The organism is Bradyrhizobium sp. AUGA SZCCT0283, from assembly GCF_018130385.1.
Lineage (GTDB): Bacteria > Pseudomonadota > Alphaproteobacteria > Rhizobiales > Xanthobacteraceae > Bradyrhizobium.
In genome coordinates this window covers 1-56285 of record NZ_JAFCLU010000022.1, presented here as the reverse complement: position 1 = coordinate 56285, position 56285 = coordinate 1, and the positions used below count along the sequence as shown (strand labels likewise).

52 protein-coding genes and 3 pseudogenes (1 of these 55 running past the window's edge) are annotated in these 56285 nt (G+C 63.1%); 33 read left to right on the top strand and 22 right to left on the bottom strand.

The window, feature by feature from the left end; translation table 11 throughout:
• The 8 genes from JQ624_RS26445 to JQ624_RS26410 all read left to right on the top strand — a co-directional run.
• A protein-coding gene (locus JQ624_RS26445; RefSeq protein ID WP_212421844.1) for a CoA-acylating methylmalonate-semialdehyde dehydrogenase crosses the window boundary here: on the top strand, positions 1-458 show its 3' end. The gene continues 1039 nt to the left of window position 1, outside the view; the window shows 458 of its 1497 coding nt (coding positions 1040-1497); its start codon lies off the left edge, out of view; its stop codon occupies positions 456-458.
• Positions 459-609: 151 nt separating this feature from the next.
• Complete coding sequence (locus JQ624_RS26440) at positions 610-1755, top strand: isobutyryl-CoA dehydrogenase (protein ID WP_212421843.1); 1146 nt, start codon at positions 610-612, stop codon at positions 1753-1755.
• Complete coding sequence (locus JQ624_RS26435; protein ID WP_212421842.1) at positions 1752-2834, top strand: enoyl-CoA hydratase/isomerase family protein; 1083 nt, start codon at positions 1752-1754, stop codon at positions 2832-2834. Before JQ624_RS26440 ends, JQ624_RS26435 begins: the two co-directional genes overlap by 4 nt.
• Before the next feature lie 34 nt (positions 2835-2868).
• Complete coding sequence (gene mmsB / locus JQ624_RS26430) at positions 2869-3756, top strand: 3-hydroxyisobutyrate dehydrogenase (RefSeq protein ID WP_212421841.1); 888 nt, start codon at positions 2869-2871, stop codon at positions 3754-3756.
• Between the two features lie 144 nt (positions 3757-3900).
• Positions 3901-5631 (top strand): AMP-binding protein, encoded by a 1731-nt coding sequence (locus JQ624_RS26425; protein ID WP_212421840.1) that lies wholly within the window; start codon positions 3901-3903, stop codon positions 5629-5631.
• A gap of 3 nt (positions 5632-5634) precedes the next feature.
• Positions 5635-6114 carry a MaoC family dehydratase gene (locus JQ624_RS26420; protein WP_212421839.1) on the top strand — a complete coding sequence of 160 codons (480 nt, stop codon included), beginning with the start codon at positions 5635-5637 and terminating at the stop codon, positions 6112-6114.
• 126 nt (positions 6115-6240) lie between these two features.
• Positions 6241-7158, top strand: coding sequence for an SDR family NAD(P)-dependent oxidoreductase (locus JQ624_RS26415; RefSeq protein WP_212421838.1), 918 nt, complete (start codon positions 6241-6243; stop codon positions 7156-7158).
• A 130-nt stretch (positions 7159-7288) separates the two neighbouring features.
• Positions 7289-8524: a TIGR03862 family flavoprotein gene (locus tag JQ624_RS26410; RefSeq protein WP_212421837.1), complete on the top strand. Its 1236-nt coding sequence runs from the start codon at positions 7289-7291 to the stop codon at positions 8522-8524.
• A gap of 105 nt (positions 8525-8629) precedes the next feature.
• Here JQ624_RS26410 and JQ624_RS26405 read toward each other — a convergent pair whose 3' ends face one another.
• From JQ624_RS26405 to JQ624_RS26395, 3 genes are all read right to left on the bottom strand, one after another.
• Positions 8630-9712, bottom strand: coding sequence for a D-TA family PLP-dependent enzyme (locus JQ624_RS26405; RefSeq protein ID WP_212421836.1), 1083 nt, complete (start codon positions 9710-9712; stop codon positions 8630-8632).
• 102 nt (positions 9713-9814) lie between these two features.
• Positions 9815-11626 carry an ABC-F family ATP-binding cassette domain-containing protein gene (locus tag JQ624_RS26400; protein WP_212421835.1) on the bottom strand — a complete coding sequence of 604 codons (1812 nt, stop codon included), beginning with the start codon at positions 11624-11626 and terminating at the stop codon, positions 9815-9817.
• Positions 11627-11634: 8 nt separating this feature from the next.
• A complete protein-coding gene (locus JQ624_RS26395; protein WP_312014499.1) occupies positions 11635-12120 on the bottom strand; it encodes a YaiI/YqxD family protein in 486 nt (161 codons plus the stop codon).
• Positions 12121-12275: 155 nt separating this feature from the next.
• On the opposite strand from JQ624_RS26395, the gene JQ624_RS26390 reads away from it, so the two are divergent.
• Complete coding sequence (locus tag JQ624_RS26390; RefSeq protein WP_212421833.1) at positions 12276-13070, top strand: hypothetical protein; 795 nt, start codon at positions 12276-12278, stop codon at positions 13068-13070.
• A gap of 154 nt (positions 13071-13224) precedes the next feature.
• Here JQ624_RS26390 and JQ624_RS26385 read toward each other — a convergent pair whose 3' ends face one another.
• Positions 13225-15597: a xanthine dehydrogenase family protein molybdopterin-binding subunit gene (locus JQ624_RS26385; RefSeq protein WP_212421832.1), complete on the bottom strand. Its 2373-nt coding sequence runs from the start codon at positions 15595-15597 to the stop codon at positions 13225-13227.
• Between the two features lie 207 nt (positions 15598-15804).
• Between JQ624_RS26385 and JQ624_RS26380 the strand changes: the two genes are divergently transcribed.
• The 3 genes from JQ624_RS26380 to JQ624_RS26370 all read left to right on the top strand — a co-directional run bounded on the left by JQ624_RS26380 (position 15805) and on the right by JQ624_RS26370 (position 18629).
• Positions 15805-16848 carry a Ppx/GppA phosphatase family protein gene (locus JQ624_RS26380; RefSeq protein ID WP_212421831.1) on the top strand — a complete coding sequence of 348 codons (1044 nt, stop codon included), beginning with the start codon at positions 15805-15807 and terminating at the stop codon, positions 16846-16848.
• Positions 16849-16904: 56 nt separating this feature from the next.
• Positions 16905-17594, top strand: a complete 690-nt coding sequence (locus JQ624_RS26375; protein ID WP_212421830.1) for an RlmE family RNA methyltransferase — start codon at positions 16905-16907, stop codon at positions 17592-17594.
• Positions 17595-17879: 285 nt separating this feature from the next.
• Entirely contained in the window at positions 17880-18629 is a 750-nt protein-coding gene (locus tag JQ624_RS26370; protein WP_312014498.1) for a helix-turn-helix domain-containing protein, read from the top strand.
• Between the two features lie 24 nt (positions 18630-18653).
• Here the strand turns inward: JQ624_RS26370 and JQ624_RS26365 are convergent, their stop codons facing one another.
• The 3 genes from JQ624_RS26365 to JQ624_RS26355 form a co-directional block, all read right to left on the bottom strand.
• Positions 18654-18923 (bottom strand): hypothetical protein, encoded by a 270-nt coding sequence (locus JQ624_RS26365; protein ID WP_312014497.1) that lies wholly within the window; start codon positions 18921-18923, stop codon positions 18654-18656.
• Between the two features lie 76 nt (positions 18924-18999).
• Complete coding sequence (locus tag JQ624_RS26360) at positions 19000-19401, bottom strand: phasin family protein (protein ID WP_212421829.1); 402 nt, start codon at positions 19399-19401, stop codon at positions 19000-19002.
• 301 nt (positions 19402-19702) lie between these two features.
• On the bottom strand, positions 19703-21178 hold the full coding sequence (locus JQ624_RS26355) for a DHA2 family efflux MFS transporter permease subunit (RefSeq protein WP_212421828.1): 1476 nt from the start codon (positions 21176-21178) through the stop codon (positions 19703-19705).
• Between the two features lie 138 nt (positions 21179-21316).
• Here JQ624_RS26355 and JQ624_RS26350 point away from each other — a divergent pair, with 138 nt between their 5' ends.
• The 4 genes from JQ624_RS26350 to JQ624_RS26335 all read left to right on the top strand — a co-directional run bounded on the left by JQ624_RS26350 (position 21317) and on the right by JQ624_RS26335 (position 25195).
• A complete protein-coding gene (locus JQ624_RS26350; RefSeq protein WP_171711206.1) occupies positions 21317-21565 on the top strand; it encodes a hypothetical protein in 249 nt (82 codons plus the stop codon).
• 208 nt (positions 21566-21773) lie between these two features.
• On the top strand, positions 21774-23264 hold the full coding sequence (guaB, locus tag JQ624_RS26345) for an IMP dehydrogenase (protein WP_212421827.1): 1491 nt from the start codon (positions 21774-21776) through the stop codon (positions 23262-23264).
• 9 nt (positions 23265-23273) lie between these two features.
• Positions 23274-23897 carry a hypothetical protein gene (locus JQ624_RS26340; RefSeq protein WP_212421826.1) on the top strand — a complete coding sequence of 208 codons (624 nt, stop codon included), beginning with the start codon at positions 23274-23276 and terminating at the stop codon, positions 23895-23897.
• Positions 23898-24172: 275 nt separating this feature from the next.
• Positions 24173-25195, top strand: a complete 1023-nt coding sequence (locus tag JQ624_RS26335; RefSeq protein WP_212421825.1) for an NADP-dependent oxidoreductase — start codon at positions 24173-24175, stop codon at positions 25193-25195.
• Positions 25196-25214: 19 nt separating this feature from the next.
• On the opposite strand, the gene JQ624_RS26330 is transcribed toward JQ624_RS26335, so the two are convergent.
• The 3 genes from JQ624_RS26330 to JQ624_RS26320 form a co-directional block, all read right to left on the bottom strand.
• Complete coding sequence (locus JQ624_RS26330) at positions 25215-26054, bottom strand: metallophosphoesterase (protein ID WP_212421824.1); 840 nt, start codon at positions 26052-26054, stop codon at positions 25215-25217.
• Between the two features lie 68 nt (positions 26055-26122).
• Positions 26123-27103 (bottom strand): dienelactone hydrolase family protein, encoded by a 981-nt coding sequence (locus JQ624_RS26325; RefSeq protein WP_212421823.1) that lies wholly within the window; start codon positions 27101-27103, stop codon positions 26123-26125.
• 249 nt (positions 27104-27352) lie between these two features.
• The gene (locus tag JQ624_RS26320; protein WP_312014496.1) at positions 27353-28042 is read right to left on the bottom strand and encodes an acriflavin resistance protein; all 690 of its coding nucleotides are present in this window, start codon (positions 28040-28042) and stop codon (positions 27353-27355) included.
• A gap of 216 nt (positions 28043-28258) precedes the next feature.
• Here JQ624_RS26320 and JQ624_RS26315 point away from each other — a divergent pair, with 216 nt between their 5' ends.
• Together JQ624_RS26315 and JQ624_RS26310 are read left to right on the top strand one after the other, a co-directional pair.
• The gene (locus JQ624_RS26315; protein WP_212421822.1) at positions 28259-28681 is read left to right on the top strand and encodes an MAPEG family protein; all 423 of its coding nucleotides are present in this window, start codon (positions 28259-28261) and stop codon (positions 28679-28681) included.
• 72 nt (positions 28682-28753) lie between these two features.
• Positions 28754-30061 carry an RsmB/NOP family class I SAM-dependent RNA methyltransferase gene (locus JQ624_RS26310; RefSeq protein WP_212421821.1) on the top strand — a complete coding sequence of 436 codons (1308 nt, stop codon included), beginning with the start codon at positions 28754-28756 and terminating at the stop codon, positions 30059-30061.
• A gap of 154 nt (positions 30062-30215) precedes the next feature.
• Here the strand turns inward: JQ624_RS26310 and JQ624_RS26305 are convergent, their stop codons facing one another.
• Positions 30216-30548 (bottom strand): DHCW motif cupin fold protein, encoded by a 333-nt coding sequence (locus tag JQ624_RS26305; RefSeq protein ID WP_212421820.1) that lies wholly within the window; start codon positions 30546-30548, stop codon positions 30216-30218.
• Positions 30549-30723: 175 nt separating this feature from the next.
• Complete coding sequence (locus tag JQ624_RS26300; RefSeq protein ID WP_212421819.1) at positions 30724-31098, bottom strand: nuclear transport factor 2 family protein; 375 nt, start codon at positions 31096-31098, stop codon at positions 30724-30726.
• 157 nt (positions 31099-31255) lie between these two features.
• Here JQ624_RS26300 and guaA point away from each other — a divergent pair, with 157 nt between their 5' ends.
• Positions 31256-32854 (top strand): glutamine-hydrolyzing GMP synthase, encoded by a 1599-nt coding sequence (gene guaA / locus JQ624_RS26295; RefSeq protein WP_212421818.1) that lies wholly within the window; start codon positions 31256-31258, stop codon positions 32852-32854.
• Positions 32855-32995: 141 nt separating this feature from the next.
• On the opposite strand, the gene JQ624_RS26290 is transcribed toward guaA, so the two are convergent.
• Positions 32996-35578, bottom strand: coding sequence for a TIR domain-containing protein (locus tag JQ624_RS26290; protein ID WP_212421817.1), 2583 nt, complete (start codon positions 35576-35578; stop codon positions 32996-32998).
• A 252-nt stretch (positions 35579-35830) separates the two neighbouring features.
• Between JQ624_RS26290 and JQ624_RS26285 the strand changes: the two are divergent.
• Positions 35831-36034 (top strand): annotated as a pseudogene (locus JQ624_RS26285) (GMP synthase (glutamine-hydrolyzing)); the annotation flags it as partial.
• 36 nt (positions 36035-36070) lie between these two features.
• Here JQ624_RS26285 and JQ624_RS26280 read toward each other — a convergent pair.
• From JQ624_RS26280 to JQ624_RS26270, 3 genes are read right to left on the bottom strand one after another with little or no spacing between them, the layout of a single operon-like run.
• A complete protein-coding gene (locus JQ624_RS26280; protein WP_212421816.1) occupies positions 36071-36415 on the bottom strand; it encodes an EamA family transporter in 345 nt (114 codons plus the stop codon).
• The gene (locus JQ624_RS26275; protein WP_212421815.1) at positions 36412-36816 is read right to left on the bottom strand and encodes an SMR family transporter; all 405 of its coding nucleotides are present in this window, start codon (positions 36814-36816) and stop codon (positions 36412-36414) included. Before JQ624_RS26275 ends, JQ624_RS26280 begins: the two co-directional genes overlap by 4 nt.
• Positions 36803-37996, bottom strand: coding sequence for a GNAT family N-acetyltransferase (locus JQ624_RS26270; RefSeq protein WP_212421814.1), 1194 nt, complete (start codon positions 37994-37996; stop codon positions 36803-36805). The genes JQ624_RS26275 and JQ624_RS26270 overlap by 14 nt, the downstream gene beginning before the upstream one ends.
• 1047 nt (positions 37997-39043) lie before the next feature.
• Between JQ624_RS26270 and JQ624_RS38760 the strand changes: the two are divergent.
• The 3 genes and pseudogenes from JQ624_RS38760 to JQ624_RS26260 all read left to right on the top strand — a co-directional run.
• Positions 39044-40402, top strand: a pseudogene (locus JQ624_RS38760) (amidase); the annotation flags it as partial.
• Between the two features lie 52 nt (positions 40403-40454).
• A pseudogene (locus JQ624_RS39745) lies at positions 40455-40538 on the top strand (hypothetical protein); the annotation flags it as partial.
• A 58-nt stretch (positions 40539-40596) separates the two neighbouring features.
• Positions 40597-43914, top strand: a complete 3318-nt coding sequence (locus tag JQ624_RS26260; protein ID WP_212421813.1) for a DEAD/DEAH box helicase — start codon at positions 40597-40599, stop codon at positions 43912-43914.
• Positions 43915-44608: 694 nt separating this feature from the next.
• On the opposite strand, the gene JQ624_RS26255 is transcribed toward JQ624_RS26260, so the two are convergent.
• A complete protein-coding gene (locus tag JQ624_RS26255; protein ID WP_212421812.1) occupies positions 44609-45106 on the bottom strand; it encodes a peptide deformylase in 498 nt (165 codons plus the stop codon).
• Positions 45107-45378: 272 nt separating this feature from the next.
• Between JQ624_RS26255 and JQ624_RS26250 the strand changes: the two genes are divergently transcribed.
• Complete coding sequence (locus JQ624_RS26250) at positions 45379-46590, top strand: MFS transporter (RefSeq protein WP_212421811.1); 1212 nt, start codon at positions 45379-45381, stop codon at positions 46588-46590.
• 166 nt (positions 46591-46756) lie between these two features.
• On the opposite strand, the gene JQ624_RS26245 is transcribed toward JQ624_RS26250, so the two are convergent.
• Positions 46757-47245 (bottom strand): cupin domain-containing protein, encoded by a 489-nt coding sequence (locus tag JQ624_RS26245; RefSeq protein WP_212421810.1) that lies wholly within the window; start codon positions 47243-47245, stop codon positions 46757-46759.
• Positions 47246-47327: 82 nt separating this feature from the next.
• The gene (locus JQ624_RS26240) at positions 47328-48023 is read right to left on the bottom strand and encodes a VOC family protein (protein WP_212421809.1); all 696 of its coding nucleotides are present in this window, start codon (positions 48021-48023) and stop codon (positions 47328-47330) included.
• Positions 48024-48244: 221 nt separating this feature from the next.
• On the opposite strand from JQ624_RS26240, the gene JQ624_RS26235 reads away from it, so the two are divergent.
• Together JQ624_RS26235 and JQ624_RS26230 are read left to right on the top strand one after the other, a co-directional pair.
• On the top strand, positions 48245-48778 hold the full coding sequence (locus JQ624_RS26235) for a MarR family winged helix-turn-helix transcriptional regulator (protein WP_249130089.1): 534 nt from the start codon (positions 48245-48247) through the stop codon (positions 48776-48778).
• A gap of 96 nt (positions 48779-48874) precedes the next feature.
• Positions 48875-49573 carry a GNAT family N-acetyltransferase gene (locus JQ624_RS26230; protein ID WP_212421807.1) on the top strand — a complete coding sequence of 233 codons (699 nt, stop codon included), beginning with the start codon at positions 48875-48877 and terminating at the stop codon, positions 49571-49573.
• A gap of 35 nt (positions 49574-49608) precedes the next feature.
• Here JQ624_RS26230 and JQ624_RS26225 read toward each other — a convergent pair whose 3' ends face one another.
• A complete protein-coding gene (locus JQ624_RS26225) occupies positions 49609-50064 on the bottom strand; it encodes an SRPBCC family protein (RefSeq protein WP_212421806.1) in 456 nt (151 codons plus the stop codon).
• Positions 50065-50182: 118 nt separating this feature from the next.
• Here JQ624_RS26225 and JQ624_RS26220 point away from each other — a divergent pair, with 118 nt between their 5' ends.
• The 5 genes from JQ624_RS26220 (at position 50183) to JQ624_RS26200 (ending at position 53285) form a co-directional block, all read left to right on the top strand.
• Complete coding sequence (locus JQ624_RS26220) at positions 50183-51268, top strand: adenylate/guanylate cyclase domain-containing protein (protein WP_212421805.1); 1086 nt, start codon at positions 50183-50185, stop codon at positions 51266-51268.
• Positions 51269-51343: 75 nt separating this feature from the next.
• Positions 51344-51697 (top strand): helix-turn-helix transcriptional regulator, encoded by a 354-nt coding sequence (locus tag JQ624_RS26215; protein WP_212421804.1) that lies wholly within the window; start codon positions 51344-51346, stop codon positions 51695-51697.
• Positions 51698-51701: 4 nt separating this feature from the next.
• On the top strand, positions 51702-52235 hold the full coding sequence (locus JQ624_RS26210) for an SRPBCC family protein (RefSeq protein WP_212421803.1): 534 nt from the start codon (positions 51702-51704) through the stop codon (positions 52233-52235).
• A gap of 55 nt (positions 52236-52290) precedes the next feature.
• Positions 52291-53040 carry a DUF899 family protein gene (locus tag JQ624_RS26205; RefSeq protein ID WP_212421802.1) on the top strand — a complete coding sequence of 250 codons (750 nt, stop codon included), beginning with the start codon at positions 52291-52293 and terminating at the stop codon, positions 53038-53040.
• A complete protein-coding gene (locus JQ624_RS26200; protein WP_409334376.1) occupies positions 52932-53285 on the top strand; it encodes a hypothetical protein in 354 nt (117 codons plus the stop codon). Before JQ624_RS26205 ends, JQ624_RS26200 begins: the two co-directional genes overlap by 109 nt.
• A 116-nt stretch (positions 53286-53401) precedes the next feature.
• Here JQ624_RS26200 and JQ624_RS26195 read toward each other — a convergent pair whose 3' ends face one another.
• Together JQ624_RS26195 and JQ624_RS26190 are read right to left on the bottom strand one after the other, a co-directional pair.
• A complete protein-coding gene (locus JQ624_RS26195; protein ID WP_212421801.1) occupies positions 53402-54046 on the bottom strand; it encodes a dihydrofolate reductase family protein in 645 nt (214 codons plus the stop codon).
• Positions 54047-54120: 74 nt separating this feature from the next.
• Positions 54121-54558 carry a VOC family protein gene (locus tag JQ624_RS26190; protein ID WP_212421800.1) on the bottom strand — a complete coding sequence of 146 codons (438 nt, stop codon included), beginning with the start codon at positions 54556-54558 and terminating at the stop codon, positions 54121-54123.
• A gap of 564 nt (positions 54559-55122) precedes the next feature.
• Here JQ624_RS26190 and JQ624_RS26185 point away from each other — a divergent pair.
• Both JQ624_RS26185 and JQ624_RS26180 read left to right on the top strand, forming a co-directional pair.
• Positions 55123-55497, top strand: coding sequence for a Lin0512 family protein (locus JQ624_RS26185; protein ID WP_212421799.1), 375 nt, complete (start codon positions 55123-55125; stop codon positions 55495-55497).
• A 126-nt stretch (positions 55498-55623) separates the two neighbouring features.
• On the top strand, positions 55624-56211 hold the full coding sequence (locus tag JQ624_RS26180) for a hypothetical protein (protein WP_212421798.1): 588 nt from the start codon (positions 55624-55626) through the stop codon (positions 56209-56211).
• Positions 56212-56285 lie beyond the last annotated feature (74 nt).

Genomic DNA, 56285 nt, shown 5'->3' with positions numbered 1-56285 from the left:
TCGCCGTCGACGGCCGCGGCTTCAAGATGCAGGGCTATGAAAACGGCTTCTACATGGGTGGCTGCCTGTTCGACAACGTCACCAAGGACATGCGCATCTACAAGGAAGAGATCTTTGGACCCGTCCTGTCGGTGGTGCGCGCCCACGACTACAAGGAAGCCCTCGCGCTGCCGTCGGATCATGACTACGGCAACGGCGTTGCAATCTTCACCCGCGACGGCGACGCCGCCCGCGACTTCGCCGCCAAGGTCAATGTCGGCATGGTCGGCATCAACGTGCCGATCCCGGTTCCGATCGCGTATTACACCTTCGGCGGCTGGAAGAAGTCCGGCTTCGGCGATCTCAACCAGCATGGTCCGGATTCGATCCGCTTCTATACCAAGACCAAGACGATCACCTCGCGCTGGCCGTCCGGCGTCAAGGAGGGCGCGGAGTTCTCGATCCCGACCATGAACTGACGGTATAGCCCAAGCCGTCATTGCGAGCGCAGCGAAGCAATCCATATTGCCGCGAAAAGGAAGAATGGATTGCTTCGTCGCTTCAGCGCAAAATTGCTTCGCAATTTTGTCGCGAGCTCCTCGCAATGACGAAAAAAATGAGCAGCCCAGAATGCATTTCGCTCTCGACGAGGACCAGATCGCAGTCCGCGACATGGCGCGGGCGTTTGCGGCCGAGAAGATCGCGCCGCATGCGCTGCGCTGGGACGAGGAGAAGCATTTTCCGGTCGACGTGATGCGGGAAGCGGCCACGCTCGGCATGGGCGGCATCTACATCAAGGACGACGTCGGCGGCTCCGGCATGACCCGCTTCGACGCCGCGCTGATCTTCGAGGCGCTGGCGCAGGGGTGCCCGACCGTGTCGGCCTTCATCTCGATCCACAACATGGCGTCGTGGATGATCGACGCCTATGGCAACGACACCCAGCGGCAAAAGTGGCTGCCGAAGCTTTGTACGATGGAACTGATCGCAAGCTACTGCCTCACCGAGCCGGGCGCCGGCTCGGACGCCGCGGCGCTGCGGACCCGCGCGGTACGTGAGGGCGATCATTACGTCTTGAACGGGCAGAAGCAGTTCATTTCAGGCGCCGGGGGCACCGATCTGCTGGTGGCGATGGTACGGACGGGCGGTGATGGTCCTGGCGGAGTTTCAACGCTCGTCATCGACGGAAAGACACCGGGGGTGTCTTTCGGCGCCAACGAGCGCAAGATGGGTTGGAACGCGCAACCGACCCGCGCGGTGATCTTCGAGAATGCCCGCGTGCCGGTCGAGAACCGGTTGGGCGACGAGGGCATCGGCTTCAAGATCGCGATGGCCGGGCTCGACGGCGGCCGCATCAATATCGCGGCATGTTCACTCGGCGGCGCGCAAAGCGCGCTGGAGAAGTCATTGGCCTATATGAAGGAACGCAAAGCCTTCGGAAAACGCCTCGACGAATTCCAGGCGCTGCAGTTTCGCCTGGCCGACATGGCAACCGAACTGGAGGCGGCGCGAACCTTTGTGTGGCGTGCCGCCGCCGCCCTCGACCGCAAGGATGCGGACGCGACCATGTTGTGCGCGATGGCCAAGCGTTTTGGCACCGACGTCGGTTTCGAGGTCGCCAACCAGGCGCTGCAACTGCACGGCGGCTACGGCTACTTAAGCGAATACGGCATCGAGAAGATCGTGCGCGATCTGCGCGTGCACCAGATTCTAGAAGGGACCAACGAGATCATGCGGCTGATCGTGTCGCGCAAGCTGATCGAGGGTGCGCGATGACAGCGATCGCCGCAGCCGCACTCATCGAAGGTGACCTGATCGCGCAGCGCGAGGGATCCTGCGGCGTGATCCGGCTGAACCGGCCGAAGGCGATCAATGCCGTGACGCTGGAGATGTTTCGCGACGTCGACAAGGCGCTCGACGCGTTCGAGGTAGACCCGGCCGTGTCCGTGATCCTGCTGGAAGGTGCGGGCGAGCGCGGCCTGTGCGCCGGCGGCGACATCCGCGCGCTCTGGGAAAGCTCGAAGGTGAAGGGCGACCTCGGCAAAATCCTGTGGCGGGAGGAATACATCCTCAACGCCCGCATCAAGAAATTCCCCAAGCCTTATGTGTCCTTCATGGACGGCATCGTGATGGGCGGCGGCGTCGGGCTGTCGGCGCACAGCAGTCACCGCGTGGTGACGGAAAAAACAAAGCTCGCGATGCCTGAAGTGGGGCTCGGTTTCTTCCCCGATGTCGGCGGCACCTGGCTGTTGTCGCATTCGCCGGGAGAGATCGGGACTTATTTCGGATTGACCGGGCAGACCATGAATGGTCCGGACGCGATCCATGCCAAATTTGCCGATGCAGTCGTTCTCTCCGCCAAACTGCCTGCCTTGCGCGAGGCTCTTACCAAGGTACAGGCCGGGATCACTTCCTCAGAGGTCAAAACCTTGATCGCGGGTTTTGCGACGGGCGAGACCGCGGGTCCCGTCGCGGCGACGCAGGACAAGATCGATCGTTGGTTCGCTCACGACCGGATGGAAGACATCATCGCGGCCTTGCAGCGGGACGGGTCGGAGTTGGCGCTTTCAACGCTGAAGACGCTGAACGAGAAATCGCCGCGCGGCATGGTGGTGACGCTGAAACTGTTGCGGCTGGCGCGCAAGTCAAGCTCGCTGGAGGAATGCCTGGTGCGGGAATATCGCGCCGCGCTGGAAGTCTTTGCCAGTGATGATTTTCGCGAGGGCGTGCGCGCTGCCGTGATCGACAAGGATCGGAGTCCAAAATGGTCGCCGCCGCGCGTTGAAGATGTCACGCCGGAAATGGTTGCGCCTTATTTCGCCGAGATCGGCATCGACGAACTGAAGTTTCCCTGATCAGAACAGAAAAATTCCAAGCGGAGGATTCGAGATGACAAATATCGCATTCATTGGCCTCGGCAACATGGGCGGACCGATGGCGGCCAATCTGGTCAAGGCCGGCCACAAGGTCACCGCGTTCGATCTGGTGGCGGCCTCACGCGATCAGGCCAAAGCCGACGGCGCCGCCATCGCGGAGAGCTCCGTGGCCTCGGTCAAGGGCGCCGAAATCGTCATCACCATGCTGCCTGCGGGCAAGCATGTGCTGTCGGTGTGGAGCGAAGTGATCCCGGCGATGGCCAAGGGCACGCTGATCATCGATTGCTCGACCATCGACGTCGAAAGCGCCAAGCAGGCGCATGCGCTGGCCGCAAAAAGCGGGATGCTATCGGTCGACGCACCGGTGTCGGGTGGAACCGGCGGTGCCAAGGGCGCCACGCTCACTTTCATGTGCGGCGGCGAGGACAAGGCGTTCGCGGCGGCAAAACCCGTGCTGGAGAACATGGGCAAGAAGCTCGTGCATTGCGGCGGCGCGGGTGCGGGGCAGGCGGCCAAGATCTGCAACAACATGATCCTGGGCATTTCCATGATCGGGGTCGGCGAGGCCTTTGCGCTGGCGGAAAAGCTCGGCCTGTCGCATCAGGCGCTGTTCGACGTCGCCTCGACCTCCTCAGGCCAATGCTGGGCGCTGACGTCGTATTGCCCGGTGCCCGGCCCGGTGCCGGCCTCGCCCGCCAATAACGGCTACAAGCCGGGTTTTGCCTCGGCGCTGATGGTGAAGGACCTGACGCTGGCGCAGGACGCGGCCAACGCCGCCGGGGCCGTGACGCCTCTGGGCAAGCACGCGCAGGAGATCTACAAGGCCTTCGACGCCGCCGGCCATGGCGGGGTGGATTTTTCCGGGATTATCCAGCACGTTCGGAGCCTCGCCGGGAAATAGCCACCGTCGTCACCCTGAGGTGCGAGCACTTGCGAGCCTCGAAGGGTGACTTGGTCGGTGCGCGCGGCCCATCCTTCGAGACGCCGCTTCGCGGCTCCTCAGGATGACGGTCGAAGGCGTGGAGAGGCCGATTAAGGGACCAGCATGACGACTTTCCAGGATGCGCGCGCCTTTCTGCTCAAGCACCGCACCGATTACGATGCGGCCGTAAAAGGATTTCGCTGGCCGGACCCTGTACCCTTCAACTGGGCGCTGGACTGGTTCGATGCGGAACTCGCTGGGAATGCCGACAGCCGGGACCGCACCGCGCTCTGGATCGTCGATGCCGGCGACAAGGAAACAAAGCTCTCCTTCGCAGCGCTGTCGCGGCGGTCCAACCAGGTCGCAAACTTCCTGCGCGCGCAGGGGCTCAAGCGCGGCGATCACCTGTTGCTGCTGCTCGGCAATGTCGTGCCGCTGTGGGAGACGATGCTGGCAGCGATGAAGCTCGGCGTGGTCGTGATCCCCGCCACCACGCTGCTGACCCCTGACGAATTGCGCGACCGGCTCGATCGCGGCAAGGCGAGGGTGGTGGTGGCGTCACAGGATCAGGTGGCGAAGTTCGCGGGCCTCGGCAGCGAAAACCTGGTCCGCATCGTCGTCGGCGCGACGTCGAAGCACGACGGCTGGCTGCCGTTCGAGCAGGCGGCGAGTGCGCCCGAAACCTTTGCGCCTGACGGTCCAACCAACGCCGACGATCCGATGTTGCTCTATTTCACCTCGGGCACCACGGCAAAACCAAAGCTGGTGCGGCACAGCCAGCGCAGCTATCCCGTCGGCGCGCTGTCGACGATGTTCTGGCTCGGCCTGCAGCCGGGCGACGTACACCTTAACATCTCCTCGCCCGGCTGGGCCAAGCATGCCTGGAGCTGCTTCTTCGCGCCCTGGAACGCCGGCGCCACCGTGTTCGTGGTCAACCAGCCGCGCTTCGATGCCAAGGCGTTGCTCGCGACCGTCGGCCGCTGCGGCGTCACCACGCTATGCGCGCCGCCGACGGTGTGGCGGCTGTTCATCCAGGAAAGGCTGGCCGACTTCAAGGTAAGCCTGCGCGAGGTCTGCGGCGCGGGCGAGCCGCTCAACCCCGAGGTGATCGACCAGGTGAAGGCGGCGTGGGGCCTGACTATCCGCGACGGCTACGGCCAGACCGAAACCACGGCGCTTGCCGGCAACTCGCCGGGCCAGAAGGTCAAGGTCGGTTCGATGGGCCGCCCGCTGCCGGGCTATCGCGTGCAGATCACCGACAATGACGGCCACGTCACCAAGGAGGGCGAAGTAACGCTGGTGCTCGGCGCCGATCGTCCGGCCGGCCTGATGCAGGGCTATCAGGGCGAGGACGGCAAACTGAGCGGCGCGGACGGCGATCTCTACCGCAGCGGCGACGTGGTGTTCGCCGACGACGAGGGTTATCTGACCTTCGTCGGCCGTTCCGACGACGTGTTCAAATCCTCCGACTACCGCATCAGCCCGTTCGAGCTGGAGAGCGTGCTGCTGGAGCACGAATCGGTTGCGGAAGCCGCGGTCGTGCCGAGCCCCGATCCGATCCGGCTCGCGATCCCGAAGGCCTATGTGCTGCTGGTGTCGGGCGTGGAACGTTCGCCCGAAACCGCGCTGTCGATCTTCAAGCATCTGCACACCCGGCTCGCGCCGTTCAAGCGGATCCGCAAGATCGAACTGGTGACGGAGCTGCCGAAGACGATCTCCGGAAAGATCCGCCGCGTCCAGTTGCGCCGGCTCGAACATGATAATGTCAGAAGCGACGCGCTGCGCGGATCGGAATTCCGCGAAGACGAATTCCCGGAGCTGCAGAAGGTGCGGACCGCCGGGTTGGAGAGTTAATCCATGAATGAAGTCTGGAAGAAGCCGCCGGTCTCGTTTGAGGCCTATCAGGCCATGGTCGGCAAGGAGATCGGGGTGTCGTCCTGGCACCTGATCGACCAGAATCGGATCAACGTCTATGCCGACGTGATCGAGGACCATCAGTTCATCCATGTCGATCCGGAGCGCGCGAAGAAGGAAACCGCGTTCGGCAATACCATCGCGCATGGCTTCCTCACGATGTCCCTGATGAGCATCATGTCCTATGAGGTGATGCCGGTAATCGAGGGCACCGCGATGGGCGTCAATTACGGCTTTGACAAGCTGCGCTTCCTCTCGCCGGTGCGCGCGGGCTCGCGGGTCCGCGGCCGATTCACGCTCATGGAAGCCAAGCTGCGCAAGCCGAAGGAGCTGCAGTCGCGCACCAATGTCACCGTCGAAATCGAGGGCGAGGATAAGCCCGCTTTGGTCGCCGACTGGATCGGCCTGATCTATTTCGAGTAACCTCTGTACGTCATGGCCGGGCTTGTCCCGGCCATCCACGTCTTGCTATGCAGCAACCAAGAAGACGTGGATGCCCGGCACAAGGCCGGGCATGACGAGAGAAACCCACATCCAGGAATTCCACTCATGGCAATCAGGTTTGACGGACGTGTCGCTATCGTTACCGGCGCGGGCAATGGTCTGGGACGGGCGCATGCGCTGGGGCTGGCGAGCCGCGGCGCCAAGGTGGTGGTCAACGATTTCGGCGGCGCGCGCGACGGCACCGGCGGGTCGCTGACGCCGGCCGAAACCGTAGTCGAGGAGATCCGCAGAGCGGGTGGCACAGCGATGGCCGACGGCGCCGACGTCTCGAAGTTCGGACAAGTCACGGCGATGGTCGAGCGGGCTACGAAGGAGTGGGGCAGCGTTGATCTCCTGTGCGCCAACGCTGGCATTCTCCGCGACAAGTCGTTCGCAAAAATGGACATCGCCGACTTTGCCAAAGTACTCGATGTTCATCTCGTCGGCACGTTTTACTGCTGCAAGGCGGTATGGGAGGGTATGCGCGAGCGCAACTATGGCCGCATCGTGCTGACGACTTCGTCGTCGGGCCTGTTCGGCAATTTCGGCCAGGCCAATTACGGCGCCGCCAAAGCCGGAATCGTCGGCCTGATGAACGTGTTGGCCGAGGAAGGCCGCAAGAACAACATCCGCGTCAACACGATCTCGCCGACGGCTGCGACCCGGATGACCGAGGAATTGCTGCCGCCGCAGGCGCTGGCGCTGATGCGGCCCGAGGCGATTACGCCTGCGGTGGAATTCTTGCTCAGCGAGGACGCGCCGACCCGCACCATCATGGGCGCGGGCGCGGGCTCGTTCGCGGTGATCAAGATCATCGAGACCGAAGGCATCAATCTGGCCCAGTCCGACTGGACCCCCGATGCCATCGCGGCGCATTTTGCCGAGATCGACGATGTCTCGAAGGCCAAGGCGCTGCAGGGCGCGTTCGAGCAGACGCAGAAATACGTCGCCCAGGCTGCGGCAAGGGCGGGGATCAAGCTGTAGATTGTGGGCGTCATTCCGGGGCGATGCGAAGCATCGAACCCGGAATCTCGAGATTCCGGGTCTGGTCCTTCGGACCATCCCGGAATGACGTTCTTCTCTTTGGCCGACGAATCCGGCCTAGACTCGCACCATGTCATTGCCCTCACAACACGTCGCTGTCATCGGTGCCGGCCCCGCCGGCCTGATGGCAGCCGAAGTGCTCGCGCAGGGCGGCGCCTACGTCGTCGTCTACGATGCGATGCCGTCGGCCGGCCGCAAGTTCCTGATGGCGGGACGAGGCGGGCTGAACCTCACGCATAGCGAGCCGCTGCCGGCATTTCTCGCGCGCTACCGGGAGGCGATGCCGCATCTGAAAGCGGCCATCGAAGCATTCCCGCCGGAGGCGTTGCGCGACTGGAGCGGAGCGCTGGGGCAGGAGACTTTTGTCGGCTCCAGCGGGCGAGTGTTTCCGAAAGCGTTCAAGGCGTCGCCCTTGCTGCGCGCTTGGTTGCGGCGGCTCGACGCTATGGGCGTAAAATTGGCGCTGCGTCACCGCTGGACCGGCTGGGACGAGCAGGGCCGTCTTCGTTTTCGAACACCGGATGAACCGCACGTCGTCGAGGTAAACGCGACGGTACTGGCGCTCGGCGGCGCAAGCTGGCCGCGGCTCGGGTCTGATGGCGTGTGGATGGAGACACTGGCGGCGAGAGGCGTGAAGATATCGCCGCTGCGACCGGCCAATTCCGGTTTCATCGTCGCCTGGTCGGACATCTTTCGCGAACGCTTCGAAGGACAGCCGCTCAAGGGTATCGCGCTGACGTTCGATCGACACACGGTACGCGGTGAAGCCATCATCACCCGTACCGGCATTGAAGGTGGCGCAGTCTACGTTCTATCCGCCGAATTGCGCGAGGCAATCCTGCGCGATGGAATGGCAACGCTGAACGTCGCCCTGCGTCCCGAAGCGGAGATTGGCGAACTGACCGCGAAATTGTCGGTCGCGAAGGGCAAGCAGTCCTTCTCGAATTTCCTCCGCAAGGCCGCAAATCTCTCACCCGTCGCGATCGGCCTGTTGCAGGAGGCCGCCAAAGCATCCGGAATATCGCTGGCATCGCTTTCGCCCGTTGATCTTGCCCGCTTGATCCAGGCGGTACCCGTGCGGCTTAGCGGTGTGTCTCCAATCGCGCGCGCGATTTCAACTGCGGGCGGAATATCATTCGATGAACTCGATACTGATTTCATGCTCCGCCGCTTGCCGGGCGTATTTGTGGCGGGCGAAATGCTGGATTGGGAAGCGCCGACCGGCGGCTATCTGCTGCAGGCGTCGTTTGCGACCGGGGCGGCGGCCGGGCGGGGGACGCTGAAATGGCTTGGCCGAAAAATCTAACCCCGTCATTGCGAGCGAAGCGAAGCAATCCATCTTGCGGCATAAAGAAAGAATGGATTGCTTCGTCGCTGCGCTCCTCGCAATGACGGTGGGAAGCGCGGATGCCTACCGCAACTTCCCGCGCGCCGCGACCGGCAGCGTGCCGATGATTTCGTCGCCGCGCACCATCACCACTTCGTCCATCATGTTGACGACGACGCAGACATGGTTCGGCACGATCCGCACGACGTCGCCGACGACGGGCCTGGTGTTACTGCGGGCCAGATCGAGGAAGCCGTGCTCTTCCGCAAAGCGCGCGATCTTCGCCTCGGGGTGCTCCAGGATCAGCCCATGACCTTCTAGCCCGCCGCCGGTATCGGACGTCAGCGTCTTGGAGCCGGCGTCGAGGATGCCGCGGTCCGGCCCGGCCCGGCTGACCACGGTGGAATAGATGTTGAGCGCACAATCGTCCCATTCAGCGACGCCAGCAGCGACCTGCATGCGGTCGTTGTAGATATAGGTACCGGGCCGGTGCTCGGTCGCGCCCTTGAGTTTGCCGAGGTTTTTGAGGTTCGGCGAGCCGCCGGTTGAAACCATCGTCGCATCGAGCCCGTGGGCGCGGACGCCGGCCAGCGCTTCGTCAAAGAACTTCTGCGCTTCCGTCCAGCCGGTTTCGGTTGGATACAGCATGAAGCCCGCAAACTTCAGTCCCTTGGAGGCAGCAATCTCGCGCGCTAGCGCAATGGCCTCGCCGGGCGTTTCGACGCCGGCGCGCTTGCGCCCGGTGTCGCATTCCACCACGACCGAGAGCGGACGGCCGGAAGCGGCGGCGGCCTGCGGCAGGCCCGCGATCACGACCGAATTGTCGGCGGCGACCGTCATGTTGGCCTTGGCCTGCAGCGCGGCGAGACGGGCCATCTTCTCCTCGCCGATCAGATTGTAGCTGATCAGGATGTCGTCGATGCCGGCTTCCGCCATCACCTCGGCCTCGCCGAGTTTCTGGCAGGTGATGCCCTTGGCGCCGGCCGCAATCTGCATCTGTGCCAGCAAGGGGCTCTTGTGGGTTTTGATATGCGGCCGGTTGGCGACGCCTGCGGTGTCGCAGGCCACCTGGATGCGCGCAATGTTGCGCTCGACCCGGTCCATGTCGATCACGGCGCATGGCGTGCCGTATTCCCGGGCGATCTTGGCGGCGAGGGGCGTTGTCATGCTCTTCTCTCTTGAATTCGTAGGATGGGTAGAGCGCAGCGAAACCCATCAACATTGTCAACGGTACATGATGGGTATCGCTTCGCTCCACCCATCCTACGCTCAGGCCTGTTCTATCTCTTCCCGCAGCACTTCCAGTTCCAGCCAGCGGTCTTCGGCCGCAGCAAGCTCTTCCTGCGCCTTTGCCATCGCCGCGGAGGCCGCGTCGAATTTCTTGCGATCCTTGGTGTAGAGGTCGGGATCGTCAAGCAGCTTTTGCTGTTTGGCAATCTCGGCCTGCAACTTTGCGATTGTTTTCGGCAGGGTTTCCAGCGCGTGCTTCTCGTTGAAGTTCAGCCGCCGCTTGGGCGCCTCAGACGGGGCGGCAGCCCTGGTTTCCTTCTTTTCCTCGACGGCAGTTATATTCGGAGCTTCGCGCGCGAGATCTTCGCCGCGCTGCGCCAGCATGTCGGTGTAGCCGCCGGCATATTCGATCCAGCGGCCATCGCCTTCGGGCACGATCACGGACGTGACCACCCGATCGAGGAAATCGCGATCGTGGCTGATCAGGATCACCGTGCCCTCGTAGTCGCCGAGCATCTCCTCCAGCACGTCGAGGGTTTCGAGGTCGAGATCGTTGGTCGGCTCGTCGAGCACCAGCAGGTTGGAGGGCTTTGCAAGCGCACGTGCCAGCATCAACCGGCCGCGCTCGCCGCCGGAGAGCACCTCCAGCGGCGTGCGCATCTGCTCCTGCGCGAACAGAAAATCCTTCATGTAGCTCGCGACGTGCTTCGGCTTGCCGCCGACCATGACGTGGTCGCCGCGCCCGCCGGTCAGCGCCTCGGCCAGCGTCGATTTGGGGTCGAGGCTTTCGCGGTGCTGGTCGAGCGTCGCCATCTCGATATTGGCGCCGAGCCGGATCGTGCCGCTGTCAGGCGGGCTGCCGCCGGTCAGCATCTCGATCAGCGTGGTCTTGCCGGCGCCGTTCGGGCCGACGATGCCGATTCGGTCGCCGCGCTGGACGCGGATCGAAAAGCTATCGACGATGGTGCGATCGCCATAGGCCTTGCTGATGTTCTTGGCCTCGATGACCAGCTTGCCGGATTTGTCGGCCTCTGCCGCGGCGAGGTTGGCATTGCCGGTCGCGCCGCGATAATTGCGCCGCTGGTCGCGCAGCGCATGCAGATTGCCGAGCCGCTTGACGTTGCGCTTGCGGCGGCCGGAGACGCCGTAGCGCAGCCAGTGTTCTTCGTTGACGATCTTGCGGTCGAGCTTGTGCTGGTCGCGCTCTTCTTCCGCCAGCACCTCGTCGCGCCAGGCCTCGAACGCCGAGAAGCCGCGGTCGATCTGCCGGATCTGGCCGCGGTCGAGCCAGGCGGTGGAGCGCGAGAGATTGGAGAGGAAGCGGCGATCATGGCTGATGATGACCAGCGCACATCTTCGACTTTCCAACTCGTGCTCCAGCCATTCGATGGTCGGAAGGTCGAGATGGTTGGTTGGCTCGTCCAGCAGCAGAATGTCGGGCGAGGGCGCCAGCACCCGCGCCAGCGCGGCGCGGCGGGCCTCGCCGCCCGAGACATGCGCCGGATCTTCGTCGCCGTGCAGCCCGAGTTGCTCCACCAGATAGCGCGCCTGGTAATGATCGTCGCCGGGGCCGAGGCCGGCCTCGACATAGGCCAGCGTCGTCTTGTGGTCGCCGAAATCAGGCTCCTGCGGCAGATAGCGGATGGTGGCGCCGGGTTGCACGAAGCGGCTGCCGCCGTCGGGCTCGACCAGGCCAGCGGCGATCTTGAGCAGCGTCGATTTGCCCGAGCCGTTGCGGCCGATCAGGCAGACGCGCTCGCCCGACGACACCGACAACTCGACGCCCGACAGCAGCGGCGTGCCACCGAACGTCAGCCTGATATCCTTCAACTGGATCAGCGGCGGCGCCATCGTTCGCTTTAACCTTGATCTTGCGCGGGCTGTTGCGCCCGCTGGCGCTGGATGCGGCGGATGGTCTGGTCGAGCGCCGACAAAAATGCCGAGCGGTCGCGCGGGGAGTAGGATTTCGGGCCGCCGGTGACTTCACCGGATGAGCGCAGGTCGGTCATCAAATTGCGCACCGCCAGCGTCATGCCAATGGATTGTTCGGTGAACGGCTTGCCATTCGGCGCGATCACGTCAGCGCCTGCTTTCACGCAGCGGCTGGCGAGCGGGATATCCGAGGTAATAACGATATCGCCTTTGCCGGCGCGCTCCGCGATCCAGTCATCGGCGGCATCCATTCCGGAACCGGCTGCGATGCGCTCGATCAACTGGTCCTGCGGCACGCGGATGAAATTTCCCGCGACCACGCTGACCGGCAGGCCGTGCCGGATCGCGACGCGATAGATCTCGTCCTTCACCGGGCAGGCGTCGGCATCGACATAGATGCGGGTTGGGTTCACGTCAGGCATATTCTCGGCAGCGTTTTCTTGCCCGCGGGTGGTAGCCTATTCGATACCCGAATGCGAGGAAAACAGGGGTGGGAACACGCTTGCCACGGTACATTCTTTGCGTACGATAAACGGCTGAAAACAACCAAGAATAAGAGGAAACCGGCATGACCATCGCGCCGTACCGCGTCCAGGCCTACAACACCGCAAAACAATCCGAAAACAAGATGCATGACGACACCGTGGCAAAGCGGTTCGGATTCTCGGGCGGGCTGGTCCCGGGCGTCGACGTGATGGCCTACATGATGCACCAGCCGGTCGCAAAATGGGGCCGCGCCTTTCTCGAACGCGGCCTGATCGACGCCCGTTTCATCAAGCCGGTCTATGATGGCGAACTCGCAGAGCTGACGGCGGAGGAAAGCAACGGTGTGCTTTCGATAGAAGTGCAGAGCCGCGGCGAGCTTTGCGCCACTGGCACCGCGTCATTGCCGGCATCCGTGCCGGCGTTTTCGATCGCAGACTACAAGGAAGTCGCGGCCGTAGCGGAGCGCAAGCCGGTCAACGCCGCTACCTACGAAGTCGGCAAATGGCTCGGCACCGCGCCGCTCGACTGGGCGGACGGGGCGGCCAGCGAATATCTCGAAAATATCAGGGAAGCCGATCCGATCTACGCCAGGGAAGGTCTCGGTCATCCCGGCCTGCTGCAACGGGTGATGAACCGGGCGCTGGTCGACAACGCCATCCTGGGCCCGTGGATTCACGTCGGCAGCCGCATGCAGCTCTTGTCGGCGGCGAAGACGGGCGATGTGATCACCGCCCGCGCAAACGTTATCGGCAATTACGACAAGAAGGGCCACCGTTTCGTCGAGCTCGACGCCCTGGTCGTCAGCAACGGCCAGACGCCGCTGGCGCATTGCCATCACGTTGCGATCTACCAGCCGCGAGAGCAGGCGGCGGCGTAGGACGCGACGACTCGCGCTGTCATTCCCCGCAAAGGCGGGGAATCCAGTACGCCGCGGCTTCTCGGTTCAATCGCTGACGTCTCTGGAATACTGGATCGCCCGGTCAAGGCCGGGCGATGACGATTGTGTGTTTGGCGGGCGACGTTCAATTACCTCACGCCGCCTTCGCCTTCGCATCCTGGATCGCGCGCCACACCCGTTCCGGCGTCAGCGGCATGTCGATATGGGTGATCCCATACTCCGACAGCGCGTCGACCACCGCGTTGACGATGCAGACGAGGCTGCCGGCGCAGCCGGCTTCGCCGCAGCCTTTGGTGCCCAGCGGATTGGATTTTGCGGGCGAGGGATGGTCGCCGACTTCCATCGGCGGGATGTCCTCCGCGCGCGGCAAAGCGTAGTCCATGAACGAGCCGGTAATCGGCTGGCCGCTGGAATCGTAGCTGACCTGCTCCATCAGCGCCTGGCCGATCCCTTGCGCCACGCCGCCATGCAACTGGCCGGCGACGATCATCGGATTGACGACAGTGCCGAAATCGTTGACGGCGAAATAGCGCACGATTTGCACGACGCCGGTCTCGGGATCGATTTCGACTTCCGCGACATGGCAGCCATTGGGGAAGGTCGACGGCGTGTCCTTGGTGGCGTGGTCGACGTCGAGCGACAGCGGCACGCCCTCGGGCATCCTGCCTTCGCGCATGCGCTGCGCCAGTTCCATGATGCCGATCGAGCGGTCGGTGCCGGCGATGGTGAAGCGGCCTTGTGCGAATTCGATATCGCCTTCGGACGCTTCCATCAGATGCGCGGCGGCCTGCTTGCCCTTTGCGATCACGAGCGCGGAGGCCTCCACGATTGCCTGACCGGTCGCCGTGATCGAGCGCGAGCCGCCGGTGCCGTTGCCGAAACGGACGAGATCGCTGTCGTTCTGCTCCAGCGTGATCTTTTCGAAGGGGACGCCGAGCTGCGCCGACAGCACCTGGGCGAACGGCGTGGCGTGGCCCTGGCCGTAATCGAGCGTGCCGGTCGTCAGCTTCACCGAACCGTCAGGCTCGAAGGTGATCTTGCCGAGTTCGCCGCTCGGCGGCGCGGTGACCTCGAGGTAGGAGCCGACGGCGATGCCGCGCAGCTTGCCGCTCTTCCTGCTCTCCTTCTTCCGCCTGGCAAAGTTGGCGTGGTCGGAAATCTCCAGCGCCTTGTTGAAGACGCCGGCGAAATCGCCGCTGTCATAGGTGACGCCAGAGGCCGCCGCGAACGGCAGTTGCGACGGCTTGATGAAGTTGCGCTTGCGCAGCGTGAGGCGGTTGATGCCCATCTCGTCGGCGGCGCGGTCGATCAGCCTTTCCATGTAGTAATTGGCTTCGGGTCGGCCGGCGCCGCGATAGGCGCCCATCAGCGTGGTGTTGGTCAAAACCGTCTTGATGTCGACGCCGAGCAGCGGCGTGCGGTAGACGCTCGCGAGATTCTTGCCGGTGTTGAGCGACAGCGGCCCCGGCGCCACGCCGGTGATGTAGGCGCCGAGATTGCCGTAGCCTTGCAGGCGCACCGCCAAAAATTTGCCTTCGGCATCGAGCGCCAGTTCGGCGTGAATGAGCTGCGCGCGGCCGTGGCTGTCGGAGAGGAAGCTGGTCGAGCGCTCATCGGTCCATTTCACCGGGCGGCCCAGCGCCTTCGCCGCGTGCAGGATGCAGGTATATTCGGGATAGCTGACGTTCTTCATGCCGAAGGAGCCGCCGACATTGGCGGTCAGGATGCGAACCTTGTCGTTCGGCACGTTGAGGATTCTTGCCAGCGTCACCTTGTTGCCGGAGACACCTTGCGTCGGCACCTGCAGCGTGAAGCGTTCGGCCGCCTTGTCGAAGGCGGCCAGCGCCACGCGCGGCTCCATCGACACCACGGCAACGCGGGTGTTGACGATGTCGAGTTTGGTCACATGCGCAGCCGCTGCAAACGCCGCGTCGATCTTCGCGCTGTCGCCATAGTGATAATCGAGCGCGACGTTGTTCGGGATGTGATCGTAGAGTTGCGGCGCGCCGGGCTTGGCGGCCTCCGCGGCATCGGTCACGGTGGGCAGCGGCTCGATGTCGAGTTCGACGGCCTCCGCCGCATCGCGCGCCTGCGCCGGCGTTTCCGCGACCACAAAGGCCACGGGGTCGCCGACAAAGCGCACCTTGTCGGTCGCCAGCGCCGGACGGTTGGTCTGCAACAGCGGCGAGCCGTCCCGGCTCTTCAAGGGCAGGCCGCAGGTAAAGGGGGCGTAGCCGGCGGCTTCCAGGTCCCTGCCGGTCCAGACGCCGAGCACGCCGGGCAGGGCCTTGGCGGCGGCCGTGTTGATCCCCTTGATGATCCCGTGGGCATGGCTGGAGCGCACCATCCAGCAATAGGCCTGGCCGGGCAGGGTGAAATCGTCGGTATATTTACCCTTGCCGCGCACCAGCGTGTCGTCTTCCTTGCGGCGCACCGGCTGCCCCACTCCGTATTTTTGCAGTGCGATAGCGTTGTCCAGGGAGGAGGCCGGCGTGTGATCTTGCATCGAAAACACCTGAAATGCTGGATTTTCTTGGATTTTCCCGGTTCCGCGGGTTCCTGCTCAGATAACGTACCGCTTAACGCCCGACAACGCCTGATTGGGCATAGTCCTATGTGAAGGGTTGTTGCGTAGCCCCTTGGCGCTGCTAAAGTTTCCGTGAACGGTAATTTTCTTCGGCGGCCCGGCAGTGGCCGCGGAAAGACAGTTTTGATGAAAGACGATACGCGGCTGCGCGAGGGTCTTGAGGCCTGCGCAAGCCCGTCAGGGTCGGTTGCGGCGGCCACGGCAGACGGTGTCTATGCCGCGCTCGACCTTGGCACCAATAATTGCCGGCTTTTAATCGCCAGTCCGGCCGGCGACAGTTTTCGCGTGGTGGATTCGTTTTCGCGGATCATCCGGCTCGGCGAAGGCATTTCCGCGACCGGTTCCATCAGCGAGGCGGCGATCGACCGCGCCATCGCGGCGCTCAGCATCTGCAGCGACAAGATCCGCTACCGCAAGGCCCGCCGCCTGCGGCTGATCGCAACCGAAGCCTGCCGCGCCGCCGCCAATGCCGACAGCTTTCGCGCCCGCGTCGCTGCCGAGACCGGCATTCGGCTCGAGGTCATCGACCGCGAGACCGAAGCGACGCTTGCCGTGATCGGCTGCTCGCCGCTGCTCGACGCAAAGGGGCGGGGCGCAATCCTGTTTGACATCGGCGGCGGCTCGACCGAGCTGGTCCGGATCGAGCGCGGTCCCGCCGAGCAGAATGCATCGCCGCGGATCAAGGCGTGGATGTCGATCCCGCTCGGCGTCGTCACTTTGGCCGAGCATTTCGGCGGGCGTGACGTCACGGCCGAATCCTATGCGCGGATGGTGAGTGAGGTCGCCCAATATATCGCGCCGTTTGCGGCCGAGCACGGCACGGATTTGCGCGACATGCATATGCTGGGCACCTCCGGCACCGTGACGACGCTCGCCGGCGTCCATCTCAATCTGGCGCGCTACGACCGCCGCCGCGTCGATGGCATCTGGATGAACGGTTCCGACGTCACCACGGTGATCCAGCGGCTGCGCGGCATGAGCTATCAGGAGCGCGCCAACAATAATTGCATCAGCGTCGAGCGCGCCGATCTGGTGCTCGCCGGCTGCGCCATTCTGGACGCGATCCGCGATGCTTTCCCGCTGCCGCGGTTGCGCGTCGCCGACCGCGGCCTGCGCGAGGGCATGCTGGTCGAGATGATGCGCGAGGACGGTGCGCTCAGGGCGTGCTAATGCGCCCCGTGGCGTGATGTGCTAGATCGCGTCTGACAGCTCAAGGCACAACCGATATGGCAAAAGACACCACCGGACGGCTGCACGTCACGGTCAAGAGCGGTGGCAAGCGCAAGCTGTCGTCAAAACTCTGGCTGGAGCGGCAGCTCAATGATCCCTATGTGGCGCAGGCCAAGCGGGACGGCTATCGTTCGCGCGCGGCCTACAAGCTGATCGAGATCGACGACAAGTATCGTTTCCTCAAGCATGGCATCGCTGTGGTCGATCTCGGCGCCGCCCCCGGCGGCTGGAGCCAGATCGCCGCCAAGCGCGTCGGCGCGGTCAGCGGCAAGGGCAAGGTGGTGGCGATCGATCTCCTGGAGATGCCGGAAGTCCCCGGCGTCAACTTCGCGCAGCTCGACTTCCTGGCCGAGGACGCGCCCGAGAAACTGATCGCGATGATGGGCGGGCGCGCCGACGTCGTGATGTCCGATATGGCGCCCAACACCACCGGCCACCGCAAGACGGATCAGTTGCGCATCGTCGGCCTGATCGAAACGGCGGCAGCGTTTGCCACCGACGTGCTCAATCCCGGCGGCACGTTTCTGGCCAAGGCCTTTCAGAGCGGCGCCGATGCCGAACTGGTCGCGCAATTGAAGCGCGATTTCGCCAGCGTCCGTCACGTCAAGCCGGCCTCCAGCCGGCAGGATTCGTCGGAGCGCTACGTCCTGGCGATGGGATTTCGCGGGCACCGCGATCAGCCTTGACGCGCAACCTTTACGGCGCGCTGACTGGACAGCGTCTCCAGCGGTTGCAGTACGAGGCCGAGGCGGGCGCTAGGTCTTGTGCGAATCCGGTGGAACTTTCCTCCCATACGGCGTATTTCATTAGTCAGGCGCGGTCTGTTTATCCGCATGCAGCTCTGACGCCACCGGGAATTCTGCAGCGAGCCGCGCCTCCGTCTGGGAAGGAGTATTCCCGTGATGGAGCAGAGGACCAGGGTTGGTAATCGACTGTTAGCTGCGTTGCCGCCAGCAGACCTCGATTTGCTTGTGCGCCATTTCCGACTGGTTGAACTTGAACGGGACGCCGTGCTGGTGCGGTCGGGCGATCCAATCGAACGGATCTATTTCCCCATCAGCGGCCTGATCGCCTTCATTATGGATATGCCGAGCGGACAGACGGTCGCGACCGCCGTCGTCGGCAATGACGGAGCCGTGGGCGTCCTGTCGACATTGGGGCCCACCCGCTCTCCGATGACAGCGGTGGTGCGGGTAGCAGGGCTGGCATTGCAAATTTCGCCGACACGATTTCATGCGGCGCTCGGCCGTAGCAGGGCCTTGAACGCCGCGGTTCAGACCCTCAACAGGTCACTGATGGCGCAATTCCAGCACGTCGCGGCGTGCAATGCGCTGCACTCGGTCGAGGCGCGTCTGGCGAGGTGGCTGCTGCAGGTGCGCGATCGGGCTGACGGGGACGTCCTGCCGCTGACCCAGGAGACGCTTGCGGAATTTCTCGGCGTGCGGCGGACGACGGTGACGCATGTCATTTCCAGGCTTCGCGATTCCGGCGCAATCCGATCCAATGCTCGCAGCTCGATCGAGATTGACAGGCCGCGGCTCGAAGCGGCGGCATGCGAATGCTATCAGCTCATGCGTCGCAGGATCGATCGCATCATTCTGACGGAGGAGGTGAAGCCGCCACCGCTTGGGGCTGAAGTCCCCCTGTTTGCCGACGCCGACGAAGTGCAGCGGCGCACAACGATGCAGGGAGCGACCGGCCCACGGCCACGGGGCCACTGACCGGATTGCGGTGCCTCGACGGCTCTATGCCAGTTCCGGGACAAACGCGGCCTCGTGCATGCGCCATTTCTCTTTCGGCTCGTGAACCCAGGCCTCCCGGGCAAACCATTCGTGATTGGCCTGGCAGATCGAGCAAAAGGTGCGCGCGAAAAATACCGGGCTGGATCGAAACCTCTCCCGGTCCGCTTTCATGCCTGTCGAGATAGCTTGCCCTGTCCCGGGGCATTTGATCATGACTACGCCCATATTGTTCCTCCTGGAATTTTTTGTGCCGACGGCAAGTTGCTTCGCCATCGGCTGGAACGCGTCCTTCTCACGGGGAGCGCTTGTTCCAGCCGATCCCGGCGGGCTGCAAAGGTTCGACTAAGAACTAGGCCGCCTTCTGCAGCACGCTGGCAAAGCTTTTCTTGATTGGATCGGCGGTCTCGCTCGCGACCTTGCGCGTGAGCTCCCAAAGTTCCCGGCTCTGCGCTGCCGTGGCTGCGATGTTCTTGCTGCCTTGCGCGGCGGAGAGCTGCAGGACTTCCGAGGGCGACTTCATGCCCAGCAGATGGGTGAGAAAATCAAAGGCGGAGCTGGTATTGGCGCCGGAGAACTCGATTACCTTGGCGGCGTAGTCCGCAGCGCCCTTTGCATTGACCGAATAGGCTTGCAGGAGAGCGTCATTGATCGCTCCCGAGGCCATCTTTATCTTCTCGATGTTTTCCTTTGCCCGGATCATGTTCTGCTCGGCGAGCCCATTAAAAATACCCGGCACTGCAAGGAACGGCACGCCAGAGTGCTCTCGTCGGTGTCGGCTTTCGGATCGACATTCGTTTCCTTCGTATTGACTTGATTCACGCGTCTTCTTCCTTTCCGTCGAAACTGGATTAACGGATGAATTTCCCCGTCACGGCGGGATCCTGACACGGAACGGCCCCGTGCCGTGTCTGACCAGATATGGCTGACCGCTGCGGAAGCTTCCGTTCGCTTTCTGACTCTCACGCCAGATTTTTTACGGCGCGGGATGTCCGCGGTCAGGAGCGGGGCCAATCCGGCACGGGAGCCGCGTGAACCGCGGTGAACCCTGAGAGCTAGCCCAGCCGCTGATCCCGCGCGTCCCCGGGGCCTTCGCTGGCGGCCTTGGTGGCCGCCTTTTCCGCGCCCTTGCGGCTGGAAATCTCGACCGCCTTGCGGCCGGAGATTTCGTGGCCGGCATCATCGGGCATCTGCCAGAAGAAATACGCCGACGCCGCCGAGATGATCGCGACCACGAGGAACGCCGGCGGGAATACGCCGGCGCCCAGTTCGGTGACGTGCTGATAGAGCATGGTCGATTCCACCGAGAACGCGCCGACCGCGACGCCCGCGGAAATCGCCAATTGCTGGTTGACGCTGACCAGCGTGGTGGCGCGGCTCATCTGCGCCGGCTCGACCTCGGCATAGGCGACCGTATTGATTGCAGTGAATTGCAGCGAGCGGAAGAAGCCGCCGACCACGAGAATGATGAAGATCAGCAATAGCGGCGTCGTTACCGTGAACAGGGCGCAGGCGGCGAGGAAAACCGCGCTCACGACAGCATTGACCGTCATCATGTAGCGGAAGCCGAAGGCGCGGATAATGCGCGCGGCCAGCGTCTTCATCCCCATGGCGCCGACAGCCGAGGCAAACGTCACCAGCCCGGACTGGAACGGCGTCAGGCCAAAACCTTCCTGCATCAATAGCGGCAGCAGGAACGGCAGCGCGCCGATGCCGAGCCGGAACAGAAAGCCGCCGATGATGCTGGCGCGCATGGTCGACAGCCGCAGCAGCGAGAAATCCAGCACCGGCGATCCGGTCCGCCGCGCATGCATCACATACAGCGTCATCGAGATCGTGCCGACCGCGACGAGGCCGGCAACAACAGGCCATGGCAACAGGCCGAGGCCGGCGACCGAGAGACCGAAGGCGATGCCGGCAAGCCCGATCCCCGCCAGCACCAGCCCGTAGAGATCGAAGCGCTCCGGATCCTCGCTCTTGATCGGGTCGATGTACTTCATCGCCATGAAGATTCCGAGCAGCCCGATCGGGATGTTGATCAGGAAGATCCAGTGCCAGGAGAAATAGGTGGTGATGAAGCCGCCGAGCGGCGGGCCGATCACCGGCCCGATCAGCGCCGGCACCGTCACCCATGTCATTGCGTTGACCAGCGCGCTCTTGTCGATCGAGCGCAACAGCACCAGCCGGCCGACCGGCGTCATCATCGCCCCGCCCATGCCCTGCAGGATGCGGGCGATGACGAAATGGGTCACGCTCTGCGACAGCGCGCACCCGATCGACCCGATCATGAATACGCCGATGGCGATCGAGAACACCATGCGCGCGCCGAAGCGGTCGGCGGTCCAGCCGCTGGCGGGGATGAACACGGCGAGCGAGAGCAGATAGGACGTGATCGCAAGCTTCAGTGTCAGCGGGCTGGTGCCGATGTCAGCCGCGATCGCCGGCAGCGAGGTCGCAATGACCGTCGAGTCCATGTTCTCCATGAACAGGGCCGTGGCGACGATCAGCGGAATCAGGCGTTGCTTGTCCATCGGGATCAGGAGACCGGAGAAAGAGGCAGGCGAGGGGCCTGTATCATTCCGCTGTCGCACAGGCCATTGCGGAACCGCGCATACCACCTAAATCCTGCGTGACGCTGGCATGCACCGCGCCAGCCGCTGGAGGTCCGCATGATCTACGTTCTCGCCGCGCTGTTGCCGCCGCTCGGGCTGCTGCTGAATGGGCAGCCATTTTCGGCGATCTTCAACCTGGTCCTGATCGTGTTTTGCCTGGTTTTCGGGCTGATTTTCCACGTCCTGCTGCTGGTGCCATCGGCGCATGCGCTGATCGCGGTTCACATGAAGCGGGAGGACCGCCGGCACCGCGAGGTGGTGGAGGCGATCCGCCAGCACGGCCCGCCGCCGGGATATCGGCTCTAGGGTCGTCGCTAACCCCTTGGGATTGCGGCTTTTCCCGAAAAGCCTGTGCATAGCTGGCAAACGCTTTGATTCGGCGTCCCGCCATGCTATCGACCACCGTCAACCCCACCGATGGGCTTCGATTCGACGGCGATGCCGATAGCATCGCCGGAGGCGGCGTTCATCCATAAAACTGATCGCGGCGGTGAGCCGCCGAAAGGAGTTGGCAATGGCGCAGGGACTTCAGGGTATCCGTGAAGCCTTCACGTTCGACGATGTGCTTCTGAAACCCGGTCTCTCGGATATCCTGCCCTCTGAGGCCGATATCCGCTCCCACGTCACCCGCGCGATCCCGCTCAACATCCCGATCATCGCATCTGCGATGGACACGGTCACCGAAGCGCGCATGGCGATCGCGATGGCGCAGGCGGGCGGTGTCGGTGTCATCCACCGCAACTTCGATCCCGAGGGGCAGGCCGCCCAGGTGCGGCAGGTCAAGAAGTATGAATCCGGAATGGTGGTCAATCCGCTGACCATCGGCCCCGATGCGATGCTGTCGGACGCGATGGCGCTGATGACCGATCACGGCTTCTCCGGCATCCCCGTCGTCACCGGCGCTTCCAAGGGTGTACCGGGCAAGCTGGTCGGCATCCTCACCAACCGCGACGTGCGGTTTGCGACCGATCCGCGCCAGAAAATCTCCGAATTGATGACGCATGAAAACCTCGTCACGGTGCGCGAAGGCGTCAGCCAGGACGAGGCGAAGCGGATGCTGCACCAGCATCGCATCGAAAAACTGCTGGTTGTCGACGATCAGTATCGCTGCGTCGGCCTGATCACCGTCAAGGACATGGAGAAGGCGGTTGCGCATCCGCTGGCCTGCAAGGACGCGCAGGGGCGACTGCGCGCCGCAGCCGCGACCACCGTCGGCGAGGGCGGCTTTGAGCGTACCGAGCTACTGATCGATGCCGGCGTCGATTTGATCGTGGTCGACACCGCGCACGGCCATTCCTCGCGGGTGCTCGAAGCCGTCAACCGCATCAAGCGGCTTTCCAACGCCGTGCAGGTCATCGCCGGCAACATTGCGACGAAAGAGGGCGCGCAGGCGCTGATCGATGCGGGCGCGGACGCGATCAAGGTCGGCATCGGCCCGGGCTCGATCTGCACCACGCGCATCGTCGCCGGCGTCGGCGTGCCGCAGCTCACCGCGATCATGGACGCGGTGGAAGCGGCGAAGAAGGCCGACGTGCCCGTGATCGCCGACGGCGGCATCAAATATTCCGGGGATCTCGCCAAGGCGCTCGCCGCCGGCGCCGACATCGCCATGGTCGGCTCGCTGCTCGCCGGCACCGATGAGACGCCGGGCGAAGTGTTTTTGTGGCAGGGCCGTTCCTACAAGGCCTATCGCGGCATGGGCTCGGTCGGCGCGATGGCGCGCGGCTCGGCCGACCGCTATTTCCAGCAGGACATCAAGGACACGCTCAAGCTGGTGCCTGAGGGCATCGAGGGGCAGGTGCCTTATAAAGGCCCGGTCGGCAACGTCATGCACCAGCTCGCCGGGGGCTTGCGCGCCGCGATGGGCTACGTCGGCGCGCGCAACCTCGCCGAATTCCACGAGAAGGCGCAGTTCGTCCGTATCACCGGCGCGGGCCTGCGCGAAAGCCACGTCCACGATGTCACCATTACGCGGGAAAGCCCGAACTATCCGGGCGGGGTGTAGTTGATTATTATGGTCGATTGGTCGGACGACAGGATAGCCGCGCTTTCAAAGCAGGACTTGAAGAATCTGCTCGCCAATGCTGAGCGGAAATCCGCCGCCGAGGTCATCGCGCGATGCAAAGCCGAGATGGATAAGCGGGATACGTCAAAGCCGCGCAAGGCATCGAAGCCGCGTACCGAGCTGAAAGAGTTTGAGCACCGCATGTCGGAGCAACTCGCTGAAATCGGCAAGGCGATGGCCGCGAAATACGATCTGTCGGAGCAGACCGCGAAAGCAAGATCGGCTGGCGTGAAGGGCTTCAAGGCGCACAAACTGCTGGACTCAAATGGCTATGCAAAACTGGGCGGGATGCAACGCGACGGCTCGGTCGCGGTCGACCGCTATATTTCGTACCGGCGTGGCAAGGATATCGTCTCGATCGGGGTCTTCCTGCTGAAAGACCAGCCCGTCGAAGCCCATGAGTTTCATGTGATCGCGCCCCTGGCTGTGCTTGATGGTGGAAAGCCGATCGCGGAGATTCGCCCCACCGCAACGGAAGCGCAGAAGCAGACCGCGGATAGCGGGCTTGCCTTCACGGATTTGGCGAGTGCGGCGGCTGTATTCGAGGCGGCGCTCTCCAAAATCGCGGCCTGATTTTTTGGAGTTCAGGCGATAATTGCGATCAAAGACCGTCATTGCCTGCGACAAACGCGCAGCGTTTGCGCAAGGGATCCAACGGGTCGCGCGAATGCGCGCCCCGCGACGAGCGCAATTGCGCTCACGCGGTGATGACAGCCTCCGCGACCGGAGCAATCCAGCTTTTGTTTGGCAACAATGGATTGCTTCCGCCTTCGCTCGTTGAGCTTCGGCGGACAAGTCGCTAGGCTCGCAATGACGAAAAACAACAAGCAAAAATCTGGAGGAACCTCATGTCCCAAGGCAAACGCATCGTTCTCGCCTCCCGTCCCGTCGGCGAACCCAAGCCATCAGATTTCCGCCTCGAGGAATGCCCGGTGCCGACGCCGGGCGCCGGCGAAGTGCTGCTGCGCACCATCTGGCTGTCGCTCGATCCCTACATGCGCGGACGAATGAGCGACGGGCCGTCCTACGCGCAGCCGGTGCCGATCAACGGCGTCATGGAGGGCGGCACGGTCAGCGAGGTGATCGCGTCGAACAATCCCGGCTTTGCCAAGGGCGACATCGTGCTGTCGCGCGCCGGATGGCAGACGCATGCGATTTCCGACGGCAAGGGACTGGCAAAAATCGATCCGAAGATTGCGCCGATCTCGACCGCGGTCGGCGTGCTCGGCATGCCCGGCATGACTGCCTATACGGGCCTGCTCGACATCGGCAAGCCGCAGGCGGGCGAGACCGTCGTCGTCGCGGCTGCCTCGGGCGCGGTCGGCTCGGCGGTCGGCCAGATTGCGAAGATCAAGGGCGCACGCGCGGTCGGCATCGCCGGCGGCAAGGACAAGTGCGCTTACGTGAAGAATGAACTCGGCTTCGACGATTGCCTCGATCACCGCGAAACCGATTTCGCCGCGAAGCTGAAGTTTGCCTGCCCGAAAGGCATCGACGTCTATTTCGAAAATGTCGGCGGCGCGGTATTCGAAGCGGTGTTTCCGCTGTTCAATGCGTTCGCCCGGATTCCGGTCTGCGGCCTGATCGCGCATTACAACGATACGCAAGCGGTGGCGCCGAAATGGGCGCCGGCCTTGATGCGCAACGTGCTGACCAAGCGCCTCACCATCCGCGGCTTCATCGTCAGCGATTTCGCGGCGCGTCACGGCGACTTCCTGCGCGACATGTCGCAGTGGGTGCGCGAGGGCAAGGTCAAGTACAAGGAGTTCGTCACCGAAGGCCTCGACAGCGCGCCGGCCGCGTTCATGGGGCTTCTGAAGGGCGCGAACTTCGGCAAGCAACTGGTGCGCGTCGGACCGGACAAGGCGTGAGCCTTCCGGCGTTGATCGGCTAGTTCTTCGCCGCCTTGCCGAGCAGCTCGTCCAGCCCGACATCGATCTGGCCGGGCACCCTGACGTGGCGGACTTCAAAACTGTCGGGCGCAAAGCGATACTCCACCAGCCCGACTTCCTTCGTGCCAATGACCGGCTGAATCCTTTCGGGAAGGATGAAGCCGGTCGACGGCGCCCAGACATGGCGGGTTTGGCCAAAGGTGAAGTCGCGGCGCTGATGGATGTGACCGGAGGCCACCAGCCGCAGATCGACCGCCGAAAACATCTCGATCAAACTTCTGCGCCGTGGCTGCGGCACATAGCGGATTGCCGTTTCGGCCGCTTCGGGATCATCAGGCGTGTTCAGATAAAGCGGCTTGTGCAGGAACAGCGCGACTGGTCTGCCGTTGATGCGTCCAAGCTCTGAAGCCAACCAGCCGAACTGCTCGGCCTCGCTCTCGATTCCGGTATTCATGATCAGCGAGTTCAATCCGATAAAGCTCCAACCCGCCGCATCGAAGCGCCAGCGGTCTTCGCCGATCACGGACAGATAGTTCTGCCGCTCTTGTTCGGTCGCCAGTTGCTTTGGCACGGGACTGACGGCGGTCGGGTTGTCGCCGACGTCGTGATTGCCGGGCAGGTGCCGGCACGGTACCGGCAGCGCGTCGTGCAGTTCCTTTGCAAACTTCAGATCATCCCGGCTCGTCGGCGCGTCGAACGCGAGATCGCCGCTGTTGATGACAAGATCCGGCCGCGTCGCATCGATGTGCTCGCTGACGCGATGAAAATTGTCGGTGAGCTTTTGCAGGCGGCGGGCGAGGTGGGTATCGGAAATTTGCGTCAGGCGGAATTCGTGCATGCAACAATCCTCTCAAGTCTAATCATACCGGACCTGAAGTCGGAACGATGACGGGAGTGCATGAAGGTTCAGCCCAGCGTCCTTCTCCAGAACGCCAGCATATCCGCCTTGAACAGTTCGGCGTCGCCGTCGCGGCTTCCGATCTTCGCTCCCTTGCGGCCGTAGCCGGCCTTCAGCGCGTAGATCATGAGGTCCCGGTCGGTCAGCTTGCTGTCCGCGACACCGTGAAGCGGATGGATGAAGGCGCCGTCATTGGCGATATAGGCCGTCGGCGCAGCGGGAGAGACGGATGCGTCGGGAACATTCTCGATACCAGTGCCGCGATCAAAGCTGTGCTGCGCGCCGCCGATCAGCCGCATCGTCGCTCTTCCGCCGGAAAGGCGAATGGCCTGGCAATGGCCCTGCACCTGCATCGGCGAGCACCATTCATCGGCATCCCCCATGATGACGCGGATTTCGGTTTCATCGACGGATGGATCGAGGAACTGGTGGCCGCTCCAGGGATAGGCCGCGAGCACGCTGCGAAAACCGGCGCCGGCACCGACCACGGCATCGGCAAAGCGGCGCGTCGCCGCCGTCAGCACCGCCGAGCCGCCACGGCTGTGGCCTTGCGCGCCGATCCGGGAGGCGTCGATCTCCGGATGGGCCGACAGCACCTGCCAGGCCGCCAGCACGTCGTAGGCGCTGGCAGCAAACGAGAACTGGGTCTGGTTGGCGACGGTGGACGTCACATCGCGCGCGCCAAAGCTGTCGAGCACAAACGCCGCAAAGCCGTCGCCGACGACCGTCTCGGCATGAGCGAGGTGCGAGGGCGCGACGCCGAGGCTGCCCGGCACCACCATGACAAGCGGCAATTTTCCGTTGCGTTTGCGGTTGTTCGAGGCCGGCAGGAACAGCTTGCCGTCGATCGCAAGCTTCGCCAGGCCGGTGGAATTGCTGATAACGTGGAAGTAGTTGGCAGGATTGGCGGTGGGAATTTCGAAATTCTGTCCCTTGCTGGGTCCGTCGGCGCCGTTGGCGAAAACAATGTCCTGATCGCGAAATCGCAAGTTATAATCCTCCTGCGGCTGCTCTTTTTTGGCGACCGTCACGGACAGAGTAAAGCGCCGGTTGTTCCCGTCAAAGCAAATGTGCCCCGCGGTCTGGCCGTCTTTTGCTTCTTGATGCGTATGGGCAACGCCATCTGCATGCTGGCGGGCACACCGACGCCGGCGGGGGACGGCGATCGCCATGATTGTGGCGAAACCGATTGTTGCGGCCAATATCAGCGCGGCCAGTTGCGCGAGCGCCCGCGCGCGTCAGTGCACGCGGTAGCGGATCGCGAAGGCGTCATGAAGCTCTGACGTCACCGCGCCGCCGTTGACGGGGATGATGCCGTCCGCGAGGTGCCACGGTCCGAACTGGTCGGAATGCGAAGGGCTTGCGGGCAGCCGCAGCCGGAACGTGCTCTGGCCCTGGCCCGGCAGGTTCACTACCATCATGCGTTCCGTGGTGCGGTAATCGAGCGTCACGGTCCCCCGCAAGATGCTGCGGCCGTCGGGGGTCGAGGCGAGCGCCTCCTGAACCTTTGCAAGTTTCTGGTTTCGATCGGTCAGCAATTCGACCTGGGTATCGGTGGCCGTCGTGAGCGCCGCCTTCGGCAGGCGGATTTCAAATTCGACGGCGGGCTTTGCCGGATTGAGGCCGAGATAGGCCAGCGCCGCGTTCCGCATGTCCGAGATCACGAAAGCGAGCAGCACGAGCACGGCGGAGGCGGCAAGCCCGTGCTTCACCAGATCGCGCCGGCTGCGGTAGCCGCTGCGGAAATAGACCGACAGCGTGATCGCGACCGCCAGCGCTGCGGCGACGCCGGCCAGGGCCGACATGATCACGCCAAGTCCGCCGTCCGGGCTACCGGCCCCGAACGCCCCAAGAAAGGAGGTCACGGTGTCGCCGGGCAGCTCGGTTGCGTTGGCTGCGCCGGTCAGGATCGGGGAGGTGATGTTCATCGCCTGCTCGCGGGTTGCTTCAGGGCCGGTTCGAGCCCAGAACCATCGGAATTCTCGATAGTTGGTCGCCAAGCCTTGAGCTGTGGTTCAAAGCCTTGAGCTGTGGTTCAAAAGGCTCGGTTTGTGGTTCAAGCGAGCCCGGACAAGCGGATTTGTCAGGCGAAGGGCGCCTCGTTATTGCTTTGAGGTGTGGTGCAGGTTTCGGGGGAGATTCTCATGTCGGTTCAGATGGTTTTGCTGCCGGTCTTCGTCTCGGTCGGGCTCACTTTCTTCCTGCTGCTGTGGATGGTGACGGCCCGCACCCGCGCGGTGAAGGCCCGGGAAACCAGCCTGAAGGACATCGCGGCGGGCCAGCCGAAATATCCGGTCCGCGTGGCCCAGATCGGCAATTGCTTCAGCAATCAGTTCGAAGTACCGCTCCTGTTCTACTTCCTGATCGCGCTGGCGCTGCCGCTGCGCCGGGCCGATCTCTTCATCGTGCTGATGTCCTGGGTGTTCGTGGTGACACGATTTGCCCATGCCGGCATTTTCGTCACGTCGAACAACATCCAGCAGCGCAGCCTGGCCTGGTTTGCCGGCGTGCTGGTGCTGCTGGCGATGTGGATCTACTTCGCGCTGAAGCTCCTGCTTCTGATTTAATCTTTGTTTGACGCGTTTTCTTCACGCGAACCGGTACCCACTTCGCTTGAAAACGCTATCGGAAAGTTTTTGATGACCCCTGCTGCCCGGCTGTCCGCCGCCATCGAACTGATCGAGACCATCGACGCGCAACGCGTTCCCGCGGCCAAAGCGCTGAAGGAGTGGGGCACCGCGCACCGCTACGCCGGATCGGGCGATCGCGCCGCGATATCAGGCCTGATCTGGGACGTGCTGCGGCGGCGGGCGTCGAGCGCCTGGCTGATGGATGCGGACACGGCGCGCGCGCGCGTGCTCGGCATGCTCAAGCTTGAACGCGGCATGGATGCCGACGCCATCGCCGCGCTGTGCGACGGCGGGCGTTTCGCGCCGGAGCCGCTGAGCGAGGCCGAACGATCCGCGCTCACATCTCGAACTCTCGACGACGCGCCGCCGCACATCGCCGGCGACTATCCGGAGTGGCTGGATGCGCCGCTGGCTGCCGTGTTCGGCGACGACCGCGTGGCGGAGGCCACCGCGATGGCGAGCCGCGCGCCGCTCGATCTGCGCGTCAACACGCTGAAGGCCAAGCGCGAAAAGGTGCTGGCTTCGCTCAAGCATCTCGGCGCCACGCCGACGCCGTGGTCGCCGATCGGCCTGCGCATCGAACTCGGCGCCGACGCGCGCAATCCCGGCATCCATGCCGAGGAGGATTTCATCAAGGGCGCGGTCGAAGTGCAGGACGAGGGCTCGCAACTGGCGGCGCTGTTTACGGCCGCAAAGCCCGGCGAACAGGTGATCGACCTCTGCGCCGGCGCCGGCGGCAAGACGCTGGCGCTTGCCGCGATGATGCAGGGCAAGGGCAGGTTGATCGCGACCGACCACGACAAGCGCCAGCTCGCCCCGATCTACGAGCGGCTCTCGCGCGCCGGCGTCCACAACGCCGATGTCCGCGCGCCGAAAGGGGACAGTGATCCATTGGCCGACATCAAGGCCTCAGCCGATCTCGTGCTGATCGACGCGCCCTGCACCGGCACCGGCACCTGGCGCCGCAACCCCGACGCCAAATGGCGCATGCGTCCGGGCGCGCTCGAAGTCCGCTTGAAGGATCAGGCCGAAGTGCTTGATCGCGCGGCAGCCCTGGTCAAGCCCGGCGGCCGCATCGCCTATGTCACCTGCTCGGTGCTCCCTGCGGAAAACGGCGACCAGGTGCGCAGCTTTCTCAGCCGCCATCCGGAGTTTTCGATTCAGCCATTGAACGAGACGGCGAGCGTGCTCTGGGACAAGGCGGAAGATTTTGAGAAGGCGGCGCTGCGATCCCCGGAAGGCTGGCTGATGACGCCGCGCCGGACTGGGACCGACGGATTTTTTGTGTCGGTGCTGAGGAAGGTATCGTCATCCTGAGGTGCTCGCCGTCTTCGGCGAGCCTCGAAGGATGCGGCCACAGCCGGGCTGTCGCCCTTCGAGACGCGCGCGAGAGCGCGCTCCTCAGGGTGACGGTCAACCATGGGACACGCGGAAAAATATCTTTCGTCCGACGGCCGGTCGTCACCAGCCCTTAATCCACGATAAACAACTTCGCCCCCGTCTTCGTCGATGACCTATGCGCGGCGTCGCCGAAGTCCGAGACCTGGTAGCTCATGCCCGCCTTGAGCTTGAACGTGCGTCCGTCGCGCAATTCGGTATTGAGTTCGCCCTCCAGCACATAGAGCACGTGGCCGCGGTCGCACCAGTGATCGGCGAAATAGCCCGGCGAATACTCGACCATCCGCACGCGCAGATCGCCGATGTTGAGCGTGCGCCACAGCGCTTCACCGGTTTCACCGGGATGTTTGGTCGCTTCGATCTGGCTCCAGTCGGTGACAGTGAAGGGCAGTGTCGGAATCTTCATGCGGGATAATCCTGAGGTAAGGGGAGTGGGGTAGCTCTCGCCTCCGTCATTGCCTGCGACAAACGCGAAGCGTTTGCGCAAGGGAGCGAAGCGACGAAGCAATCCACTCTTTCTTCGCGTGGTGAGATGGATTGCTTCGCTTCGCTCGCAATGACGATGGTGGGTGCTTCATCCGTCAATGCGCGAGATGGTTCGCCGAACCCTGCCGGATCTTTCCCTCCGCATCGAGCCGAAGATATTCGCAGATCTGCGCGCCGCGCTCGTTGTGGTAAAACACGACCACGCTGTCGGGGCTGACATAGGTGTCGATCAGATCGAAATGCAAATTGGGCAAGAGCTGGAACGCCTTGCTCCAGTACATCCGCAAGCTCGCCTTGCCGCGGAGCGTGCCGCTGGCCGAAAGACCCAGCGCCTGAATGCGGTCGGAGGTCATCTCGGCATCCTCGGCATAGAGCGCGAGGATGCGCTCGAGGTCGTGCGAGTTCCAGGCTGATATCCACTCCCGGCCGAGGGCGGCGAGGTCGGACGCCGCGTAATGCTGGCTTTGCATGGTTCCTCCATTCGCTCTCGATTGGCCCCGCGAGAGGCCCATGGGCAAATTAGGTCAATAATACTTACCTAATAGCCTTTGTCCATGCCCCAGAAAGAATGTGGGTCAGCCATTTCTCGCGGTTGCGAGGCCGCGCCCCGTCGCGTAATTCCTGTCCATGACAGCAGCACAAAAAGCCCGCGAGTCGTCGGCGCCCTCCGTGGCCTCGGCGCATGACAAGATTCTGATTGTCGATTTCGGCAGTCAGGTGACGCAACTGATCGCGCGCCGGGTGCGCGAGGAGGGCGTCTATTCCGAAATCGTCCCGTTCCAGAAGGCGGAAGCTGCCTTCAAGGAGATGAAGCCGAAAGCGGTGATCCTCTCCGGCGGCCCGGAATCGGTGCACGAGGAAGGCTCGCCGCGCGCGCCGCAACTGATCTTCGATTCCGGCGTTCCCGTGCTCGGCATCTGCTACGGCCAGATGACCATGGCCGCCCAGCTCGGCGGCGAGGTCGAGGGCGGCCACGCCAGAGAATTCGGCCGTGCCGATGTCGAGGTGAAGGCGGCAAGCAACCTGTTTGAATCCACCTGGTCGATGGGCGAAAAGCATCCGGTCTGGATGAGCCACGGCGACCGCATCACCAAGATGCCGCCGGGCTTTACGGTGGCCGGCGTCTCGCCGAACGCGCCGTTCGCGGTGATCCAGGATGAGAAGCGAAAGTATTACGGCCTGATGTTCCACCCCGAAGTGGTGCACACGCCCGACGGCGCCAAACTGATCCGCAATTTCGTCCGCAAGGTCGCCGGCCTTACCGGCGACTGGACCATGCGCGCCTTCCGCGAGGAAGCGATCGAGAAGATCAGGGCGCAAGTCGGCAAGGGCAGGGTGATCTGCGGCCTGTCCGGCGGCGTCGATTCAGCTGTCGCCGCGGTGCTGATCCACGAGGCGATCGGCGACCAGCTCACCTGCGTGTTCGTCGACCACGGCATGCTGCGGCTTGATGAAGCCAAGACCGTCGTCGACCTGTTCCGGCATCACTACAACATCCCGCTGGTGCATGTTGATGCGTCGAAACAATTCCTCGGCGAGCTGGCCGGCGTCACCGACCCCGAAATCAAGCGCAAGACCATCGGCCGCCTGTTCATCGACGTGTTCGACGCGGAAGCGAAAAAGCTCGGCGGCGCGGATTTCCTGGCCCAGGGCACGCTCTATCCCGATGTAATCGAGAGCGTCTCCTTCACCGGCGGCCCGTCGGTGACCATCAAGTCGCACCACAATGTCGGCGGTCTGCCTGAGCGCATGAACATGAAGCTGGTCGAGCCCTTGCGCGAACTGTTCAAGGACGAGGTCCGCGTGCTGGGCCGCGAACTTGGCCTGCCCGAAATCTTCGTCGGCCGCCACCCGTTCCCGGGCCCCGGCCTCGCCATCCGCTGCCCCGGCGACATCACGAAGGAAAAGCTCGACATTCTGCGTCAGGCCGACGCCGTCTATATCGACCAGATCCGTAAAGCCGGCCTCTACGACCAGATCTGGCAGGCCTTTGCCGTGCTGCTGCCGGTGAAGACCGTCGGCGTGATGGGCGACGGCCGCACCTACGAATACGTCGTGGGCCTGCGCGCGGTGACGTCGACCGACGGCATGACCGCCGACTTCTATCCCTTCGACATGAAATTCCTCGGCGAGACCGCGACGCGGATCATCAACGAGGTGAAGGGCGTCAACCGGGTGGTGTACGACGTGACGAGCAAGCCGCCGGGGACGATTGAGTGGGAATGAGGGAACCGAAACACATCTGGTTGCTCCGGCCGATCATTTTTTCCGCGTGCCCGAGCGGTTCAATTGAACTCTATAACTCTCGTGTCGAGCAACCTTTTAAGCACCGCAGCTGCGCCGCAAAATCCAACTACCGCAGTGGGGCTAAATACACGATCCGCAACGAACTTGCCGCTGGTGTAATGGTTGGTACACGCCCAGAGATATGGGGAATTTATCCCGTGCCGGGCGGTAGCCTAGGCCATTATATTTTTCCCAACGCAGCAATGTTCTCGCCAAGCTCCAATCACTTGATTCGGCGAGGGCGCCAAACGTGAAGGCGTCAACTGCGCTGTCCTCCCACGAAAATGGCGGATCGCCGGTGGGCGGACGTCCCCTTGGCACATGCACAGTTCTCGCAGTCAGTGGATCACCGTTGTGCAAGTGGACATCAAAACGGAACTCGGCTTCTATGCCGTGCGTGATGCCGATGACATACCAGGGAACGTTCACCCTCGTTCCAACGGCTTCATACCGATCGCGCCCGCGCAGCAGTTTGGTAACATAGTCGTCTAACCTTGCTTGCTGTGTCGGAGGAGTCGTACTGGTCGCGAAAAGCTGGACCATCTCAAGCAGTGATGCGTTGTCTTTTGACAATCGCTCTGCGACCGATCTTTGCTCATCGGCGTATTTCTTTTGTTCCTCGGCGATTTTCCTTTGTTCCTCGGCGGTTTTCCTTTGCGATTCGGCCGCGGCGCTCGCCTGCCTGGCAGTCTCTTCCAGTCGGAACGCGTAGAGGCCGAACAAGATTGCGAGCACAGCCACCGCGCCTCCCGCAACAGCAGCTATGCGAGTGTATTTGGTGGTGACCTGCCGCCGCTGCTCTCGTTCGCGATCCCTGAGTTCCTGTTCCCGAACCCTGTCGTCTTCGGCGATGCTTTGGTCGATGAATGTTCGATCCGGTTGCGCTATGTCGCTTTGCAGCCGCCGATGCACCCAGTCACGTGCGATCTGCAATTCACGGCCCGCCAGCAGGCCGCGCTCGTTGGCTTCGAATGCCGTCCGCGCCCGGCTCAGCCGATCGTACCAGACGAGGAAGTCGCGATCTTCCGCCAGCCATTCGCTGAGCGGAGGCTGACGCAGCAGCGCCTCGTGGGCAACCTCGATGACTTCTTCGCCCTTCCGGCGGTCCTTGATGAGAAGACGCTGGTCCGCCAGGCAGTCGATCAACGGCTTTGCGTCCGCCGGGATCGTGTCTCGCGTCGCCACCCGCCGGGCGATCTGACCCGCCGCGTTGACCTGCGCCAGATGGGGAATGAACGCGGCTCGCGCCAATGCGCGTTGAGCGGCGGCATCCTTTGGCAAGACGCCTTTCGCAGCTCCCTCGGCAATCGCCTCCGTGACGGTTGTGTTGATCACACCCTTGAGGCGGCCAAGCTTCTCATATTCGGTCAGGGTGAGTTCGTTGTCGCCTGCGTATTGCTCGTAAAGATGTGCCAATGTGAATGCAAGCAGCGGCAACGCGTCCTGGCCGGAAATGTCTTCCAGCAGAGCGTCGGTAAGTTGCGGGTCGATCCTGAGCGGAATCGGCGCGACAAGACGCGCCGGTCCTTCGATCACGGCGCGGTACGAGCCCTCCAACATCATGTCGAGCGTGAAGGTATCCTTCGGAAGATCGACTAGATCGGGCTCCGCCTGCAGTTGGGGGAAAGCATCGGAGCGCATGGCCAACAGCGCGAGTGCGTGCGGATCTGCCTGCAGCGTGCGGGTCAGAATTGCAATCAAGTGTTTTGCTTCGTCGCGGCTTCCTTCATTGAAAAGTTCCTCGCCCTGATCGATCACCAGAACGATCGTCGGCGGTGCCGTGCTTTCGCCGGGCAACATGAATCCTAGCGCGATCTCGCGTAGCGCGGCGAAAATTCTCTGGAGCCCATCCTCGTTCTTTTGAAGAAATTCCTGAATGTCGGCGCGGCTGCGTGGCAAGCCTCGATTGTGGATCTCAGCGGCGAAACGTTCGTCGCCCACGGTTTGCTGAAGCGCCTGTGCCAGGCCGAACTTGCCGGAGATTGCAGCGCGTTCCGGGCGGATAACCGGGAGTGGCAGCCAGCTTCGATCGTCGCGGGCAAGGCGCGGCCAAAGCCCCGCACGAAGAAAGGACGACTTTCCTGAGCCCGACGCTCCCAGGATGACCAGCATGCGATCTACACCCGTTCGGGCGAGACCGCGGATCTTGTCGAGTCCTCGTATAATTTGTGCGTCTCGTCCGAAGAAAATGGCTGCGTCCTTCTCCTCCAGGGACGAAAAGCCTGGATAGGGCCGCCGGCCCGGCTCCAACTCAAAGCTCGCTGGATCGAGGCCAGCGCGCTTCAAGCCGTCCTTCAGCCGGAGATAGCCGTCTTGGTCGCCGACGAGATCGACCCATTGCTCATCCCCCAGGTCCGGCGGTAGCTGGCCCTTGTCGACCCCCATCAGCGCCACGATGATTTTTTTGCCCATCAGTCGGGCAGCGTCGACCTCCGACTTGCACCAGCCCGAGGCGAGCCATTCCGATGACACCAGCGCAAGCACGATTTGGCATCGATGTGCAGCCTTCTGCAGCGCTTCCTTCCAGCGCTGACCGGCTACAATCCCGCGCTGCGGGTCGACATCGAGGAACACATCGTCCCAGCCGTTGCCGCGTAGCCAGTCGCGGACTTCAAGGGCTCGATCATTGTTGCGGCTGGAATGGCTGATAAAAATACTGGCCACGGGACTACAATCTCATGACAAACGGAAATGCCTGTTCGGCGTTGCTCCGATACAACTTTAGAACGAACCCATTCTGTACGATATGCTTCATCGGCACAAGTTTATTGCCTGAAGCAAGTCGCGGGATACAAGCGTGTGATGATGGAATGGGGGTAAGCCCGTAAGGTGGCTTAGCCGGAGGGGTAATCCACAGCAGCTCAGCGAGTCGTGTTCGTAATGGTGGGTTACGCTTTCACTGGCACACCCCATAAGCTGTTGCCGGTGAAGGCGGTCGTCGTGATGGGCGACGCCAGAACCTACGAACACGTCGTGCGCGCGGTGACTTCCACCGACGGCATGACCGCCGACTTCTATTCCTTCGACATGAAAGTTCTCGGCAAGACCGCGACGCGGACCATCAACGAGGTGAAGGGCGTGAATCGGGTGGTGTACGACGTGACGAGCAAGCCGCCGGGGCTCAGCGGCTCTCTTGGTCCTGAAGTGCTTTTAGCCTTAGGCCCCTGCCACGAGCATCAGCCCCGCGCCGATCAGGCTGACGCCGATCCAGCCGCGCAGCGGCACCTTCTCGCCGAGGATGAGCCAGGCGCTGGCCATCAGGAAGACCGGCGCGAGACCCTCGAAGGCGTAGAGTTGACTGAGCTCATATTTGCTCAGGAGATCCAGCCACAGGAAGAACCACAGGCTGAACAGAGCGATGCCGGCGAAGAGCCACAGGCCGGTGTGAACCCGTGACCGCCCTTGTCCGTCCATGCCGGCCATCGCGTGTTTGAGCAGGAGGTTTCCGGCAACGACGAGGACCTGGCAGAACAGGCAGAGAAAAAGCGTGAAGGCGGTCATAGGCGTTCATCCGCAACTGCCGACGGCGCCGCCGCCAGGAAGACACCGACGAAGACCGACAGGATTCCGAGCGCGCGGCCCGAGCTGATCTGCTCATGCAGGAAGAGCCAGGCCGAGATCGGCACCATCAACTGCACGATGCTCTGCACTGCGAAGGCGATACCCACGGGGATCGTCTTGAGAGCTTCGAGCCACGCGACGAAGTTCAGGACGTAGAAGGCGATGCCGATCCAGGTGGCCCAATGCGTCATGGGCGAGTCCGGTTGGGCGGTCGCTCCGATCTTCAGGAGAAGCTCTCCGGCCGCGAGCAGGCCGGCGCACGCGCCGAGCTTCAGGTAGGCCTTCGTGCTGGCCGAGAGCTTCAGGCTCAAGCCGGGCAGGGTCTGGTCAGAGGTCAGCATAGTTGGAAAACTCCGCGAGGGTTTTGTCGTGGCGCGTCGGATCGAGCCATCGAACGACGTACTTCATGACGAAATTCCCGATTGCGGACCGGTGCCGCACGTAGAGATCGAGCGGCACGAGTTCCTGCTTGAGGTGCAGTTTCGGGTCGTAGCAAAGGCCGGTGCTTGCATAGGCCTTCAGGCCGTTGCGGAGCGCCCAGTTCACGATGTCGCGGAACGTGTAGTGGTAGAGGCCGGCGCTGACGCTCGATTGATAGTCGATGCCGATGTATTCGTCGCAGATGGTGTCGCCGTCGATCGTGCAAATGCTGAAGGCGACCGGACGACCGTTCTGCCGCCACACGAAATAGCGCACCTTGTCGGGCATCGCGCGGCCGAGCTGCACGAGAAACCCGGGCGTGAGCTTCTCGAAGCGCATCGAGGATTTTTCATAGATCTGCAGATAGAGCGGATAGAGCTCGTCGATCTCCGCTTCGATGTTGGTCGAGACGGTCAGCTCGATCGGATCGGCCGCGTCGATCGCCTTGAACTTGCGGCGCAGGTTCTTCCGGGTGGCGGAACCGAGCTTCTTCGACAGGTATTCGTCGAATGAAGCGAAGTCGAAATTCAGCCGCGTCATCGGCATGCTCGGAACACGGGCAAAGCCGTCTGCCTGCAGGCGATCGAGCACCGCGCGATGGGAGGCGCGAAATTCCTTGAAGACGATCAGGCCCGCGCCGAGCTTGTAGGCCTCTTCGACCAGCGCGTCTTTCAGCACCGGGATGCACTGCATCTGCCACGTCACGTCGCCGTCGAGCACGCCTTCGCCTGCAACGCATCCCACCATCAGCACCCGCGTGCGCAGGAAGCCCGGCCACGCGCGGCGAACGGTGTTGATCCAGGATTTCACGCTCGTGCTCACGCCCTCGGCCATGTCGATGGACGTGACGAAGAACGGTTGCACGGTGCCGGCCTGGCTGAGCTGATCCGTGATCATCAGATAGCGGTGTGTGATCTCGGGATGCATCGTATCTTCGACGATGTCGTAGTAGCGATGGTCCTTGCGCTTGCCGGCAAAAGCTTGCTTCCACAGCGGCGACAACCGGATTTCCGTGCCTCTCGCCACGAAGGCGCGTAGCGCAGCCCCGACAGCTGCCGTGGGGGCCTGTACCGATGGAGGCACTGCGATCGTTGCGGTCATTGCGTCCCACATGTTGAGTTCGAGAAAACGATGTCGCGTTCGATGCAGGCAGACTATCGAAGTCGCAGGCGGTCTAATGTGAGGGCCCTCACGCAGACTCGTGCCAGGTTGCCCGGCCGAAGACCTGTGCCCCAAGCCGGCGTGCTGTTCCTGCCCACAAGCAATCCACGGCCACGGCAAGGAGCGCTATGGATTGCTTCGCTTTGCCCGCAATGACGGAGTTTGCTCGTCGAGCGGGACAAAACAACCCGATGGGCAAATCACTTCTGATTTTCCGAAATCGTGTCAAGCCCGGGAATCAAAAATATTCCGCTTTCGTTTTCACCCAAATCAGCGGCACAACTCCGCCCGTCTCACGGCAGATGAGGGGCGCTTCGCGAACGTCACGAACGCGCGGTGAGATGCGATGGACGCTGAGGGCGCGCTAGACGTACGCGCCGGAAGCGTACGGCGAAGTCGTGTGGTTCGGGCGCCGCGGTGCTGGCGCTAAGTCCAAGAGAAGCGAAGCTTCTCGGGGACGACGGAGGCAAAAGAGCCGTTCTCCGGGAAGAGCACGAAGTAAGCCGTAAAGCCATTGCGCAGGGAAGGCCGGAATGCTCCCGCTGCCCTGTACGCTCGTGTGCACTTTTGTTTGCGCAAATCGCACGCGAGACCGCGGGTGCAGCCAGCACCCGGTCTTCCCTGCGCCCTCTGATTACTGCGAGGGCCGAACGAAGATGCAAAACTCGGGCGGGATGCGCCGCGAGAACGCGAAACCGTTTTTCGTAGGATGGGTGGAGCGCAGCGATACCCATCACCACACGCGCCGGCATTGATGGGTATCGCTGCGCTCCACCCATCCTACGGGACTATGGATTGCTTCGCTGCGCTCGCAATGACGTGGAGAGAGCGGAGGCCACCAGGCAGCTACGCCGCGGGTTGCGAAACGTTCGCTCTCGATCATGGTTGCAGGTCTGCCATTCTGGTCGAGGGGCTGCGGCGCACTGCCTGTCGTGGCATGTTCGACGCAGTGTTCGAAGGCTTCATCACATTTTCGGATCGGGCGTCATGTCTGACGATTTGAACTGGCTTTCCGCCCGCGAGATGACCCGGCGCTTCGCCAGGGGCGAGGTGTCGCCGGTCGATGTGCTGGAAACCACTTTGGCGCGGCTGCACACGGTCAATCCGGTTCTCAATGCCATCTGCCTGCTGGATGAACCGCTGGGGCGGCGCCTGGCCGCCGAGTCGGCGGAACGCTGGCGCAGCGGCACGCCGCTCGGGCCGCTCGACGGCGTGCCGGTCGCGATCAAGGACACCGCGCATGTCGCCGGCTGGCCGACGCGCATCGGCTCGCATTCGACGGCAGCCACGCCGAGTGCGGAGGATACGCCCGGTGTTGCCCGATTGCGTGAAGCCGGCGCGGTGTTCTTCTGCAAGACGACGACGCCCGAATTCGGCTGGAAGGGCATCACGCATGGCCCGCTCACCGGCATCACGCGCAATCCCTGGGATACATCCCGCACGCCGGGCGGCTCCAGCGGCGGCTCGGCCGCGCTGGTGGCGGCAGGCGTCGTGCCGCTGGCGACCGGCGGCGATGGCGGCGGCTCGATCCGGATTCCGGCGGCATTCAGCGGCGTGTTCGGATTGAAGCCGAGCTACGGCGTGGTGCCGAATTTCTTGGGACCCATGGGCACGCTCGCGGTCTATGGCGGCCTGTCGCGCGATGTCGCTGACAGCGCCTTGATGCTGAACGTGCTGACGCAGCCGGACGCGCGTGATTCCTTCGCCATTCCGTTTCGCGGCATCGATTATCTCGATGGGCTCGACGGTGGAGTAGGGGGCATGCGCATCGCATGGTCGCCCGATCTCGGCTTCCCGGTCGCAGATCCTGCCGTCGTGGCCGGCATGCAGCCGGCGATCGACGCGCTGGTGAAGGCCGGTGCCGAGGTGCAGCAAGTTGCGCTCGATCTTTCCGGCGCGCAGCATACGCTGGAAGCGATCTGGGGCGCGTCGCATGCCGCATTGGTGCGTGATTTCGACGGCGCGCAATTGGCGGCGCTCGATCCGGGCCTGTTGCGGTTGGTCATATCAGCCCAACATATTTCCGCGAGCGAATTGCAGGCGGCCTATGCCGAGATGCGCGCGCTGAGCCAGAAGATGCAGTTGTTCCATCAGGATTACGATCTCCTGCTGACGCCGACCGTTCCCATCACCGCCTTCGCCGCCGGCGTCGATACGCCCGACACCACGCGCTTCCCGCAATGGTTCGATTGGACGCCGCTGACATGGCCGTTCAACCTCACCCGCCAGCCTGCGGCCTCGGTGCCTTGCGGATTTGTCGAGGGTCTGCCGATCGGGTTGCAGATCGTGGGGCCGATGTTCGCCGAGCAGAACATTTTTCGGGCCAGCCGCTGCGTCGAGCAGGCCTGCGCCACCGGGGCGCGGCCGAGCCCTGGAGCGGGCGGCGATGCCCACAATGCGCACCATCAACGAGTTGAAGGGCGTCAACCGGGTGTTGTATGACGTGACGAGCAAGCCGCCGGGGACGATCGAGTGGGCATGATGATTTCAACTTGCCATCTTCAGCTCCGGCTGGTTTCCACCGTTGTGGATTGGTTCACGTGCTCTCGGACGTATTGAAGCCCAAACACATCTATGAGTTCTTCAGCCGTTCGGCGGTCGAGAAGGGCCACGTCTACAAGGCCCAAGGGCGCGTCAGCGAACTGGAGATCAGCGAAGACCTGACGCACATTCGGGCCAAGGTGCGGGGAAGCTCAGCCAGCAAATATCGTGTCGATATTCAACTGGATTTCGGTCACGACCGGCTCGACGCCCTCGACGGCGAATGCAGTTGTCCGATGACGTTCAACTGCAAGCATGTGGTGGCGACCTTGCTGGAAGCTCTGAGCGGAAAGCCGCAGCCGCCCAATACCGCGAGGGCGGGCAAGCAAGGTGAGCCGGCGCCCCGGGCCCCGCCACCTCTGCCTTACGAAATCAACGAATGGCTTGAGAAGTTTGGCACGGCGTTGCGCGGCGACGACTATCCTGCCGAGTTGAACCAGCGCCTGCTCTATTGCCTCGGTCCGTCTCACGATGGCGCGCAAACACCTGTTCTGGCGATCTCGCTACGTTCGCTCCGCGTATTGAAAGGCGGAGATTTCGCCACCAATTACGCGCAACCCAGCGTGCACGACTTTGTCGCGGAACGTGCGCCGAAATATTACCGCGACGCCGATATCGACATTCTGACGCAGCTTTCGCGCCGTTCGAGCCGATACAGCTATCGCGAGCAACCGCAATCGGTCGAGCTGTTGCAGCGGATCGTCGCGACCGGCCGCGCGTTCTGGCTCGATCATAAACGACCGCCGTTACGCTGGGGAGAGCCGCGCGAAGGGCGGGTTGAGTGGCGCCAGGCCGACAAGCGCGGCGTTGCTCCGCAGCTCATTGTCCCGGGAACGATCGCGCTCAATGCCGAACCGCCGGTCTATGTCGACGAGGCGGGCGGGACGATCGGACCGGTGGAGCTGAACCTGCCGCCGCGGCTTGCCTGCCAGCTCTTGTCGGCGCCGGCGATCCCGCGTGCCCAAGTCGCGGAAGTGTCGCGCCGTCTCGGCCAGGCATTGCCGGAACGTCACCACGGGCTGTTGCCCGGGGCGCCCGCGCCCGCGGTCGAGATCGACGAGGACCCGGTCCTGATCTTGCGTCTGCAGCGCGGCCACGTGAATGCGAGCGGCTATTACTACGGTTACAAGCAAGAAATTGACCGGAAGATCGCCGTGGCGCATCTCAGTTTCCGCTACGGGCCGATCGAGATCGAGGCATCGGAACGGGCAAGCCGGATGGAAGCCTTCCACGCCGGACAGGTCTATTCGATCACGCGCCGCCCGGGCAAGGAGAGGGCGGCGCGCAAACGTCTCTCCGATTTCAGTTTTGTCGAGGCCAGGGCGGCGTTCCCGTCGCTCGACCATCGGCATGCCCGCGACCTGACGCTGAAGGAGCCCGACGACTGGCTCGATTTTCTCAACCTGCACGCAGCGGGACTGCAGGCGGAGGGTTTCGAGATCGTCGTTGATGACAATTTTCCCTATCGGTTGGCGATGTCGTCGGGCGACTTCGATGCGGAGTTCGAATCGAGCGGCATCGACTGGTTCGAGCTGGCGCTCGGGGTCGAAATCGACGGCGAGCGGCGCGATCTTGCGCCGCTGCTGGCCGCACTGGTTTCGACGCCCGACTTTGCCCCGGACCTGATCAGGCAGCTCGCCGAAGCGGGTGATCATTTCTATCTGCCGCTCGCCGACGGCCGCCATCTTTCGCTCGCCGCGGATCGCTTCCTGCCGTTGGTGCTGGCGCTGCATGGTCTGCGGCTGAGCGGCGTTTTCGCGGATGCGTCCGGGAAGATCAGGCTGTCGCGTGCCGAGGTCGTGCCGCTGCTGGCGCTGGAAAACGAGAAATTCGTCTTCCGCGGCGCCGACAATCTTCGTCGTCTTGCGGACCTCTTCCGGGCTCGAGGCTTGAGCAATCTGCCGCTGCCGGAAGGCTTTCGCGCCGAGCTTCGGCCTTACCAGGCGCAAGGTGTGGCCTGGCTCGATCTGCTGCGCGAGAGCGGCCTGGGCGGGGTGCTCGCTGACGACATGGGGCTCGGCAAGACCGTACAGATTTTGGCGCTGCTGGCGCTGGAGAAGGCGCGCGGCAATCTCGCGCAACCTGCGCTGATCGTCGCGCCGACCAGCCTGATGACCAATTGGTTCAGCGAAGCACGGCGATTTGCGCCAGATCTGCGAGTTCTCATCCTCCACGGCTCCGGCCGCAAGCAGAATTTTGCGGCGATTCCCGAACATGACGTAGTGCTGACCACCTATCCCCTGATCGCGCGGGATCGCGAGGTCCTATTGTCGCGCGATTGGCACATGGCGGTGCTGGACGAAGCGCAAACGGTCAAGAACCCCAATGCCGCGACGACCCGCTGGCTGCGCGACGTCAAGGCGCGGCACCGCTTCTGCCTGACGGGAACGCCGATGGAAAATCATCTCGGCGAGCTCTGGTCGATCATGAGTTTCGCCAACCCCGGCTATCTCGGCGACAAGGCCGCGTTTTCCCGCCTTTGGCGCCTCCCGATCGAGAAGCGCGCCGACAAGCAACGCGCGACTGCGCTGGCGCGCCGGGTCAAACCGTTTCTGCTGCGCCGGACCAAGACGGAGGTCGCGACCGAACTGCCCGCCAAGAGCGAGATCGTCGAGCGCATCGCATTGGAGGGCAGCCAGCGCGACCTCTACGATTCGATCCGCCTGTCGATGTCGGACAAGGTTCGCAAGGCGATCGCGCAGCGCGGCCTGGCGCGGAGCCACATCATCGTGCTCGAAGCGCTGCTCAGAATGCGACAGGCCTGTTGCGATCCGTTGCTCCTGAAGCTCGATGATGGTGTCCAGCGACCTTCCGCCAAGCTCGATCGCCTGATGGAAATGGTGTTGGAGCTGTTGAGCGAGGGCCGCAAGATCATTGTCTTCTCGCAATTCACCTCGATGCTCGATCTGATCCGAAAGCGCTTCGATGCCGAGCGCATTCGCTACAGCGTGCTGACCGGAGAAACCAGGGACCGCAAGAATGCGATCGACGGTTTTCAGAATGGAGCCAGCGACGTTTTCCTGGTCAGCCTGAAGGCAGGCGGCGTCGGGCTCAATCTGACGGCGGCAGACACGGTGATCATCTTCGATCCCTGGTGGAATCCCGCGGTCGAAGAACAAGCCATCGATCGCGCCCATCGCATCGGCCAGGACAAGGCGGTTTTCGTCTATCGGCTCGTGGCGTCAGGCACGATCGAAGAAAAGATGGACGAACTCAAGGCCAGGAAGCGCGCACTCGCCGACAGTCTGTTCGATCGCGACGGGCGGATCGCGTCGGCTCTCACGGAAGAAGATGTGCAGGCGTTGTTTGATGCGTAATTCGGTTCATCTCGGGCCGGCAGCGGCGAAGGAGAGGGTGCGTCGGCCGACGCGCGAATTCCTGGCGCGGCTAACTCGTGGAGTGAACGCTGAAAGGAGCCGGCAACCGATACGGCTTCTTTCACAATTCAAGCGAACGCAAATCTCATCGGCAAGCACGATATTTACCGTGTGCGCTTTGCCGTCGGCCCAAGGCGCCGCCGCGGAACAGCCCCGGCACACCGGTGCTCGAAAAAACTACTGACGAGGCGTCGTAAACTGCGGACACCGATGGACATAGTCCCAGGGGATATCCAATACGCAGGTGTAACGGAGGTCGTCCGATGTTTTCGGCGGCGGAGCCTCTACCACCGGTTCGCGAACTTCATTCGGCAGGCCATAGAAGACGCCTCCGGTTGCAGGGAAGAAGCCGCCTCGGTGATGGTGATGTCGGGGGAATGACGGGAAAGCCGGACGCGCCGGAGCAACCCCTGCACCGCGCGCTACGCCTGGATCGGCAAATGTCTCGCCCGTGGCAAGGACAAGCGCGACTACACCGAGAGACGCGATAAACGTCATTCTATAGGTCATGGCACTCACCCATTGGTAGGTTACTGAGCAGCATTCCCAAAACGCTAAGCCCTGCCTTTCGTGCCCGCAAAGGCATAATTAATTATTAGTTAAGACGTAATCTTAATGGAGGGGCGTATTCATCTCAACTGCGCGACATCTTCTCAAACCGCCTGATCAGCCGCTCGCGCTTGAGGCGGGACAGCCGCCTGATCCAGAACAGGCCGTTCAGCTGATCGATCTCGTGCTGGTGGCAGACCGCGCGCAGTCCCGCCGATTCCTCGGTCTGCAGGTTGCCGTGGACGTCCTGATAGCTGATCCGGACGCGCGCATGACGTTCGATCTCGTCGTTGACCCCCGGCATCGAGACGCTGCCTTCCTGATGCGGGATCATCTCTGATGATGCCCAGATGATCTCCGGATTGACGTAGGTCCGCGCGCCATCGGTCGCGTCGAGGTCGAGCACCACGACCCGCAGGGGGATGCCGATGTGCGGTGCGGTGATCCCGATCCCCGGAGCGGCGTGCATGGTCTCCAGGAGGTCTCTCGCCAGTTCGCGCAGCGCGTCGTCAAATACGGTGACAGGCTGCGCCGGGAGCGCTAGCCGAGGGTCGGGGTAGCGGATGATCGGGCGGATGGTCATGGTCTGGTTGGCATATTTCGGTGAATGTCTCCGGACCGCTGCCGGTGATCATGGGCTGTAGGGCGGAATAGCGTAGCGTATTCCGCCATATCGGGAGACGCAGCGCTATTGTGCCCTCGGCGCCCGGCGGAGATCAATACGCAGGGGAGAGAAGCGCCTTGCTGCTTCGCCTTTCCCTCGCAAAAAAGTGAGGCGGCATGCTCGTCGGTCTGTCGGCTTCCACCCATCCCGTTCGTCTTCCACTCAGAGAGAGCTAAAGTGGAGATCACGGAATGGAAAATTCTCACTATCGCTGGGTGATCGTCGCAGCCGGGGGCTTGCTCGGCTGCGTCGCAATCGGCGGCATGTTCTCGCTGCCGGTGTTCCTGCAGCCGATTGCGCGGGATACCGGCTGGTCGGTCACCGGCATATCCAGCGCCATGACCATCGGCTTTCTCGCCATGGCCTTCACCAGCATGATCTGGGGCACCTTGTCGGACCGGCTGGGGCCGCTGCCGGTGGTGCTGACGGGCTCGGTCGTGCTGGCGGCGAGCCTGGGGCTCGCGAGCTTTGCGACATCGCTGGTCGTCTTTCAGTTCGTCTTCGGGCTGCTGGTCGGCGGCTCGATCGCCGCGATCTTCGCGCCGATGATGGCCTGCGTCACCGGCTGGTTCGATACCCATCGCGGCCTCGCCGTGTCGCTGGTCTCGGCCGGCATGGGCATGGCGCCGATGACGATGTCGCCGCTCGCCGCCTGGCTGGTCTCGAACCATGACTGGCGGACCTCGATGCAGATCGTGGCCCTTGTCGTCGCGGCGATCATGATCCCGGTTTCGCTGCTGGTGCGCCGTGCGCCCGCGCTCGAGAGCGGGGCGTCCGCGCCGTCGAACGCGCCGGCGGAACCGGACATGACGCTGGCGCAGGCGCTGCGCTCGCCGCAATTCATCATCCTGATCGCGACAAACTTCTTCTGCTGCGCCACGCATTCCGGTCCGATCATCCACACCGTGAGCTATGCCATCAGTTGCGGCATCCCGATGATCGCGGCCGTCACCATCTACAGCGTGGAAGGCCTCGCCGGGATGGGCGGCCGCATCGCCTTCGGCCTGCTCGGCGATCGCTTCGGCGCCAAGCGCGTGCTCGTGTTCGGCTTGCTGGCGCAGGCGTTCGGCGCGCTCGGTTATGTCTTCGTGCGCGAGCTCGCCGCGTTCTATGCGGTCGCGGCGCTGTTCGGCTTCATCTATGCCGGCACCATGCCGCTCTATGCCGTTCTGGTGCGCGAAAACTTTCCGCTGCGGATGATGGGCACCGTGATCGGCGGCACCGCGATGGCCGGCAGCCTCGGCATGGCAACGGGTCCGCTGGCCGGCGGTCTGATCTACGACACGTTTGCCAGTTACGCCTGGCTCTATATCGGCTCGTGGATCATGGGGCTCGGCGCGTTCCTGATCATCATGACGTTCCGGCCGATGCCGGTGGCGCGGGCTGTGCCAGCACCGGCGTGAGCCTCCCACGCCGTCATTGCGAGGAGCGAAGCGACGAAGCAATCCATGTCTCGGCAAGCCGCTCTATGGATTGCTTCGCTGCGCTCGCAATGACGATGTGGAGGCAATGGTTGCGACAAAATCACTGACGGCGGGGTTGTTTGAAAACTGAATCGGAAAGTGTCGACTACTTCTCGACATGCTGTCCGACGAATGACGCGAGCGGCTGGCCTTGCTCGACGATGTAGGTCGACAGCATCCGTCCCGTCTCCGGACCGAGGTCGCGCGCATTGTGCGGCGTCCGCGGCGGGATGAGAAATCCGTCGCCGGCATGCAGGATGACGGTGGGACGTCCCTGGACTTGCATTTCGACATTGCCGGCGACGATGAAGCCGACCTCTTCGCCGGGATGAACGTGCCATCCGGATTCGACTCCGACCGGAATCTCCGTCTCCACCTGCACGATCTCGCGGCCCGGTATCGAAGAGGGCGCGCGCTGGATCACGCGCCGCACAAGCTTGCCGGCCAGATCGTCGCGTCGCTCGGATGATGTTGCGGTTCGATCACCCGCGGCGCCCTGTATGGACTGAGCCGATGCCGTTCCGGCCGAAAGCATCACGGCCAGCGCGAGCGCGGGAAGCGAAATGAATGAGACGCTTTTGGATGACATACGCATGGTGAATCCTCCTTGTTGGGCTGGCGGCCTCACCGGCGGCGAACGCACTGGGCGAACCGCCGCCGGTGACAGCTTCGCCTGCTCATGCGGCGTGCTGCTGGCCGTGCTGTTCGTTGACGATGTAATCGGCGTACCAGTCCGGCCAGTTCTCATCGTGCTTGCCGCCGTTCCGCTCTTCGTACTCGCCATGGGCGGCGGCCGCCCGGCGGAACGCGGCGGCGAGATCAGCCGGCGAGGTGAACGAGGTGCCGTTGCCGTCGATGCGTCCGGGCAACCGCGCGGTGACTTCCTGCAGCAGCCAGCCATTGCCGTCGGGATCGCTGAACGAGGCATACGAACGGTAGCTGCCGCGCGCCGGATCCGGGCCGCTCAGCCGGACTCGTCCAAACAGATAGGGCTCGTCCGGGCCAACGTGCACGTCGCCGCCGGCGTGAAACGCTTCACTGATCGCAACGCCCCGGCCGAGCAACGCGTTGCGGGCGGCTTCGATGTCGGAAACGACGAGGTAAAGGCCCTGCGCGGAGCCGGGCGCGGCCGAGGTGACATTCTGGCCGAAGATCACCGAGGCGTTGGAGCCGGGCGGGGTGAACTGGATCACGCGGTAATCGTCCGGGCCGGCGAAATCGGCGTCGAGCCGCCAGCCGAGTTTTGCATAAAACTGCTTGGCGCGTTCGACGTCGGAGACGGGGATGACGACGATTTCGAGCTTCAGGTCGACCGCCGGCGCGGCGTTCGTTTCGGCGGAGGTGGTGTCGGTGCGTTCCTTGAGGTCTGACATGGTTCTCTCCTTTGTGTTGTGGTGGCTGGGATGTTCCCAACGCGCCGTGGTTCTCGTCTTGACGGGTGCAGAGGTAGATTGCTTAGTTAGATCGTGTACGATACAATCGAATGCGGTGTATAAAGCGCCGACATGTCCAGATGTCAAGCCTTCCGATTTAATCGGATACGATATATATGGATGCGAGACTTCACATCTTCGTGTCGGAAAGGACGCGCCCAATGAAACCGAATGAAGGTCCCAAATCCGCTTCAAGCGCCGGTTCCAGGGACAATTCCAGAGACAGTTCAAGGGGCAATCAGAAACCGAAGCTGCCCACGGGCGATCGGCGCCTTGGCGACTTCCTGTGCTTTGCGATCTATTCGGCCAACCTCGCCTTCGGCCGGGCCTACAGGAAGGGCCTCGAGGATCTCGGCCTGACCTATCCGCAATGGATCGCGATCGTGGCCTTGTGGGAGCAGGACGGCCAGACGGTGAGCGAGCTTGGCGAGAAGATGTTCCTGGAATCCAACACGCTCACGCCCGTCCTGAAAAAGCTCGAGACCATGGGTTATCTGCGCCGCCAGCGCGATCCCGCGGATGAACGGCAGGTGCGCATCAGCCTCACCGAGGCCGGCCGGCTTCTGCGCGAGAAGGGTATGCACATGAACCTCGTGGCCTCGACGGGGCTCAAGCCGGACGAGTTCGCGCGGCTGCAGGAAACTGTCGTCACGTTGCGCGACAATCTGATCAAGGCGACGGCGGAGGAGGCGTGACGATCGAAGAGACGGCGGAGCCTGTTCCCAAGGTCGCGGACGTTGGCGGCTGCCGGTAGTGAGGTCGCGCCATTAAGTGAGAATGAAAGCAGCCTGATGTCCGTTTACAACAACTCCAGCCATCCGCTCGATTATCCAATCTGGACCGCGCTGACGACCACGCACCAGGCGTTGGCCGAAGGCGATGCCCGCGCGCGGCGCTATCCGACGGAAGTGACGCCGTTCGCGGCCATGGCGGATACGTCACCCGAAAGTTTCGCGGCGCTCGGTGCGCTGATGTCGCCGAAGGATATTGCCGTGCTGTTCACGCCGGAAGCCGTAACTCCGCCCGCGGAATTCAAGGTTGCGCTGGCGGATACCGGCGAGCAGATGATCGGGACGCCGATCGAGACGCCAACCAACGGCGTCGATATCGTCACCCTCGGTGCCGATGACGTTCCGGCGATGATGGAATTGACCGCGCTCACCAAGCCCGGCCCGTTCAGCGCGCGGACCCATGAACTCGGCACATTTCTGGGTATCCGCGTCGATGGCCAGCTTGTCGCGATGATCGGTGAGCGGATGAAGCCCGCTCAATACACCGAGATCACCGCCGTCTGCGTGCATCCATCCCATCGCGGCCGCGGCTACGGACAGATGCTGTTATCCGCCATCTCCCGCCAGATCGTGTCGCGCGGAGAAATTCCCTTCCTGCACGTCTTCACCAGCAATCACTCGGCGATTGCGCTCTATCGGCGGCAGGGGATGGAAATCCGGCGCCGGCTCCACGTGACGGTGTTGAAGAAAGAGGACTGATCGTCCAGCGATGCGCGCCCTCACTGATATCATCCTCACGCGTTGCGGGTGCCGTTCGGCCCCCGATCCGGGCCGGGATCCTGGCCGGCGGCGGCCTTGGTCAACCTGTCGATATAGTGGATCCAACCCTTGGCATGGCTCGCCTGGTGAGCGGCGCTGGGAAGCCCGCTATGGGTCATGCGCAACAGCGTGCCGCCATCGCGCTCGATCAGGTCGATCTCGATCAGGCCTGATCCCGGTGGCACCTCGTCATTGCCTTCCCAGCCAAAACTGTAGGCGAGGCGATGCACCGGCACCACCTCGCGGAACGTGCCGCGCGCCGTCGCACTGCCCACGCCCTTCAGGAGGTACAGCCCGCCCGGATGCATCTCCGTCACGGCCTCGCTGCCCATCCATTGCACGATCTTCTCAGGGTCCGTCAGGAAGGCGAAGACGCTGGCGCGCGGTGCGGCGATCTGGGTCTCGCGCTGGACCACAAACGATTCAGGCATCAAAAACCTCGCGGCTCGTTGGCATAAGGGCTGCTGCAGCCGTGCCAACATATGCTGGCGCGGGAATTTACCAAGTGCAGATGGTGATAATGAATTTTCCCTGCCATAGGGTCGGACCATGCAGCTGAGTTCGACGCTGACATGGCTGGTCGATGCGGCCGGCGCTTCGCCGGGCGCCGAGCGGTTCCTCGCTGAACTCGGTACGCGCTTGATCGCGGACGACATGCCGCTCGCCGGCGGTGCACTGACGCTTGCCGTGCCGCACCCGATCATCGCCCGCCGCACCTGGCTGTGGCGGGCCGGGAACGGAGAGGTGATCGAGGCGGTGGGATTTGCACCGATGGGATTAGGAAGCGCGGGGAGTTTGTCCGGCGATGCGGGCCGGAGCTGGCTGGCCGGGCTCGCGGGCGGTGCGGTCCATGAAGACAGCGTTGGCGCGGGAGAAGGTGGGCCGCTGCTCGGCTGGATCGGGCCCCGCCGGTTCACCGAAGCGGAAGCAGATCGATTGCGCGAAGCCGCCCGCTTTGCCGCAGCGCCGCTTGCCGCACTCTCGGCGCGGGCGACGCTGTCTGCCGCGCTCGAGGCCTATCTCGGCCGGCGCAGCGCCGCGCGCGTGCTGGCGGGGCCGCTGCGGCGTGAAGTCGGCGAGACCATTCGGGCCGTGTTGCTCTATGCCGATCTGCGCAGCTTCACCGCGCTGTCCGAGGCCGAGCCTCCCGCCGCCGTCATCGCCGCACTCGGCGGCTGGTTCGACTGCATCGGCGGCGCCGTCCATGCCTTTGGCGGCGAGGTGTTGAAATTCATCGGCGACGGCGTCCTCGCGATCTTCCCGGTCGGCGAGAAGCCGCGCGAAGCCTGCGACGCTGCGCTACACGCCGTCGCTTCCGCGAAAGCCGGAATGGCGCATCTCGATACGAGCCGGCGAGAGCAGGGGTTGCCGCCGCTTTCGTTCGGCGTGGCGCTGCACCTTGGCGAAATTCTGTGGGGCAATGTCGGCGCGGCCGACCGGCTGGATTTCACCGCGATCGGTCCTGCGGTGAATCTGGTTAGCCGGCTCGAAGGGCTCTGCCGGCCGCTCGGCCGCACGGTTCTGATCTCGGGCGCGGTCGCCACTGAGACAAGCGCGACGCTGATCCCGCTGGGAACGCACGCGCTGCGCGGCATTGCATCTCCCTGCGCCGTCCACACGCTGCCGGACGGTTAGGGCGGTCCGGAACCCATCACGAAAACGTTGAACCGATCGGTTGACTATTCGTGCTGCCCGTCTATACTAAACCACATGGTTGAGTATTCGAGACATCTCGACGCTGTTTTTCACGCGCTGGCGGACCCGACGCGCCGGGCGATGCTTGGTCACTTGGCCGAGCGGGAACTCACGATCGGGGAACTGGCGACGCCGTTCCACATGAGCTTCGCCGGCGCGTCGAAACATGTGCGGGTGCTGGAGAATGCCGGGCTCGTGAAGCGCACGATCCGTGGCCGCACCCATCTGTGCCGCCTTGAGGCGGCGCGGCTGGCGGAAGCAAATGCGTGGCTCAGGCGTTACGAGCGTTTCTGGAATGCAAAGCTCGATGCGTTGGAAGCTCTGCTGCTTGAAGAAGACAAGGCGAAGGCAAAAAAGGTGAAGGAGTAGAACGATGAATGCAACGACAAGGCCCGATGCCTATGGCGAGTTGATCGAGCCGACGACGCTCAAGATCCAAAGGCTTTTGCCCGGCCCGATCGAACGCATCTGGGCCTATCTCACCGACAGCGAATTGCGCCGCAAATGGATGGCGGCAGGCGACATGGAGATGAAGGCCGGCGCCCCCTTTGAACTCGTCTGGCGCAACGACGAATTGACCAACCCCCCTGGCGAACGCCCGGCCGGATTCGGCGGCGAGCATCGCATGCAGAGCCGGATAACCGAATTTGATCCGCCCCGAAAATTGTCGATCACCTGGAGCAGCACGGGCGATGTGACGTTCGAACTTGAGCCCAAAGGCAAGGGCGTGCTGCTCACGGTCATCCATCGGCGTTTCCCCGATCGCGCCACGCTGCTCAAGCACATGGCCGGTTGGCACATGCATCTCGATGTCCTGGTCGCCCGTGCGAGCGGCGAAGAGCCGGCGCCGTTCTGGGACGGCTGGAGCGGCCTCATGAAGGAATATGACGCCCGCCTGCCGGCCTGATGCTGCAGGTTGAAGCACTCGAGCAACAAGCATCACAACAAACAGGAGGTTAGCTATGCAGATTCACGCCGTTTCAGCGCAGGAGTGGGAAGCCGCCCGCCAGAAGTTGCTTGTGAAGGAGAAGGAATTGACCCACGCCCGTGACGCACTGGCCGCCGAGCGCCGGCGGATGCCGTGGCTAGCCGTGGAGAAAAAGTATGAGTTCGAGGGACCTAAGGGCAAAGCGAGCTTGCGCGACCTGTTCGAAGGCCGCCATCAACTGATCGTCTACCGCGCCTTCTACGAACCCGGCGTATTCGGCTGGCCCGACCATGCCTGCCGCGGCTGCTCGATGGTGGCCGACCAGATCGCGCATCTCGCACATCTGAACGCCCGTGACACCACGCTTGTGTTCGTCTCACGCGCGCCGCAGGCGGACATCGCACGCCTGAAGGCGCGGATGGGATGGGAGATGATCCCCTGGTACACCATCACGGACAGTTTTGACGCCGACTTCGGCGTCGGCGAATGGCACGGCACCAACGTGTTCTTCCGCGACGGTAACAAGATTTTCCGCACCTACTTCATCAACAACCGCGGCGACGAGCAGATGGGCGGCACCTGGAACTATCTCGACATCACGCCGCTCGGTCGCCAGGAGGAATGGGAGGATTCGCCCGAGGGCTATCCGCAAACCCAAACCTACAAGTGGTGGAACTGGCACGACAGCTACGTCGAAGGCGCCGCGCCCGACAAGAGGTGGGTCGAAGTGTCGGACGCCGGAGAGGCCGCATTCCGGAACCAGCAGGCGGGCGCGAAGTCGTGAGCCAGGCCTGCTTCGGCACAGCACCGATCGGTGTTGCCGGCTGGCTGTCGCTGGCGGCCGCACCGACCTTCGCGATCATGGCGCTGATGACGGCCGTCATCGGCGGCGGGGCGCCCGACGCGTTGTGTTCGAGTGCGTCTCCGCTGAGCGGAATGGTCCCGATGTACCTGCTGATGAGCGCCTTTCATTCGGCGCCGTGGCTGAAGCTGATCGCAACCCGGCGAAGCGGTGTCGGCCGCTCCTGACCCGCGTTCGAAATGTACGCGGCCTCGCGACACTCCGCCGAAAGGGAACAACTTGAGCGAGGCTTACACCGGCGGCTGCGCCTGCCAAGTCCGCGGGCGGCGCGATGTGATCGCGCTCAGGATTTCGTGAGCACGACATGCATGGCGGCAGCGCTGCTGGTGTGCTCGCTGCAGCGATACCCGAGCCGCACCAGATCGAGGTCCGCCAGCAGACTTTCGCCGCTTCCGAGCAGAACAGGCGAAATCGCCAGGTGCATGGTGTCGACCAGCCCTGCTTCCAGATACTGCCGGATCGTCGCGGGGCCGCCGCCCAGCCGCACGTCCAGCGCTCCAGCGGCTTGCTGCGCCCGCTGCAGCGCGGCGTGAATGCCGTCGGTCGTAAAGTGAAAAATCGTGCCGCCCGCCATTTCGATCGGTGGCCGAGTGTGATGGGTGAGCACGAACACCGGCGTGTGATAGGGCGGGTTGTCGCCCCACCAGCCCTTCCACTGATCATCCGTCCAGGGGCCGCGAGGGGGGCCGAACATATTGCGGCCGAGAATCCAGGCGCCGATCCCCTCAATACCACGCGCGGCAAAATCGTTGTCGATCCCAATTGTCCCGTCGCCACCGCCGAACATCGCCTGAAACGTGCGTGTCGGGTAAACCCATTCGTGCAACTGGGTGCCGCCGACGCCCAGCGGGTGGTCCAGATCCTGACCGGGACCGGCCGCATATCCGTCGAGCGATACGCTGAAGCCGTGAATGCGAAGTTTGGTCATTCAATTTCCTTTTGCAGCCAGACCGTGGACCCATAGATGTGCCGGGCGCACGGCTTGCTGTGAAGATTTCGGGATCAGCCGGCATATGCCTTGTCGAGGTCGGCGATAACGATCTTTTGCATCTTCATCATGGCCTGCATGGCGCGGTCGGCCTTTTTACGATCGGGATCGCTCAGGTAACGGCCGAGGGCCGTGGGCACAACCTGCCAGGACAGGCCGAACTTGTCCTTGAGCCACCCGCATTTTGATTCTTCGCCGCCGTCGGCGGTCAGTCTGTTCCAGAAGTAGTCCACTTCTTCCTGGGTCTCGACGCTGACGAAGAAGGAGATCGCCTCGCTGAACTTGTACTTTGGGCCGCCATTGAGGGCGTTGAACTTCTGCCCCTCGAGTTCGAAGGTCGCCATGAAGTCATTGACAGTTTCGACCTTGGCATTGGGAAACACCGATTTGTAGAAGGCGACAGCCTCGGGGACGTTGTTATCGAACCAGAGGAACGGCGTGATGGAAGTCATGACGGATGTCCTTATTGGCTGGGTTCAGAAGAATTAGGCGTACTTCGTGCTTTGTCTCGAGGCGGTGGTACGGGCGAGATCGACAGCTAAATTAACCGAGGATTATTGGTCATCATGAACGCCGTTGGCGTGGGCTCGTCTGGAGGACGAACGAGGGGGCCGGAATCCGACAGTGGTCTACTTCTTTTTTTCGGCGATTTCGCAATACCCAATCCAGCCTCCTCGGCGCCCGCCTCGGCGGTGTCGGGACGCACGGTTCAATCCATTCGGAAGGGCCGGCGGGTAAGGGTTGACTGCTGGTCGGGTGGGATGGCCCAACGGGTCTGCGCAAGGCGCGGCCCGAAGAATCGCGTGCGGCGGCGAAGTCGACCCAACCAGGTTTGACCAGTCATATTCGCCAGCGACGGCGACAAAAAGGAATTCGTCGCCGGCGAGAGCACAATGCATTTGCACGTCTGCGTCGGTTTACTGCGCCGTGACTTGACGCCGAGGCCGCAAGCGACGATTGAGAAAGCAGGCTTTCGCCAAATAGTGTCCCACACGCCAACGATAAGAGGAAACCCGATGGCACGCGTGCGCTGTATCACCGAAATGGGCATGGGCGTCGACGTTCACGGCCGCGATGCCACCAAGGCCGCCAAGCGCGCCGTCTCGGACGCCATCCGCCACTCCAGCCTCGGCTTCTTCCGGATGCTGGGCAAGACCGCCAACGACATGTTCGTCGAGGTCACGATCGCCGTGCCGGACCCGAGCGGGGTGGATACGGCGGTCGTCGCAAAGGAATTGCCCTACGGCACGGTCAACGTGACGGCGGTCAAAGGCGGACTCGAGATTCCGGCCGAGAGCGGAAGCGACTCCATCATCATCGCAAACGCCGCCGTAATTGTGAGTTTCGACGACGGCAAGACTGGCTCCACAAGACTGGCTGAATTCGTTTAGCGCCAGTCAGGCCCGGCACCGGAAGGCCTGGAACACCCCATGACGACGCAGGACAGCAGCACCTATTGGAAGCGGGGCGGGTGGATGGTCAGAAGCGCAACTTCATGAAACTGCTGGGTTGAAGCGATGCGGCGCGCGAAGATTGAGCAACAGAACGAATATCTTCTGGGTCAACAGCGCAGGTTTCGCGTAGCCGCGGACATCGTGACGGATGCGTGGATGGCGTTTCCGGAGGTTCATGCGGTCGCCGTGATAGGCTCGGTTGCAAAGGCGCTATGGAAGGAGGTTCCGCGTTTCAGCGATTTCCGTCGTGAGGGCATCGAGGTGTGGCATGAATGCCGCGATCTCGATCTGGCGCTCTGGATCGAATCGCAGCAACGTCTTCGTGAAATACACCGGGCCGCCAATCGTGCTTTGAGCAAGGCATTTACGTCGGGTGCCGACACCAGCGTTGTCCCCCATCAGCTCGATATCTTCATGTTCGATCCAGCGAACGACGCCTATCTGGGCAGGCTCTGCTCGTTCAACCAATGTCCGAAGGGAAAGCGCGATTGTCTCGTTCCGGGTTGCGGCGCAATCGCGTTCAACAAGGTGATCGACGGCTTCGTGCCGCGCGCTGACCTTTTGACGCCGGCCCAGCACGCGATGCTCTATCGGCGAGGTGCCGGGAGATTGCGGTCTGCACTTGATTTGCCGGCTGTGGAGCCGGGCTAAAGCGTGATGGCATTAGCTTCGATAACCTGAGTTTTTAAGGTAGTTGGCGCATTCTTCGGGTGTGAAGGCGTCGA

Coding starts and splice junctions, on each gene's coding strand:
- guaB (WP_212421827.1), top strand. CDS start 21,774: ATGGCGCAGGGACTTCAGGGTATCCGTGAAGCCTTCACGTTCGACGAT.
- JQ624_RS26240 (WP_212421809.1), bottom strand. CDS start 48,023: ATGTCAGACCTCAAGGAACGCACCGACACCACCTCCGCCGAAACGAAC.
- JQ624_RS26380 (WP_212421831.1), top strand. CDS start 15,805: ATGAAAGACGATACGCGGCTGCGCGAGGGTCTTGAGGCCTGCGCAAGC.
- JQ624_RS26300 (WP_212421819.1), bottom strand. CDS start 31,098: ATGCAAAGCCAGCATTACGCGGCGTCCGACCTCGCCGCCCTCGGCCGG.
- JQ624_RS26410 (WP_212421837.1), top strand. CDS start 7,289: ATGTCATTGCCCTCACAACACGTCGCTGTCATCGGTGCCGGCCCCGCC.
- JQ624_RS26365 (WP_312014497.1), bottom strand. CDS start 18,923: ATGGCGAAGCAACTTGCCGTCGGCACAAAAAATTCCAGGAGGAACAAT.
- JQ624_RS26215 (WP_212421804.1), top strand. CDS start 51,344: ATGGTTGAGTATTCGAGACATCTCGACGCTGTTTTTCACGCGCTGGCG.
- JQ624_RS26250 (WP_212421811.1), top strand. CDS start 45,379: ATGGAAAATTCTCACTATCGCTGGGTGATCGTCGCAGCCGGGGGCTTG.
- JQ624_RS26385 (WP_212421832.1), bottom strand. CDS start 15,597: ATGCAAGATCACACGCCGGCCTCCTCCCTGGACAACGCTATCGCACTG.
- JQ624_RS26280 (WP_212421816.1), bottom strand. CDS start 36,415: ATGACCGCCTTCACGCTTTTTCTCTGCCTGTTCTGCCAGGTCCTCGTC.
- JQ624_RS26230 (WP_212421807.1), top strand. CDS start 48,875: ATGTCCGTTTACAACAACTCCAGCCATCCGCTCGATTATCCAATCTGG.
- JQ624_RS26320 (WP_312014496.1), bottom strand. CDS start 28,042: ATGAACATCACCTCCCCGATCCTGACCGGCGCAGCCAACGCAACCGAG.
- JQ624_RS26440 (WP_212421843.1), top strand. CDS start 610: ATGCATTTCGCTCTCGACGAGGACCAGATCGCAGTCCGCGACATGGCG.
- JQ624_RS26335 (WP_212421825.1), top strand. CDS start 24,173: ATGTCCCAAGGCAAACGCATCGTTCTCGCCTCCCGTCCCGTCGGCGAA.
- JQ624_RS26220 (WP_212421805.1), top strand. CDS start 50,183: ATGCAGCTGAGTTCGACGCTGACATGGCTGGTCGATGCGGCCGGCGCT.
- JQ624_RS26420 (WP_212421839.1), top strand. CDS start 5,635: ATGAATGAAGTCTGGAAGAAGCCGCCGGTCTCGTTTGAGGCCTATCAG.
- JQ624_RS26190 (WP_212421800.1), bottom strand. CDS start 54,558: ATGACTTCCATCACGCCGTTCCTCTGGTTCGATAACAACGTCCCCGAG.
- JQ624_RS26180 (WP_212421798.1), top strand. CDS start 55,624: ATGCGGCGCGCGAAGATTGAGCAACAGAACGAATATCTTCTGGGTCAA.
- JQ624_RS26400 (WP_212421835.1), bottom strand. CDS start 11,626: ATGGCGCCGCCGCTGATCCAGTTGAAGGATATCAGGCTGACGTTCGGT.
- JQ624_RS26310 (WP_212421821.1), top strand. CDS start 28,754: ATGACCCCTGCTGCCCGGCTGTCCGCCGCCATCGAACTGATCGAGACC.
- JQ624_RS26315 (WP_212421822.1), top strand. CDS start 28,259: ATGTCGGTTCAGATGGTTTTGCTGCCGGTCTTCGTCTCGGTCGGGCTC.
- JQ624_RS26195 (WP_212421801.1), bottom strand. CDS start 54,046: ATGACCAAACTTCGCATTCACGGCTTCAGCGTATCGCTCGACGGATAT.
- JQ624_RS26330 (WP_212421824.1), bottom strand. CDS start 26,054: ATGCACGAATTCCGCCTGACGCAAATTTCCGATACCCACCTCGCCCGC.
- JQ624_RS26425 (WP_212421840.1), top strand. CDS start 3,901: ATGACGACTTTCCAGGATGCGCGCGCCTTTCTGCTCAAGCACCGCACC.
- JQ624_RS26255 (WP_212421812.1), bottom strand. CDS start 45,106: ATGACCATCCGCCCGATCATCCGCTACCCCGACCCTCGGCTAGCGCTC.
- JQ624_RS26245 (WP_212421810.1), bottom strand. CDS start 47,245: ATGCGTATGTCATCCAAAAGCGTCTCATTCATTTCGCTTCCCGCGCTC.
- JQ624_RS26415 (WP_212421838.1), top strand. CDS start 6,241: ATGGCAATCAGGTTTGACGGACGTGTCGCTATCGTTACCGGCGCGGGC.
- mmsB (WP_212421841.1), top strand. CDS start 2,869: ATGACAAATATCGCATTCATTGGCCTCGGCAACATGGGCGGACCGATG.
- JQ624_RS26205 (WP_212421802.1), top strand. CDS start 52,291: ATGCAGATTCACGCCGTTTCAGCGCAGGAGTGGGAAGCCGCCCGCCAG.
- JQ624_RS26340 (WP_212421826.1), top strand. CDS start 23,274: ATGGTCGATTGGTCGGACGACAGGATAGCCGCGCTTTCAAAGCAGGAC.
- JQ624_RS26390 (WP_212421833.1), top strand. CDS start 12,276: ATGACCATCGCGCCGTACCGCGTCCAGGCCTACAACACCGCAAAACAA.
- JQ624_RS26305 (WP_212421820.1), bottom strand. CDS start 30,548: ATGAAGATTCCGACACTGCCCTTCACTGTCACCGACTGGAGCCAGATC.
- JQ624_RS26350 (WP_171711206.1), top strand. CDS start 21,317: ATGATCTACGTTCTCGCCGCGCTGTTGCCGCCGCTCGGGCTGCTGCTG.
- JQ624_RS26435 (WP_212421842.1), top strand. CDS start 1,752: ATGACAGCGATCGCCGCAGCCGCACTCATCGAAGGTGACCTGATCGCG.
- guaA (WP_212421818.1), top strand. CDS start 31,256: ATGACAGCAGCACAAAAAGCCCGCGAGTCGTCGGCGCCCTCCGTGGCC.
- JQ624_RS26375 (WP_212421830.1), top strand. CDS start 16,905: ATGGCAAAAGACACCACCGGACGGCTGCACGTCACGGTCAAGAGCGGT.
- JQ624_RS26235 (WP_249130089.1), top strand. CDS start 48,245: ATGAAACCGAATGAAGGTCCCAAATCCGCTTCAAGCGCCGGTTCCAGG.
- JQ624_RS26405 (WP_212421836.1), bottom strand. CDS start 9,712: ATGACAACGCCCCTCGCCGCCAAGATCGCCCGGGAATACGGCACGCCA.
- JQ624_RS26275 (WP_212421815.1), bottom strand. CDS start 36,816: ATGCTGACCTCTGACCAGACCCTGCCCGGCTTGAGCCTGAAGCTCTCG.
- JQ624_RS26225 (WP_212421806.1), bottom strand. CDS start 50,064: ATGCCTGAATCGTTTGTGGTCCAGCGCGAGACCCAGATCGCCGCACCG.
- JQ624_RS26355 (WP_212421828.1), bottom strand. CDS start 21,178: ATGGACAAGCAACGCCTGATTCCGCTGATCGTCGCCACGGCCCTGTTC.
- JQ624_RS26210 (WP_212421803.1), top strand. CDS start 51,702: ATGAATGCAACGACAAGGCCCGATGCCTATGGCGAGTTGATCGAGCCG.
- JQ624_RS26270 (WP_212421814.1), bottom strand. CDS start 37,996: ATGACCGCAACGATCGCAGTGCCTCCATCGGTACAGGCCCCCACGGCA.
- JQ624_RS26185 (WP_212421799.1), top strand. CDS start 55,123: ATGGCACGCGTGCGCTGTATCACCGAAATGGGCATGGGCGTCGACGTT.